The sequence below is a fragment of the Teichococcus rhizosphaerae genome (assembly GCF_002631185.1).
GTDB lineage: Bacteria > Pseudomonadota > Alphaproteobacteria > Acetobacterales > Acetobacteraceae > Pseudoroseomonas > Pseudoroseomonas rhizosphaerae.
The window spans coordinates 1-56,382 of sequence record NZ_PDNU01000007.1; the positions used below are offsets into that span (position 1 = coordinate 1).

Annotated in this window: 46 protein-coding genes and 1 pseudogene; 34 read left to right on the top strand and 13 right to left on the bottom strand. The window is 74.8% G+C overall.

Annotated features, from left to right (window positions below; all coding sequences use genetic code 11):
• Positions 1–324: zinc-binding dehydrogenase (locus CR162_RS06315; protein ID WP_141563085.1), on the top strand; the 324-nt coding region annotated here is incomplete at its 5' end.
• Positions 325–391: 67 nt separating this feature from the next.
• On the opposite strand, the gene CR162_RS06320 is transcribed toward CR162_RS06315, so the two are convergent.
• Positions 392–1,525 carry a M20 family metallopeptidase gene (locus CR162_RS06320; protein ID WP_099094702.1) on the bottom strand — a complete coding sequence of 378 codons (1,134 nt, stop codon included), beginning with the start codon at positions 1,523–1,525 and terminating at the stop codon, positions 392–394.
• A 148-nt stretch (positions 1,526–1,673) separates the two neighbouring features.
• Here CR162_RS06320 and CR162_RS06325 point away from each other — a divergent pair, with 148 nt between their 5' ends.
• The 9 genes from CR162_RS06325 (at position 1,674) to mutL (ending at position 13,977) form a co-directional block, all read left to right on the top strand.
• Entirely contained in the window at positions 1,674–2,255 is a 582-nt protein-coding gene (locus tag CR162_RS06325; protein WP_099094703.1) for an LOG family protein, read from the top strand.
• Positions 2,256–2,283: 28 nt separating this feature from the next.
• Positions 2,284–3,198, top strand: a complete 915-nt coding sequence (locus CR162_RS06330; RefSeq protein WP_099094704.1) for a bifunctional riboflavin kinase/FAD synthetase — start codon at positions 2,284–2,286, stop codon at positions 3,196–3,198.
• A gap of 253 nt (positions 3,199–3,451) precedes the next feature.
• Positions 3,452–6,325 carry an isoleucine--tRNA ligase gene (gene ileS, locus CR162_RS06335; protein ID WP_099094705.1) on the top strand — a complete coding sequence of 958 codons (2,874 nt, stop codon included), beginning with the start codon at positions 3,452–3,454 and terminating at the stop codon, positions 6,323–6,325.
• Positions 6,322–6,819, top strand: coding sequence for a signal peptidase II (gene lspA / locus CR162_RS06340; protein ID WP_099094706.1), 498 nt, complete (start codon positions 6,322–6,324; stop codon positions 6,817–6,819). The genes ileS and lspA overlap by 4 nt, the downstream gene beginning before the upstream one ends.
• Positions 6,816–7,427, top strand: coding sequence for a DUF3035 domain-containing protein (locus CR162_RS06345; protein ID WP_099094707.1), 612 nt, complete (start codon positions 6,816–6,818; stop codon positions 7,425–7,427). The genes lspA and CR162_RS06345 overlap by 4 nt, the downstream gene beginning before the upstream one ends.
• A 182-nt stretch (positions 7,428–7,609) precedes the next feature.
• The gene (locus tag CR162_RS06350; RefSeq protein WP_099094708.1) at positions 7,610–9,025 is read left to right on the top strand and encodes a M16 family metallopeptidase; all 1,416 of its coding nucleotides are present in this window, start codon (positions 7,610–7,612) and stop codon (positions 9,023–9,025) included.
• On the top strand, positions 9,022–10,305 hold the full coding sequence (locus tag CR162_RS06355; RefSeq protein WP_099094709.1) for a M16 family metallopeptidase: 1,284 nt from the start codon (positions 9,022–9,024) through the stop codon (positions 10,303–10,305). The genes CR162_RS06350 and CR162_RS06355 overlap by 4 nt, the downstream gene beginning before the upstream one ends.
• Positions 10,306–10,375: 70 nt before the next feature.
• Positions 10,376–12,037, top strand: coding sequence for a glucose-6-phosphate isomerase (gene pgi / locus CR162_RS06360; protein ID WP_099094710.1), 1,662 nt, complete (start codon positions 10,376–10,378; stop codon positions 12,035–12,037).
• Positions 12,038–12,141: 104 nt separating this feature from the next.
• Positions 12,142–13,977, top strand: a complete 1,836-nt coding sequence (gene mutL, locus CR162_RS06365) for a DNA mismatch repair endonuclease MutL (protein ID WP_099094711.1) — start codon at positions 12,142–12,144, stop codon at positions 13,975–13,977.
• 6 nt (positions 13,978–13,983) lie between these two features.
• Here the strand turns inward: mutL and CR162_RS06370 are convergent, their stop codons facing one another.
• Positions 13,984–14,634: a YciI family protein gene (locus CR162_RS06370; protein ID WP_245870161.1), complete on the bottom strand. Its 651-nt coding sequence runs from the start codon at positions 14,632–14,634 to the stop codon at positions 13,984–13,986.
• Positions 14,635–14,882: 248 nt separating this feature from the next.
• Between CR162_RS06370 and rpmI the strand changes: the two genes are divergently transcribed.
• From rpmI to mtaB, 6 genes are all read left to right on the top strand, one after another.
• Positions 14,883–15,089, top strand: a complete 207-nt coding sequence (gene rpmI, locus CR162_RS06375; RefSeq protein ID WP_099094712.1) for a 50S ribosomal protein L35 — start codon at positions 14,883–14,885, stop codon at positions 15,087–15,089.
• 17 nt (positions 15,090–15,106) lie between these two features.
• The gene (gene rplT / locus CR162_RS06380; RefSeq protein WP_099094713.1) at positions 15,107–15,478 is read left to right on the top strand and encodes a 50S ribosomal protein L20; all 372 of its coding nucleotides are present in this window, start codon (positions 15,107–15,109) and stop codon (positions 15,476–15,478) included.
• A gap of 127 nt (positions 15,479–15,605) precedes the next feature.
• On the top strand, positions 15,606–16,688 hold the full coding sequence (pheS, locus tag CR162_RS06385) for a phenylalanine--tRNA ligase subunit alpha (protein WP_099094714.1): 1,083 nt from the start codon (positions 15,606–15,608) through the stop codon (positions 16,686–16,688).
• Positions 16,689–16,694: 6 nt separating this feature from the next.
• Entirely contained in the window at positions 16,695–19,163 is a 2,469-nt protein-coding gene (gene pheT / locus CR162_RS06390; protein ID WP_099094715.1) for a phenylalanine--tRNA ligase subunit beta, read from the top strand.
• Positions 19,164–19,283: 120 nt separating this feature from the next.
• Positions 19,284–20,123 carry a diaminopimelate epimerase gene (gene dapF / locus CR162_RS06395; RefSeq protein WP_099094716.1) on the top strand — a complete coding sequence of 280 codons (840 nt, stop codon included), beginning with the start codon at positions 19,284–19,286 and terminating at the stop codon, positions 20,121–20,123.
• Positions 20,120–21,418, top strand: coding sequence for a tRNA (N(6)-L-threonylcarbamoyladenosine(37)-C(2))-methylthiotransferase MtaB (mtaB, locus tag CR162_RS06400; RefSeq protein ID WP_099094717.1), 1,299 nt, complete (start codon positions 20,120–20,122; stop codon positions 21,416–21,418). Before dapF ends, mtaB begins: the two co-directional genes overlap by 4 nt.
• Before the next feature lie 829 nt (positions 21,419–22,247).
• Here mtaB and CR162_RS23210 read toward each other — a convergent pair.
• Positions 22,248–22,301, bottom strand: a pseudogene (locus tag CR162_RS23210) (hypothetical protein); the annotation flags it as partial.
• Between the two features lie 143 nt (positions 22,302–22,444).
• On the opposite strand from CR162_RS23210, the gene ftsY reads away from it, so the two are divergent.
• From ftsY to CR162_RS06435, 7 genes are all read left to right on the top strand, one after another.
• Positions 22,445–23,344 carry a signal recognition particle-docking protein FtsY gene (ftsY, locus tag CR162_RS06405; RefSeq protein WP_367604096.1) on the top strand — a complete coding sequence of 300 codons (900 nt, stop codon included), beginning with the start codon at positions 22,445–22,447 and terminating at the stop codon, positions 23,342–23,344.
• Positions 23,345–23,551: 207 nt separating this feature from the next.
• Positions 23,552–24,424 carry an endonuclease/exonuclease/phosphatase family protein gene (locus tag CR162_RS06410; protein WP_245870162.1) on the top strand — a complete coding sequence of 291 codons (873 nt, stop codon included), beginning with the start codon at positions 23,552–23,554 and terminating at the stop codon, positions 24,422–24,424.
• On the top strand, positions 24,421–25,950 hold the full coding sequence (locus CR162_RS06415) for a phospholipase D family protein (protein WP_099094719.1): 1,530 nt from the start codon (positions 24,421–24,423) through the stop codon (positions 25,948–25,950). Before CR162_RS06410 ends, CR162_RS06415 begins: the two co-directional genes overlap by 4 nt.
• A 74-nt stretch (positions 25,951–26,024) precedes the next feature.
• Positions 26,025–26,588, top strand: coding sequence for a sugar O-acetyltransferase (locus CR162_RS06420; protein WP_099094766.1), 564 nt, complete (start codon positions 26,025–26,027; stop codon positions 26,586–26,588).
• A gap of 112 nt (positions 26,589–26,700) precedes the next feature.
• Positions 26,701–28,173 (top strand): leucyl aminopeptidase, encoded by a 1,473-nt coding sequence (locus CR162_RS06425; RefSeq protein ID WP_099094720.1) that lies wholly within the window; start codon positions 26,701–26,703, stop codon positions 28,171–28,173.
• Positions 28,174–28,372: 199 nt separating this feature from the next.
• Positions 28,373–29,665 carry a leucyl aminopeptidase family protein gene (locus CR162_RS06430; protein WP_099094721.1) on the top strand — a complete coding sequence of 431 codons (1,293 nt, stop codon included), beginning with the start codon at positions 28,373–28,375 and terminating at the stop codon, positions 29,663–29,665.
• Positions 29,666–29,691: 26 nt separating this feature from the next.
• Positions 29,692–30,138 (top strand): DNA polymerase III subunit chi, encoded by a 447-nt coding sequence (locus tag CR162_RS06435; RefSeq protein ID WP_099094722.1) that lies wholly within the window; start codon positions 29,692–29,694, stop codon positions 30,136–30,138.
• Positions 30,139–30,159: 21 nt separating this feature from the next.
• Here the strand turns inward: CR162_RS06435 and CR162_RS06440 are convergent, their stop codons facing one another.
• Both CR162_RS06440 and CR162_RS06445 read right to left on the bottom strand, forming a co-directional pair.
• Positions 30,160–32,106 (bottom strand): sensor histidine kinase, encoded by a 1,947-nt coding sequence (locus CR162_RS06440; protein ID WP_141563086.1) that lies wholly within the window; start codon positions 32,104–32,106, stop codon positions 30,160–30,162.
• 90 nt (positions 32,107–32,196) lie between these two features.
• Positions 32,197–33,000, bottom strand: coding sequence for a creatininase family protein (locus tag CR162_RS06445; RefSeq protein WP_099094724.1), 804 nt, complete (start codon positions 32,998–33,000; stop codon positions 32,197–32,199).
• A gap of 147 nt (positions 33,001–33,147) precedes the next feature.
• Here CR162_RS06445 and cysQ point away from each other — a divergent pair, with 147 nt between their 5' ends.
• Positions 33,148–33,909: a 3'(2'),5'-bisphosphate nucleotidase CysQ gene (cysQ, locus tag CR162_RS06450; RefSeq protein WP_099094725.1), complete on the top strand. Its 762-nt coding sequence runs from the start codon at positions 33,148–33,150 to the stop codon at positions 33,907–33,909.
• Positions 33,906–34,877, top strand: a complete 972-nt coding sequence (locus tag CR162_RS06455; protein WP_099094726.1) for an L-threonylcarbamoyladenylate synthase — start codon at positions 33,906–33,908, stop codon at positions 34,875–34,877. The genes cysQ and CR162_RS06455 overlap by 4 nt, the downstream gene beginning before the upstream one ends.
• Here the strand turns inward: CR162_RS06455 and CR162_RS06460 are convergent.
• The gene (locus CR162_RS06460; protein WP_141563087.1) at positions 34,837–35,952 is read right to left on the bottom strand and encodes a tetratricopeptide repeat protein; all 1,116 of its coding nucleotides are present in this window, start codon (positions 35,950–35,952) and stop codon (positions 34,837–34,839) included. The two genes, CR162_RS06455 and CR162_RS06460, sit on opposite strands and share 41 nt — an antisense overlap.
• Positions 35,953–36,033: 81 nt before the next feature.
• A complete protein-coding gene (locus CR162_RS06465) occupies positions 36,034–37,731 on the bottom strand; it encodes a tetratricopeptide repeat protein (RefSeq protein ID WP_099094728.1) in 1,698 nt (565 codons plus the stop codon).
• A 55-nt stretch (positions 37,732–37,786) separates the two neighbouring features.
• Between CR162_RS06465 and CR162_RS06470 the strand changes: the two genes are divergently transcribed.
• From CR162_RS06470 to rsmA, 6 genes are all read left to right on the top strand, one after another.
• The gene (locus tag CR162_RS06470) at positions 37,787–38,464 is read left to right on the top strand and encodes a S1 family peptidase (protein ID WP_099094729.1); all 678 of its coding nucleotides are present in this window, start codon (positions 37,787–37,789) and stop codon (positions 38,462–38,464) included.
• A 198-nt stretch (positions 38,465–38,662) separates the two neighbouring features.
• Positions 38,663–39,799, top strand: coding sequence for an LPS export ABC transporter permease LptF (gene lptF, locus CR162_RS06475; protein WP_099094730.1), 1,137 nt, complete (start codon positions 38,663–38,665; stop codon positions 39,797–39,799).
• 6 nt (positions 39,800–39,805) lie between these two features.
• Positions 39,806–40,921 carry an LPS export ABC transporter permease LptG gene (lptG, locus tag CR162_RS06480; RefSeq protein ID WP_367604095.1) on the top strand — a complete coding sequence of 372 codons (1,116 nt, stop codon included), beginning with the start codon at positions 39,806–39,808 and terminating at the stop codon, positions 40,919–40,921.
• A 93-nt stretch (positions 40,922–41,014) separates the two neighbouring features.
• Positions 41,015–43,348: an LPS-assembly protein LptD gene (locus CR162_RS06485; RefSeq protein WP_245870163.1), complete on the top strand. Its 2,334-nt coding sequence runs from the start codon at positions 41,015–41,017 to the stop codon at positions 43,346–43,348.
• A gap of 150 nt (positions 43,349–43,498) precedes the next feature.
• Positions 43,499–44,893 carry a peptidylprolyl isomerase gene (locus CR162_RS06490; RefSeq protein ID WP_245870164.1) on the top strand — a complete coding sequence of 465 codons (1,395 nt, stop codon included), beginning with the start codon at positions 43,499–43,501 and terminating at the stop codon, positions 44,891–44,893.
• Positions 44,894–44,900: 7 nt separating this feature from the next.
• On the top strand, positions 44,901–45,728 hold the full coding sequence (gene rsmA, locus CR162_RS06495; RefSeq protein ID WP_099094731.1) for a 16S rRNA (adenine(1518)-N(6)/adenine(1519)-N(6))-dimethyltransferase RsmA: 828 nt from the start codon (positions 44,901–44,903) through the stop codon (positions 45,726–45,728).
• 29 nt (positions 45,729–45,757) lie between these two features.
• Here rsmA and CR162_RS06500 read toward each other — a convergent pair whose 3' ends face one another.
• Positions 45,758–46,876 (bottom strand): glycosyltransferase family protein, encoded by a 1,119-nt coding sequence (locus tag CR162_RS06500; RefSeq protein ID WP_099094732.1) that lies wholly within the window; start codon positions 46,874–46,876, stop codon positions 45,758–45,760.
• 150 nt (positions 46,877–47,026) lie between these two features.
• A complete protein-coding gene (gene rsmI / locus CR162_RS06505) occupies positions 47,027–47,971 on the bottom strand; it encodes a 16S rRNA (cytidine(1402)-2'-O)-methyltransferase (RefSeq protein ID WP_099094770.1) in 945 nt (314 codons plus the stop codon).
• Positions 47,972–48,033: 62 nt separating this feature from the next.
• Here rsmI and CR162_RS06510 point away from each other — a divergent pair, with 62 nt between their 5' ends.
• Together CR162_RS06510 and CR162_RS06515 are read left to right on the top strand one after the other, a co-directional pair.
• Complete coding sequence (locus CR162_RS06510) at positions 48,034–49,179, top strand: penicillin-binding protein activator (protein WP_176559748.1); 1,146 nt, start codon at positions 48,034–48,036, stop codon at positions 49,177–49,179.
• A 71-nt stretch (positions 49,180–49,250) separates the two neighbouring features.
• Positions 49,251–50,639, top strand: coding sequence for a sensor histidine kinase (locus CR162_RS06515; RefSeq protein ID WP_245870165.1), 1,389 nt, complete (start codon positions 49,251–49,253; stop codon positions 50,637–50,639).
• Positions 50,640–50,795: 156 nt separating this feature from the next.
• On the opposite strand, the gene CR162_RS06520 is transcribed toward CR162_RS06515, so the two are convergent.
• The 4 genes from CR162_RS06520 to CR162_RS06535 form a co-directional block, all read right to left on the bottom strand.
• Complete coding sequence (locus CR162_RS06520; RefSeq protein WP_245870166.1) at positions 50,796–51,701, bottom strand: TIGR03915 family putative DNA repair protein; 906 nt, start codon at positions 51,699–51,701, stop codon at positions 50,796–50,798.
• Positions 51,698–52,957: a putative DNA modification/repair radical SAM protein gene (locus CR162_RS06525; RefSeq protein WP_099094734.1), complete on the bottom strand. Its 1,260-nt coding sequence runs from the start codon at positions 52,955–52,957 to the stop codon at positions 51,698–51,700. Before CR162_RS06525 ends, CR162_RS06520 begins: the two co-directional genes overlap by 4 nt.
• A gap of 211 nt (positions 52,958–53,168) precedes the next feature.
• Complete coding sequence (hemW, locus tag CR162_RS06530; RefSeq protein WP_099094735.1) at positions 53,169–54,338, bottom strand: radical SAM family heme chaperone HemW; 1,170 nt, start codon at positions 54,336–54,338, stop codon at positions 53,169–53,171.
• Between the two features lie 57 nt (positions 54,339–54,395).
• Complete coding sequence (locus CR162_RS06535; RefSeq protein WP_099094736.1) at positions 54,396–55,130, bottom strand: sulfite exporter TauE/SafE family protein; 735 nt, start codon at positions 55,128–55,130, stop codon at positions 54,396–54,398.
• Between the two features lie 155 nt (positions 55,131–55,285).
• Between CR162_RS06535 and CR162_RS06540 the strand changes: the two genes are divergently transcribed.
• Positions 55,286–56,239 carry a LysR family transcriptional regulator gene (locus CR162_RS06540; RefSeq protein WP_099094737.1) on the top strand — a complete coding sequence of 318 codons (954 nt, stop codon included), beginning with the start codon at positions 55,286–55,288 and terminating at the stop codon, positions 56,237–56,239.
• The last annotated feature ends 143 nt before the right edge of the window (positions 56,240–56,382 follow it).

Below are 56,382 nucleotides of genomic sequence, written 5' to 3' on the forward strand. Positions count from 1 at the left end.
GTGGACCATGTGGTGGAGGTGGGCGGCCCCGGCACGCTGGCGCAGTCCATCGCGGCGACGCGGGTGGGCGGGCACATCTCGCTGATCGGCGTGCTCACAGGGCGCGGCGGCGAGGTGCCGACGGCGGTGCTGATGGCCAGGCAGATCCGGCTCCAGGGGCTGATCGTCGGCAACCGGCGGCAGCAGATGGACCTGGTGCGGGCGCTGGACGCCACGGGCATGAAGCCGGTGATCGACCGGAGCTTCGCGCTGGAGGGGATCGCCGACGCCTTCCGCCACCAGGAGGCGGGGGCGCATTTCGGCAAGATCTGCCTGGAGTTCTGAGGACAGGGTCAGGAAGGGCGGGGGAAGGCCTCTCCTCCCCCTGCCCCGCATCCTTGGCCCGGCCGGCTCAGCCCAGCGTTTCCAGCAGCTCGCACAGCGTGCCGCAGCGCGGCGCCAGCTCGCGCCACAGGATGTGCTCGAACTCGGCATGGGCGCCGGCGCCGGAGCAGCCGAGGCCGTCCAGCGTGGGGATGCCCATGGCGGCGGTGAAGTTGCCGTCCGAGCCGCCGCCCCGGTGCTGCTTCGGCAGGTCGTAGCCGAGCCGGGCGGCGATCGCCTTCGCCTGGGCGTAGAGGGCCAGGTTGCCGGGCCCCTCCTCCATCGGCGGGCGGTTCAGCCCGCCCTCCACATGCACCGTGGTGCCCTCGGGCTGCGGGCCGGCCATGGCCTTGATGGCGGCCTCGATGCGCGCGCCGTCCTCCAGGGTGGCCACACGGAAATCCACCTCGCAGCCCGCCTCGTTCGGGATCACGTTGGGGCGCGTGCCGCCCCAGACGGGGGCGCAGTTGGTGGTGGTGCCGCCGGGCAGGTCCACCAGCGCGTGGATCTGGCCGATCAGCCGCGCCAGCGTCACCACGGCGCTGGCGCCGTCCTGCCAGTTGCCGCCGGCATGCGCGCTCCGGCCCTGCACGCGGATGGTGAAGCGCCCCACCCCCTTGCGGGCGGTGACGCAGCACTTCTCCGCGCCGCCCGCCGGCTCGGGGATCAGCACGGCGCAGGCGCCCGCCGCCTCGCGCTCGATCAGCGCCCGGCTGGTGCCGCTGCCCACCTCCTCGTCCGAGGTCAGCAGCAGGGTAATGGGGCTGCGCGTCGCCACCTTCTGCCGCAGGATCTCCCGCACCGCGTGGAAGGCGAAGAAGCTGCCCGCCTTCATGTCGTAGATGCCGGGGCCATAGGCCTTCTCGCCCTCCACCCGGAAGGGGATGGTGTTGGCCAGCGTGCCGTGGTCCCACACCGTGTCCAGGTGGCCGGCCACCAGCACGGGCTTTCCGGCGCCCGGCGTGCGCGCCACCAGGTGGTCGCCGAAGCCCTTCGTGCCGGGGATCCGCTCGATCACCGCGCCCACCGCGCGCAGCCCGGCCTCGGCCTTGTCCATCAGGCCGTTGATGGCGGCCGCGTCGGTGGTGGGGGTCTCGTGCTCCACCCAGCCGCGGAGTTCCTCCAGCAGGCGTTCGCTGGTGCCGAGTTCGGTGACGGGCATGGGGCGGTTCGCTCCTTCCGGTTGGGCGGGCGGTTGTCGCGCCGCACGGCCAGCTTGTCCATCCGGGCGCGCGCCGCTAAGGCATTGGTCCTCCTTTCCCGGCGGCCGGGCGGACCCGGCCCGGCCGCCAACCGGAATGACTGTGCCGATGAAGCGTGTGTGTGTGTTCTGCGGCTCCAACCCCGGCCTGAACCCGGCCTATGCCTCGGCGGCCCGCGCCATGGGGCAGGCCATTGCGGCGCAGGGGCTGGGCCTCGTCTATGGCGGCGGCCATGTCGGGCTGATGGGCATCGTGGCGGATGCCGCCATGCGCGGGGGGGCGGAGGTCGTCGGCATCATCCCCGAGACGCTGATGAAGCGCGAGGTGGGGCATGGCGCCATCACCGAGCTGCGCGTGGTTTCCACCATGCACGAGCGCAAGGCGATGATGGCCGACCTGGCGGATGGCTTCATCGTGCTGCCGGGCGGCATCGGCACGCTGGAGGAGGCGGTGGAGGCCTTCACCTGGACGCAGCTCGGCATCCACGACAAGGGCCTCGTCTTTCTCGACACCGCCGGCTACTGGCAGCGCATGGGCACGGTGTTCGACCACATGGTGGCCGAGGGCTTCCTGCACGAGAGGCACCGCGCCATGGTCACCTTCGCCCCCGATCCCGACACGGCGCTCGAGGCGCTGGCCCGCTTCACCCCGGTGGCGGTGGAGAAGTGGGCCGAGAAGACGCAGCGCTGAGCCCCGGCCGAGCCATGGTCCACGCCGCATGATCCTCTCGGACTGGAAGGCCATTCCCGAGGCCGCGCGCGGCGCCACCGTGGCGCTGGGCAATTTCGACGGCGTGCATCTCGGCCACCGCGCCGTGCTGCGCGCCGCCCACGCGGCGCGGCCCGGGCTGAAGCTGGTGGCGCTGACCTTCGAGCCGCATCCGCGCGAGCATTTCCGCCCCGACGACCCGCCCTTCCGCCTCACCCTGGCCGAAGCCAAGGCGGGGGCGCTGATGCAGGCGGGCGCGCATTACGTGCTGGCCCTGCCCTTCGACGCCGCGCTCGCCGCCATGCCGGCCGAGGCCTTCGTGGCCGAGGTGCTGCACGGCGCGCTGGCGGCCCGCCACCTGTCCTGCGGCGCCGACTTCGCCTTCGGCCACCGGCGCGGCGGCGACGTGGCCTTCCTCGCCGCCCGCGCCGAGGCGCTGGGCATGGGGCTTTCCGTGGTGCCGCCGGTGACGGATGAGGGCGGCCCCCTTTCCTCCTCCCGCATCCGCCGCGCGCTGCAGGACGGCTATCCGGAACGCGCCGCCAGCGAGCTGGGCCGCCCCTGGGAGATCCGCGGCACCGTCAGCCATGGCGACAAGCGCGGCCGCACCATCGGCTTCCCCACCGCCAACGTGCCGCTCGGCCGCCACCTGGAGCCGGCGCGCGGCGTCTACGCCATCCGCGCCACCCTGGCGGACGGGCAGGTGGTGCCGGGTGTCGCCAATATCGGCCTGCGCCCCACGGTGGGCGGCACGGAAAGCCGGGTGGAGGCGCATCTCTTCGACTATGAGGGCGACCTCTACGGCCAGGAGATCGGCGTGGCGCTGTGGCACTTCCTGCGCCCCGAGCGGCGCTTCCCCGGCCTGCCCGCGCTGGTCGCCCAGATCCAGGCTGACGCCGCCGAGGCCCGCCGCCTGCTGGGCTGAGGCGCCGGCGGGGCGGCCGCCCGCATCCGGCGCGGCGCGCCCGGGGCGGCAAGCGGCGCGCGCTCTCCCTTGACCCCCGCCGCGCGGGGTCGCAAAACGCCGCCATGTCCCGGACGCAGCCTCGGCCGCAGGCGCCCTTGCAGGCGGCGCGAATTAGCTGCCCGGTCCTCTGGCGAGGGCCGGGTTCCCCGACGCGCGCTGCCTTCTTCATGCCCTGAAGCCCGCCCGACCCAGGCGGCATGTGGACCTCCCGATGACCGACGCTCCCGCCCGCGACTACCGCGGCACCGTGTTCCTGCCGCAGACCCCCTTCCCGATGCGCGGCGACCTGCCGAAGCGCGAGCCCGGCTGGCTGGAGCGGTGGGAGAGGATCGGGCTGTGGGACCGCCTGCGCGCCCGGTCCGCGAACCGGGAGAAGTTCGTGCTGCATGACGGCCCGCCCTACGCCAATGGCGCGCTGCATATCGGCCACGCGCTGAACAAGGTGCTGAAGGACGTCATCAACCGCGCCGCCCAGATGAGCGGCCGCGACGCAGAGTACATCCCCGGCTGGGACTGCCACGGCCTGCCGATCGAGTGGAAGGTCGAGGAGGAATACCGCGACCCCAAGGGCAAGCACGGGGGCAGGGGCAAGGATTCCGTTTCCGTGCTGGAGTTCCGCGCCGAGTGCCGCGCCTATGCCGCCCACTGGCTGGACGTGCAGCGCGAGGAGTTCAAGCGCCTGGGCGTCGCCGGCGACTGGGCCGGCCGCTACGCCACCATGGACTTCGCCTCCGAGGCCGCCATCGCCGGCGAGATCGGCAAGTTCCTGATGAACGGCTCGCTCTACCGCGGCCTGCGCCCGGTGATGTGGAGCCCGGTGGAAAAGACCGCGCTGGCCGAGGCGGAGGTCGAGTACCACGACCACAAATCGGCCATCCTCTATGCCGGCTTCCCCATCCTGAAGGCCGCCGCCGCCGATCTGGTGGGCGCCGAGGCGGTGATCTGGACGACCACCCCCTGGACCATCCCGGCCAACCGGGCGCTCGCCTATGGGGCCGAGATCGACTACGCGGTGCTGGTCGTCGATGCCGTGGCGGAGGGGGTGGAGCTGGTCCGCCCCGGCCAGCGCTTCATCGTGGCCGAGGCGCTGATCGGCGCCTTCGCCAAGGAGGTGGGCCTGGCCGCCTTCTCGGTGACGCGCGTCTTCAAGGGCACGGAACTGGCCGGCGCCGTCGCCGCCCACCCGCTGCGGCGCTGGAGCGGGGCGGCGGGCGGCTACCAGTTCGACGTGCCGCTGCTGGAAGGCGAGTTCGTCACCACCGATGCCGGCACCGGCCTCGTCCACCTGGCCCCCGCCCATGGCGAGGACGACTTCCACCTCACCCGCGCCCATGGCATCGCCGTGCCGGAATGCGTGGGCGATGACGGCACCTACACGGTGCAGGCGCCGGGCTTCACCGGACTGCACGTGTTCAAGGCGCATGACGCGGTGTGGGCGGCGCTGGCCGAGACGGGGCATCTGGCGGGCCGCGGTTTCATCACCCACAGCTACCCGCATAGCTGGCGCTCCAAGAAGCCGGTCATCTTCCGCGCCACGCCGCAATGGTTCATCGCCATGGACGATGCCAACCAGATCCGCGCCAAGGCGCTGCAGGCCATCGCCGACACCCATTTCGTGCCGGATATGGGCCGCAACCGCATCGGCTCCATGGTGGCGGCGCGGCCCGACTGGTGCATCAGCCGCCAGCGCGCCTGGGGCGTGCCCATCGCCGTCTTCGTCGAGAAGAAGTCGGGCGAGGTGCTGCGCGACCAGGCGGTGCTGGACCGCATCGACGCCGCCTTCCGCGCCGAAGGGGCGGATGCCTGGTACAAGCCCGGCGCCGCCGCCCGCTTCCTTGGGGAAGGGCGGAACCCGGACGACTACGAGCAGGTGATGGACATCGTCGATGTCTGGTTCGAATCCGGCTCGACCCATGCCTTCGTGCTGCGCGACCGCGGCCTGCCGGTGCCGGCCGACCTGTATCTCGAAGGCTCGGACCAGCATCGCGGCTGGTTCCACTCCTCCCTGCTGGAAAGCGTCGGCAGCCAGGGCTTCGCGCCCTTCAAGGCGATCCTGACGCATGGCTTCGTCCTCGACGAGGGCGGGCGCAAGATGTCCAAGTCGCTTGGCAACGTCACCGCGCCGCAGGAGGTGACCAAGCAGTACGGCGCCGACATCCTGCGCCTGTGGGTGATGAACTCCGACACGGCGGACGACCTGCGCATCGGCAAGAACATCCTGGGCCAGCAGGCGGAGCTCTACCGGCGCATCCGCAACACGCTGCGCTGGCTGCTCGGCAACCTGGACGGCTTCGAGGAGGCCGAGAAGCTCCCCCACGCCGAGCTGCCCGAGCTGGAGCGCTGGGTGCTGCACCGCCTGTCCGAGCTGGATGCCCGCCTGCGCCGCGCGGTGGCCGACCATGACTGGAACGGCGTCTATCCCGAGATCCACGCCTTCTGCGCCACCGACCTCTCGGCCTTCTACTTCGACATCCGCAAGGACAGCCTCTACTGCGACGCGGCCGACAGCCCGCGCCGCCGTGCCGCCCGCACCGTGCTGGACGCGCTGCACCGCTGCCTGACCACCTGGCTCGCCCCCGTGATGCCCTTCACCGCCGAGGAGGCGTGGCTCGCCCGCTTCCCCTCGGAGGACGGCTCCGTCCACCTGCAGGACTTCCCCGCCGTGCCGGCCGAATGGCGGGACGAGGCGCTGGCCGCCAAGTGGGAGCAGGTGCGCGGCATCCGCCGCGCCGTGACCGGCGTGCTGGAGAAGGCGCGCGTGGCGGGCGAGATCGGCTCCTCCCTCCAGGCCGCGCCGGTGCTGCACCTGCCGCCCGGGGCGATGGACCTGTTGCCGGCGGAGGCCTGGGCGGAGCTGTGCATCACGTCCGGCCTGACGCTGTCGGCCGGTCCGGCGCCCGAGGGCGCGCTGGCCGCCGAGGGCGTGGCCGAGGAGATGGCGGGCGCCGCCGCCCGCTTCGCCCCCGCCCCCGGCCAGAAATGCGACCGCTGCTGGCGCGTGCTGCCCGAGGTGGGCGATGCGTCCCGCGCCCATCCGGCACTGTGCTTCCGCTGCGAGGCGGTGGTGGAAAGCAGCCCCGCATGAGCCTGAAGCTCGGCCTGCCGGTGGCCGCCGCCCTGCTGGCGGCGGACCAGGCCAGCAAGTGGTGGATCCTGGAGGTGCTGCGCCTGCCGGAGCGCTTCCAGGTCAAGCTGCTGGATTTCGGCGGCTTCGGCTTCGACTTCACCATGGTGTGGAACCGCGGCGTCACCTTCGGCCTGCTGGCGGGCGACACCGCCTGGCACCGCGCCGGCCTCGCCGTGCTGGCGCTGGCGGTGGTGGCCTTCCTGCTCCGCTGGCTGGCTCGCGCCGAGAACCGCCTCACCGCCGTGGCGCTGGGCGGCATCATCGGCGGCGCCATCGGCAACGTCATCGACCGGCTGCGCTTCGGCGCGGTGGTCGATTTCGCGGATTTCTGGGTAGGCTCCTTCCACTGGTACGTGTTCAACCTCGCCGACGCCGCCATCGTGCTCGGCGTGGTGGCGCTGGTCGCCGATGCCTTGTTCCGCCCCCGTCAGACGGCTAAGGAAATGCCATGAGGCTGCTTCCCTTCCGCTCCCCGGCCTTTCCTCCGGTCCTTCCTCCGGTCCTTCCTCTAGCGCGCGCCGCCATCATGCCGCTCGCCTGCGGGCTGCTGCTCGCCGGCTGCGGCTCGGACACGGCCCGCACCCTCGGCTTCACGCGCGACGCGCCGGACGAGTTCAGCGTGGTCACCCGCGCGCCGCTTTCCCTGCCGCCGACGCTGGGCGACCTGCCGCCGCCGCGCCCGGGCACCCCGCGCCCGCAGGAGCTGCGCGGCCGCGCGGCCGGCGAGGCCACGGTGGCGCCGGGCTCGGCCTTCGGCGTCGGCGCCGCGACCGCTCCCTCCAGCGGCGAGATGGCGCTGCTGGCCGAGGCGGGGCCGCGCGCCGGCAGCGGCATCCGCTCCCAGGTGGACGAGGAGAGCACCCGGCTCGACCAGCCCGACCGCAGCGTGGTGGACCGGCTGATGTTCTGGCGCGACAGCCCGCAGGCCGGCGTCGCCGTCGATCCGCGGCGCGAGTCGCAGCGCCTCCGCGAGAACGCCGCCCTCGGCCGCGAGCCGGTGGATGGCGAGACCCCCGTGATCCAGCGGCGCCGCGAGGGCCTGTTCGAGAGGCTGTTCTGACCCCCCCGGCGCCGGGGGGCGCGAACCGCCGCATGGCGCCGGACGGCGCGCCGCATGAAATGGCGCCAGGCGGCGCGGCACGCGAAATGGCGCCAGGTGGCGCGGCTTCGGGCCTGGCGATGGGCGGCATGTCGCCCGCCGCCCCTGGCGGCCTGGGGGAGGAAGCCCCATGTGAGGCCGCGATGTGCGCCCTTTCCCGTCGCGCGGCCATCTCGGCCGCTGCCGCCCTTCCCGCCCTCGCCGTGCTGCCGCCCGCGCGGAGCCAGGCGCAGCCGGCCCCTCCCCCCTCCGCGCCGCCCGCCGCCCTGCCGGCGGAGAAGCCGCTCTTCGGCGCCAGCCTCTGGACGCTGCCCAACGGGCTGACCGTGGTGCATGCCGAGAACCGGCGCGCGCCGGTGGTGGCGCACTATGTGTTCTACAGCGTGGGCGCGGGCGAGGACCCGGCCGGCAAGTCCGGCCTCGCCCACTTCCTTGAGCACATGATGTTCAAGGGCAGCCCCAACGTGCCCTCCGGCGCCTTTTCCCGCCGCGTGGCGCGGGAAGGCGGGCAGGACAACGCCTTCACCTCGCGCGACGTCACCGCCTACCACCAGCATGTGGAGGCCACCCGCCTCGCCCTGGTGGCGGGCATGGAGGCGGACCGCATGGCCAGCGCCCTGTTTCCCGCCAACGAGATCGAGGCGGAGCGGCAGGTGGTGCAGGAGGAGCGCCGCCAGCGCGTGGAGAGCACCCCGCGCGGCCGCTTCCGCGAGGACTGGGACGCCGCCTTCTGGGGCCGCCAGCACTGGCGCGGCCGGCCGCTGATCGGCTGGCCGGAGGACATCGCCCGCCTGTCGCGCGACGACATGCTGGAGTTCTTCCGCACCTACTACACCCCCGCCAACGCCACGCTGGTGGTGACCGGCGCCATCGGCCGCGATGCCCTGGCGAAGCTGGCGGAGGAGGATTACGGCGGCATCCGGGGCCGCCCCGCCCCCTATGACAAGGGCCGCCGCGACCGCGCCCCCGCCCCCGACGCGCCGCAGGAGGAGCGGCTGGTGCGCCGCGACCCGACGGTGCAGGAGGCCGCCTTCCTGCGCGGCTGGGTGGCGCCCGTCCTGACCGGCACGCCCAGCGAGCACGCCTACCCGCTGGAGGTGCTGTCGCACCTGCTGGGCGGCGGCCAGGGCTCGCGGCTGCACGAGGCGCTGGTGCAGAGCGGCCTCGCCGTGTCCGCCGGCTGCGGCTATGACGGCGACGCCGTCGGCATCGGCAACCTGGAGTTGTTCGTCACGCCGCGGCGGGACACCACCACCGCCCGGCTCGAGGAGGCGGTCGGCGCCTGCATCGGCGGGCTGCTGGAGAAGGGCGTGACCGAGGCGGAGGTGGCGCGCTCCATCCGCCAGCTCACCGCCGGCACGCTGCTGGCGCTGGACAGCCTGGGCACCGCGCCGCGCATCCTGGGCGGCGCGCTTGCCACCGGCCTGCCGCTGGAGGCCATCGAGTACTGGCCCGCCCGCATCCGCGCCGTGACCCGCGCGCAGGTGGAGGCGGCGGCCCGCGCCGTGCTGGCCCGGCCCTCGATGAGCGGCTGGCTGCTGCCGGAGGGCGCGGCATGAGCGCCGACCCCACCGCCCCCGGCTTCTCACTGCCCATCCAGGTGGTGGAGGGCGGCGGCTTCACCGCCTGGCTGGCCGAGGACCATTCGGTGCCGGTGGTCAGCATCGCCTGGTCCTGGCCCGGCGGCGCCGCGCTCGATCCCGAGGGGCAGGAGGGCGCCTCCGCGCTCGCCGCCGCGCTGATGACCGAGGGCGCCGGCGGCCTGTCGGCGCTGGCCTTCGCCGACGCGCTGCGCGACGAGGGCATCGGCCTCGAGTTCAGCGCCTCGCGCGACAGCTTCGACGGCAGCCTGCGCGCCCTCGCCCCCGCCCTGCCGCAGGCGGTGCGCCTCGCCCGGCTGGCGATGACCGAGCCCACCCTGGCCGGGCCGGACGTGGCGCGGCTGCGCGCCCGCGCCATCGCCCGCGCCCGGCAATCGCTGGAAGGGCCGCGCGGCCGCGGCGCCCGTGCCTTCTGGGCCGCCGGATACCCCGACCATCCCGCCGGCCGCCCTTCCGGCGGCACGGAGGAAAGCCTCGCCGCGCTGACGGTGGAGCAGCTCCGCGCCGCGCTGGGGCGGAACCTGCGCCGCATCCCCGGCGGGCCGGACGGGCTGCTGGTGGCGGCCTCCGGCGCCATCACCGCGCCGGAGCTGGCGGCGCTGCTGCCGGAGCTGCTGGGCGCCCTGCCGGAAGGCACCCTGCCCGCCCCGCCGCCGCTGCCCGCCTTCCGCCATTTCGGCACCCAGGTGGTGCCGGTGGCGTCGCCGCAATCCTATCTACTGTTCGGCCAGCCCGGCATTCCGGTGGACGACCCGGACTGGGAGGCGGCGCAGGTGGTGCTGCGCATCCTGTCCGGCGGCGGCTTCACCGCCCGCCTCACCCGCAGCATCCGCGAGGAGCGCGGCCTCACCTATGGCATTGGCGCGGGACTCGACGTGCTGTTCGGCCAGGGCGTGCTGACCGGCTCCTGCGCCACGGTGAACGCGCGGGTGGGCGAGCTGCTTTCCGTGCTGCGCGCCGAATGGAAGCGCATGGCCGATGACGGCCCGACGGCGGAGGAGATGGAGGAGGCGGTGGCCTACATGACCGGCAGCCAGCCGCTCCAGTTCACCGACAGCCGGCGCATCGCCGCCACCCTGCTGGCCATGCGCCGCAACGGCCGCCCGCTGGACTGGCTGGAGCGTCGCCCCGCCCGCTTGGCCGCCATCGGCCGCGAGCAGGCCGCGAAACTCGCCGCCCGCCTGCTCGTTCCCGATCAGCTCTCCGTGACGGTCGCAGGACAACCGGAGGGGTTGTAGCGCGGGGGCTTTAAGGGTTTCCGGTGACGCTCTAGCCTGCTCCCACGGAGTGAAACTGGGGACCGACTACATGACGCTTTCCGCGCGCGAGACCGCCTGGGCCCGGATCCATTCGCTGGCCCAGCGGCCCGGCGCCGGCTCCATCCGGGCCCTGTTCGACGCCGACCCCGAACGCTTCCGGCGCTTCCACCGCCGCGCCTGCGGCATCCTGCTCGACCTGTCCAAGACCTCGATCGACGACGAGGTTCTGGCGGGGCTGCTGGAGCTGGCGCGGGCGGCGCGGGTGACCGAGCGGCGGGACGCCATGGCGGCCGGCCAGATCATCAACCAGACCGAGCGGCGCGCGGTGCTGCACATGGCGCTGCGCGCGCCGCGCAGCGCCGGCTTCCGCGCCGCCCTGCCCGAGGGCGGCTACGAGGATGCCGGCGCCTCGGTCGAGGAAACGCTGGAGCGGATGCGGCAGTTCACCCATGCCATCCACACCGGCGACATCCGCGGCGCCACCGGCGAGACCTTCACCGACGTCATCAACATCGGCATCGGCGGCTCCGACCTCGGCCCCTTCATGGTGGGCCGCGCGCTGTGGACGGTGCGCTCGCCGATGCGGCCCCTCTACCTGGCCAATGCCGACGCGCACAACTGGGAAGCCATCCGCCCGCGGCTGAACCCGCACCGCACCCTGATGCTGGTCGCCTCCAAGACCTTCACCACCGCCGAGACCATGGCCAATGCCCGGGTGGTGCGCGGCTGGCTGGAGCGCAACCTGGGCGAGGCGGGCGCGCGCCGGCACATGGTCGCGCTGTCCACCAACACCGAGGCCACCACGGCCTTCGGCATCGCGCCGGAGCGGGTGTTCGGCTTCCATGACTGGGTGGGCGGGCGGTTCTCGCTGTGGTCGGCCATCGGCCTGTCCATCGCGCTGAGCTGCGGCTGGGACGAGTTCGCCCAGCTCCTGGCCGGCGCCCGCTCGATGGACGAGCACTTCCTGTCGGCGCCGCCCGAGGAGAACCTGCCGCTGCTGCTGGCGCTGATCACCGCCTGGCACGTCAACGGGCTGGGGCTGAAGGCGCACGCCATCCTGCCCTATGACCACCGCCTGTCCCGCTTTCCCGCCCATCTCCAGCAGCTGGAGATGGAAAGCCTGGGCAAGCGCGTGACCCTCTCGGGCGAGCCGGTGCGGCATGAGACGGGGCCGGTGATCTTCGGCGAGCCGGGCACCAACGCACAGCACTCCTTCATGCAGCTGCTGCACCAGGGCACCACCCCCGTGCCGGCGGATTTCGTGCTGGTGGCCAACCCGAACCACCCCTACGCCGACAACCACCGCCTGCTGCTGGCCAACGGCCTGGCCCAGGCCGAGGCGCTGCTGCGCGGCCGCACCGCACCGGAGGTGACGGAGGAGATGCGCCGCGCCGGCACGCCGGAGGAGGAGATCGCCCGCCTCCTGCCGCACCGCCTCTTCCCCGGCGACCGGCCGAGCACCACCTTGCTGCTGGAGCGGCTGGACGCCTACACGCTGGGCCAGCTCGTGGCGCTCTACGAGCACAAGGTGTTCTGCCTGGGCGCGCTGTGGGACATCGACGCCTTCGACCAATGGGGGGTGGAGCTCGGCAAGCAGCTCGCCAAGTCCATCCTGCCGGAGCTGGAGCCCGCGGGGCGGGTGGGCAGCCACGACCCTTCCACGGCGGGGCTGATCGGGCGCATCCGCGCCATGCAGGGCAACCCCGACTGAACGGGCGGCGGGAGGAAGGGCGCCCCTCCCTCCCCTTCCTGCCGCCGCGGCTTTTCGGGCGCGCCTGCGGCGCCGCCCCGCATTCCGCGCTATAAGGGGCGGGCATGGACCGCATCCGCCTCCTTTCCGCCACCACGGCCGACCGCATCGCGGCCGGCGAGGTGGTGGAGCGCCCCGCCGCCGCCGTGAAGGAGCTGGTGGAGAACGCGCTGGATGCCGGCGCCCGCCGCATCCGCGTGGCGCTGGAGGGCGGCGGCACCGGGCGCATCCTGGTGGAGGATGACGGCGCCGGCATGTCGGCGGCCGACCTCGCCCTGTGCATCGAGCGCCACGCCACCTCGAAGCTGCCGGAGGAGGCGGCGCTGTTCCGCATCAGCACGCTGGGCTTCCGGGGCGAGGCGCTGCCCTCCATCGGCGCCGTGGCGCGGCTTTCCATCACCAGCCGCCCGCAGGGCGGCGAGGCGCACCAGATCAGCGTGGAAGGCGGGCTGAAGGGCGAGCTGCGCCCCGCCGCCGGCGCGCCCGGCACCCGCGTCGAGGTGCGCGACCTGTTCTACGCCACCCCCGCCCGCCGCAAGTTCCTCAAGACCCCCGGCACCGAGGCCGGCCACGCGGTGGAGGCGGTGCGCCGCCTGGCCATGGCCTGGCCGGAGGTGGCCTTCCGGATGGAGGTGGAGGGGCGCGCCGTGCTGAACCTCGCCCCCGCCGACCGCGCCGGCCGCCTCGCCGCGCTGCTGGGGCCGGACTTCGCCGCCGCCGCCGTGCCGGTGGGCGGCGCCTCCTGGGAGGCGCTGACGCTGGAGGGCATGGCCGCCCTGCCCGGCCTGACCCGCGCCACGGCGGCCGAGCAGCACCTCGTCGTCAACCGCCGCCCCGTGCGGGACCCGCTGCTGCGCGCGGCGCTGCGCGTCGCTTATCGCGACCTCATCGCCCCCGGGCGGCACCCCGTGGCCGCCCTGTTCATCGACCTCCCCCCCGAGATGGTGGATGTGAACGTCCACCCGATGAAGACCGAGCTGCGCTTCCGCGAGGCGGGCGCGGTGCGCGGCGCGCTGATCTCGGCGCTGCGCCGGGCGCTGGCGGTGGGGGCGGGCGCCGTGGCGGAGCCGGCCGGCCATGCCGGGGCGGCGGCGCGGGAAGAGGCGGCGGATGCCATGGCCTGGGGGAGCGCGCCGCCCCGGCCGGAGCTCCAGCCCGCCGGCTTCGCCGAGGCGGAGCCGGCCTTTGCCGGGCCGCGCGCGCATGGCTTCTCCTGGCAACCAGGCCTGCGCCTCACCCTGCCCCGCCCCGTTACGCCCGGGCCAGGGCAGGCGCCGGAGCCGGCACCGCTCCCGCCGCCCGCTCCGGCCGTGGAGGAAGGCCCGCTGGGCCGCCCCGTGGCGCAGCTGATGGAAACCTACATCCTGGCCGAGGCGCCGGATGGCGCGCTGGTGCTGGTGGACCAGCACGCGGCGCATGAGCGGCTGACGCATGAGGCCTTCCGCGCGCAGCTGCTGGAAGGGCGGGTGCGCAGCCAGCCCCTGCTGCTGCCCGCGGTGGTGGAGCTCGGCGCGCTGGAGTGCGGGCGGCTGCTGGAGGCCGCCCCCGCCCTGGAGCGGCTGGGGCTGGAGCTGGAGGGCTTCGGCCCCGGCGCCGTGCTGGTGCGCGCGCTGCCCGCCCTGCTCGGCAACCCCGACCCCGCGCCCCTGCTGCGCGACCTGTGCGCCGAGCTGGCCGAATGGGAGGAAAGCACGGCGCTGGAGCGGCGGCTGGATGCCGCCATCGCGCGGCTGGCCTGCCATGGGTCGATCCGCGCCGGGCGGCGGCTCAACCCGGCCGAGATGGACGCGCTGCTGCGCCAGATGGAAGCCACGCCCCGCGCCTCCACCTGCAGCCATGGGCGCCCCACCTGGCTGCGCCTCGGCAGGCCCGAATTCGAGAAGCTGTTCGGCCGGCGCTGAGCGCGCTCAGCCCGCGCCGGCCTGGGAAGTGCCCGGCAGCGGGCGCCAGGGCAGCGGCGCGAAGCGGGTGGCGTGCCAGGAAACCTCCCGCCACACCCCTTCCCGCACATACGGGTCCTCCGCCCACCAGGCCCGGGCCGCCTCCGCCGCCGGATGCGCGGTGATGGCTACCGAGCCCACCATCCGCCCGCCCGGCGCGTCCAGGATCGCGCCGCCCAGCGCCAGCGTGCCGTCCAGCGCGGCGGGCCGGACCCGGGCGAAATGCGCCTCCCGCGCCGCCAGCCGCCGCGCCTCCGCCCCCGCGTCCCGGCCATCCCAGGCGATGGCGATGGTGTGGGTGGGATGAGACGGCGCCGGCCCCGTGGGCAGTGGCCGGTAGGGCAGCGGCGCGAGGCGGAACGCATGCACCGCGTGGCTCCGCCAGATGCCTTCCCGGCGGAAGGGCTCGGCATCGAGGTAGCGCTCCAGCGCCTCCGGCATGACAAGCATGAGCGAGCCGCCATAGGCGCCCTCCGCGCCGAGCAGCGGCACGCCGGCGATCAGCTCCCCCGCCGCCGCCATGGGCGCGATCAGCGCCAGATGCGCCGCCCGCGCCGCGCCGATCCGCGCCTCTGCATCCTCGGCCGCCTGCGCCAGGACCAGCCGGCATTCCGTCATCGTCGCTTCCTTTCCCGCCGGATCCCGGGGCGGCATGCTGCGCCAGGATCGCCGCCATGGCCAGGGCCGCTGCCCCGCCCGGAGCCGCGGCGGCATGGCCTCCGAATCGGCCTTCGGCCTTGCCGCGCGTCCCCGGCATGGCTATACCCCCGCCTCTTCCCGCGCGTCCGGGCCTGTAGGGCATGCCCGGCCGCGGTTCCGCGTCCGCCTCTCCGGGGGCAGGGCGCTTCAGGACCAGGAGTACCGAAATGCCCAAGATGAAGACGAAGTCGAGCGTGAAGAAGCGCTTCCGGCTGACGGCGACGGGTCTGGTGAAGGCCGGCGCCGGCAACAAGCGCCACATGCTGACCGCCAAGACCAACAAGATGAAGCGGCAGAACCGCGGCGCCTTCGTGCTGGAGAAGCAGGATGGCGACACGGTGAAGCAGTGGATGCCGTACGGTTCGGCCCGGTAAGTCAGAGGATCTGAACCATGGCTCGTGTTAAGCGCGGCGTTGTCGCCCACGCCCGTCACAAGAAGGTCCTCAAGCTCGCCAAGGGCTATGTCGGCCGTTCCTCCAAGGCTTATCGCCCCGCGCTCGAGCGCGTCGAGAAGGCCCTCCAGTATGCCTACCGCGACCGCCGCGTTAAGAAGCGTGAGTTCCGCGGCCTGTGGATCCAGCGGATCAATGCCGCGACCCGCGAGCATGGCCTGACCTACTCGAAGTTCATCGCCGGCCTGAAGGCCGCGAACATCGAGCTGGACCGCAAGGTGCTGGCCGCCATTGCCTTCGAGGACACCGCCGCCTTTGGCGCCCTGGTCGAGAAGGCCAAGGCGGCGCTGCCGGCTTCGGCCGAGGCGTGATCTCCGCCCTCCTCTGAGGGGGCTGCGATGACCGAGCCGCCGCCGCCCTGGGCTTCCAGGGCGTCCGGCGGCTCTTTTCGTATCGGGCTCACCTGATACCGGATCTGGCACGGACGGGACGAAACCCATGACGGATGACCTCGCCACCCTGCAGGCGGAGACCGAGGCCGCGCTGGCCGCCGCCGCCGACCTCCGCGCGCTGGATGCGGTGCGGGTGGGCACGCTGGGCAAGAGCGGCGCGCTGACGGCGCTGCTGAAGGGGCTGGGCGCCGTGCCCGCCGACCAGCGCAAGGAGCGCGGCGCCGCCGTGAACCGGCTGAAGGCCACGCTGGAGGCCGCCATCGAGGCGCGCCGGGTGGCGCTCGATGCCGCCGCGCTGGAGGCGCGCCTGAGCGCCGAGCGGCTGGACGTGACCCTGCCGCCCCGCCCCTTCCCCGCGGGCGGCGCCGAGCAGGGCGCCATCCACCCCATCGCCCGCACGGTGGAGGAGATCGTGGCGATCTTCGGCGCCATGGGCTTCGCGCTCGCCGAGGGGCCGGACATCGAGGGCGACTGGTTCAATTTCGGCGCGCTGAACATCCCGGACCACCACCCGGCGCGGCAGGACCACGACACCTTCTACGTCCCCGCCGGCCCCGACGGGCGCCGCCCCGTGCTGCGCACCCACACCAGCCCGGTGCAGATCCGCACCATGCTGGCGCAGGAGCCGCCCATCCGCGTCATCGTCCCCGGCCGCACCTGGCGCGCCGACCATGACGCCACCCACTCCCCCATGTTCCACCAGGTGGAGGGGCTGGTGATCGACCGTGGCATCACGCTCGGCCACCTCAAGGGCTGCCTGATCGACTTCCTGCGCGCCTTCTTCGGCATCAGCGACCTGCCGGTGCGCTTCCGCGCCTCCTACTTCCCCTTCACCGAGCCCTCGATGGAGGTGGATATCGGCTGGAACCGCAGGACGGGCGAGCTCGGAAAAGGCGGCGACTGGCTGGAGATCCTGGGCTCCGGCATGGTCCACCCCAAGGTGCTGGCCAATTGCGGCATCGACCCGCGCGAGTGGCAGGGCTTCGCCTTCGGCATGGGCATCGAGCGCATCACCATGCTCAAGCACGGCATCCCGGACCTCCGCCCCTTCTACGAGAGCGACGTGCGCTGGCTGCGCCACTACGGCGCGCCCGTGCTGTCTCCCGCCACCCTGGCCGAAGGGGTCTGACCGGCCATGAAGTTCTCCCTCAGCTGGCTGAAGCAGCACCTGGAAACCGAGGCGAGCCTCGACCAGGTCACCGCCGCCCTCAACACCATCGGCCTGGAGGTCGAGGGGGTGGAGGACCGCGGCGCGGCGCTCGCCCCCTTCCGCATCGCCCATGTGGTGGAGGCGGCGCAGCACCCGAACGCCGACCGCCTCCGCGCCTGCAAGGTGGATGTGGGCGATGGCGTGATCCGCTCCGTGGTCTGCGGCGCGCCCAACGCCCGCACCGGCATGAAGGCGGTGCTGGGCCTGCCCGGCGCCTATGTCCCCGGCACCGGCATCACCCTGAAGGTGGGCGAGATCCGCGGCGTCAAGAGCGAGGGCATGATGTGCTCCTCGCGCGAGCTGGGCCTCGGCGACGACCATGAGGGCATCATCGACCTGCCGGCGGACGCGCCGGTGGGCGTGCCCTATGCCACATGGGCCGGGCTCGACGACCCGGTGGTGGAGATCTCCATCACGCCGAACCGGGGCGACGCGCTCTCGGTGCGCGGCATCGCGCGCGACCTCGCCGCCGCAGGCCTCGGCACGCTGAAGCCCTTCGCGCCGGAGAAGGTGCCGGGCGTCTATCCCTCGCCGCTCCGCTGGGTGGTGGAGGACAGCGTGGCCTGCCCCTGGGTGCTCGGCCGCGCCGTGCGGGGCGTGACCAACGGCCCCTCGCCCAAATGGCTGCAGGACCGGCTGGTCTCCATCGGCCTGCGCCCGATCAACGCGCTGGTCGACATCACCAACTTCTTCACCTTCGACCTCGGCCGCCCGCTGCACGTCTTCGACGTGGCCAAGGTGAAGGGGGACAGCCTGTTCCTCCGCCCCGGCCGCGCGGGCGAGAGCTTCCTGGCGCTGAACGGCAGGCCGGTGGCCGTGACGCCGGAGGACCTCGTCATCGCCGATGCGGAGGCGGTGGAGAGCCTGGCCGGCATCATGGGCGGCGAGCATTCCGGCTCCGACGGGAACACGCGCGAGGTGTTCATCGAGTGCGCGCTGTTCGACCCGGTGCGCATCGCGCTGTCCGGCCGCCGGCACGAGCTGCGCTCGGACGCCCGCCAGCGCTTCGAGCGCGGCATCGACCCGGCGCTGCTGCCGGACGCGCTGGAAGCCGCCACCGCCATGGTGATCGCGCTTTGCGGCGGCGAGGCGTCGGAGATCGCCGTGGCCGGGGCGGAACCCTCGTGGCGGCGCGAGGCCAGCCTGCGCTTCGAGCGCATCATGGGCCTCGGCGGCGCCGAGATCGACGCCGGCACGGCGGTGGCCACGCTGGAGCGGCTCGGCTTCGGCGTGGTGGCGCGGGACGCGGAGCGGGTGACGGTGTCCGTCCCCTCCTGGCGCAACGACATCGCGGGAGGGGGCACGCTGACCCAGGCCCCCGCCCTGCCGGCGGAAAAGGCGCGCGCCGCCGCCGAGGGCTGCGCCGCCACCGAGCCGGAATGCGACCTGCTGGAGGAGGTGCTCCGCATCCACGGGCTGGACCGCATCCCGCCCATGTCGCTGCCCGTCGCCTCCCCCGTGCCGAAGCCCGCCCTGACGCCGAGGCAGGCCCGCGCCGTGCTGGCCCGCCGGACGCTCGCCGCGCGCGGCATGCTGGACTGCGTCTCCTTCGGCTTCATCGACGGCAGGCTGGCGGCGAAGTTCGGCGATACCCCGGCGGCGCTGCGGCTGGAGAACCCGATCGCCGCCGATCTCGACCAGATGCGCCCCACCCCGGTGGCCAGCCTGGCCCAGGCGGCGGCGCGCAACGCCGCGCGCGGCTATCCGGACGTGGCGCTGTGCGAGCTGGGCGCCGCCTATCGCGGCATCACGCCCGAAGGCCAGCTCACGGTGGCCGCCGGCCTCCGCACGGGCGGGACGCCGCGCCACTGGGACGCCCCCGCCCGCGCGGTGGACGCGATGGACGCCAAGGGCGACGCGCTGGCCGTGCTGGCCGCGCTCGGCGTGCCGGCGGCGGCGCTGTCGGTCACCGCCGATGCGCCCGGCTACTACCATCCCGGCCGCTCGGGCGTGGTGCGGCAGGGGCCCAAGGTGGTGCTGGCGCAGTTCGGCGAGCTGCACCCGAAGCTGCGGGAGGAGCTGGGCCTGCCCGGCCCGGCCGTGGCCTTCGAGGTGTTCCTCGACGCCATCCCCGAGCCCAAGCGCCGGAAGAAGGGGGCGCCCGACCTGCCCGCCTTCCAGCCCTTGCGGCGCGACTTCGCTTTCCTGGTGGATAGCACCGTGCCGGCCGAGGCCCTGCTGCGCGCTGCGCGCGGGGCGGAGCGGAGCCTGATCACCGAAGTGGCGCTGTTCGACCGCTACGCCGGCGAGAAGCTGCCCGAGGGCAAGGTCTCGCTGGCGCTGGAGGTGACGCTGCAGCCGCGCGAGGCGACGCTGACGGACGCGGAGATCGAGGCGGTGGGTGCCAAGATCGTCGCGGCGGTGGGCAAGGCCACGGGGGCCACGCTGCGTTGAAAAAACAGGTGCGGGGGAAGGAATTCCCCCGCGCCCCCATCTTTTTTCTGCAAGTTCATGGCAGGGACGGCAACAGGCTGCCCCTTCATTTCGGCGGCCGCGCGGGGCATATCCGGGGCCATGATCCCCTTCCGGAAGATGCACGGGCTGGGCAATGACTTTGTCATCGTCGATGCCCGTCCCGCCCCGCTGCCGCTCACGCCCGCCCGCATCGCCGCGCTGTCGGACCGTCACCACGGCATCGGCTGCGACCAGTTCATCACGCTGGAGCCGGAAGCGGAGGCCGATGTCTTCATGCGCATCCACAACCCGGACGGCTCCGAGGCCGGCGCCTGCGGCAACGCCACGCGCTGCGTCGCCCACCTGCTGATGGCTGAGACGGGGCGGGACGCGGTCGTGGTCCGCACCATCCGTGGCGACCTGCCCTGCGAGCGGCTGGCGGACGGCCCCCACGGAACGAACTGGATCCGCGCCGACATGGGGCCGCCCATGCTCGGCTGGCGGGAGGTGCCGCTGGCGGAGGCGATGGAAACGCTGCACCTGCCGATCGACCTTGGCCCCGTCTCCGATCCGGCCGCCTGCTCCATGGGCAACCCGCACGCCACCTTCTTCGTGGAGGCGCTGGACGGGCTGGACTGGCGGGCGCTGGGCCCCGTGGCCGAGCACCACGCGCTGCTGCCCGAGCGGGCCAATATCGGCTTCGCCGAGGTGCTGGCGCCGGACCATATCCGCGTCGCCATCTGGGAGCGCGGCGCGGGCCCGACGCTGGCCTGCGGCTCCGGCGCCTGCGCCACGCTGGTCAACGCCCACCGCCGGGGCCTGGCCGGCCGCCGCGCGCGGATCGACCTGCCCGGCGGCGCGCTGGAGGTCGAGTGGCGGCTGGATGGCCATGTGCTGATGGCCGGCCCCGTGGCCACCGCCTTTCTGGGCCGCTTCGACCCCGCGGCCTGGCCGGAATGAACGCCGCCCCGCCCGAGGATGGTGGCCCGGCGCCGGCCGAGGCGCTTTCGCGAGGTCCGGTGCGGGTGCTCAGCTTCGGCTGCCGGCTGAACACCTATGAAAGCATCGCCATGCGCGAGCTGGCGCTGCGGGCGGGGCATGAGCGCGCCATCCTGGTCAACACCTGCGCCGTCACGGCGGAGGCCGAGCGCCAGGCGCGCAAGGCCATCCGCCGCGCCGCGCGGGAGCATCCGGGCGCGCCCATCATCGTCACCGGCTGCGCCGCGCAGATCGCGCCCGAGGCCTGGGCGGCGCTGCCGGGGGTCGCGCGCGTCATCGGCAACGCCGAGAAGCTGAAGCCGGAAGCCTGGGCGCCCGCCGCGCCACCCGCGCCGGTGCCCGACATCATGGCCGCGCGCGAGACGGCGGCGCATCTCGTCACCGAGTTCGCCGGCCGCGCGCGCGCCTTCGTGCAGGTGCAGCAGGGCTGCGACCACCGCTGCACCTTCTGTGTCATCCCCTATGGGCGGGGGCCGTCGCGCTCGGTGCCGCTCGGCGCCATCGTCGCGCAGGTCCGGGCGGTGCTGGAAGCCGGCTACCGCGAGGTGGTGCTGACGGGGGTGGACATCGCCAGCTACGGCACCGACCTGCCGGGCCGGCCGCCGCTCGGCCAGATGGCGCGCCGGCTGCTGGCCCTGGTGCCGGAGCTGCCGCGCCTGCGCCTTTCCTCGCTGGACCCGGCGGCGATGGACGAGGACCTCTGGCGCCTGCTGGCCGAGGAGCCGCGGCTGATGCCGCATCTGCACCTGTCCCTCCAGCATGGCGCCGACCTGATCCTGAAGCGCATGAAGCGCCGCCACGGCCGCGCGGAGGCGCTGGGCTGCGCGCGCCGCGCCCAGGCGCTGCGCCCCGGCCTCGCCCTCGGCGCGGACCTGATCGCCGGCTTCCCCACCGAGACGGAGGCGCATTTCGCGCAGATGTTGGCGCTGGTGGAGGAGGCGGGGCTCTCCTTCCTGCACGTCTTCCCCTATTCCGAACGGCCGGGCACGCCCGCCGCGCGGATGCCGCAACTGCCGCCCACCCTGCGCCGCGAGCGCGCCGCCCGGCTGCGCGCCGCCGGCGCCGAGGCCGCCGCGCGCTTCTACAACGCCCGTCTGGGACAGGAGGAATCGGTGCTGCTGGAAAGTCCCGATCGAGGCCATACCGAGCATTTCGCCCCGCTGCGCCTGGTGGGCAGCGCCGGCCGCCACGGCCAGCTGCTGCGCGCGCGGGTGACCGCCGCCGGGCCGGACGGCCTGCTGGCCGAGGTGGCCTGAGCCATGGCGCTGCGCGACCTCTGGGCCAGGCTGACCGGCCGCGAGAAGGACAGGGCGGCCGAGGAAGCGGCCCCGCCGCCGGTGCCGCCGGCGGCCGAGCCGCCCTCCCCCGATAATCCCTCCTCGCTGGTTCCGCAGCCGGCGCCCTCCCCCGCCCCCGTGGCGCCGCCGGCGCCGCCGCCAGCCCCCGCGCCCGAGGCGCTCGTGCCGGAGGAGCCCGGCGTTCCGCCCTCCGCCCAGCCCGCCCCGCATCCGGCGGCGATGGCGCCCGCGCCGGAGGAAACCCGCAGCCCCTCGCCCGACGGGCTGGAAGCGCCGCATGCCATGCCGGCGGGCCAGCTGCGCAAGACCAGCGGGGCCGTGGCCCCCTCCGAGACGCGCTCGCCGCCGCCCGAGGGGCTGGCCGGCCTGCCGCCGGGCGACCTGCCGGCTTCGCCCGCCGAGGTGCCGGCCCCGGCGGCGCCCGCCGCCCCGCAGCCGCCACCGGACGAGCGCCCGGCCCCCGCGCCGCTGCCCGAGTTGCCGGCCGCTTCCCCGCCCGAGGCACCGCCCCCGCCGGCCAAGCCCATGGCCACGCCACCGGGCTGGCAGCCCTCCCCCGCCGAATGGCCGGCGCCCGGCGCGCCCGCCACGCCCGAGGCGCCACCCCTGGAGGTGACGCCCCCCGCCCCCGCCACGCCCGCCGCGCCGCCGGCCGAGCTGCCGCCGCCCGCGCCCCGGGAAGCCGAGCCGGCGCCTTTCCCCGTGACGCGCCCGGAGCCCGCGCGGCCCCAGCCGGAACAGCCCCAGCCAGAACAGCCCCAGCCAGAACAGCCCCAGCCAGAACAGCCCCAGCCAGAACAGCCCCAGCCAGAACAGCCCCAGCCAGAACAGCCCCAGCCAGAACAGCCCGGGCCGGAACCGGAGCAGCCCGAGCCTGAGCAGCCCGAGCCCCCTGCCGCCGGCCTCGTGCCCACCGCCTTCACGGCGCCGCCCGAGCCCGCAGCACCGGCCGGGGAGCCGGCGCGGGGCGGCTTCTTCAGCCGGCTGAAGGCAGGGCTGTCGCGCTCCACCGCCAAGCTGACGGACGGGCTGACCGGCCTGTTCACCAGGCGCAAGCTGGACGACGCGGCGCTGGAGGAGCTGGAGGACGCGCTGATCACCGCCGATCTCGGCGTGGCGGCGTCGCAGCGCATCGTCACCAACTTCCGCCGCACCCGCTTCGGCCGGGAGGTGGGCGACCAGGAGGTGCGCGAGGCGCTGGCCGCCGAGATCGCCGCCATCCTGGAGCCGGTGGCCAGGCCGCTGGTGCTGGACACGGCGAAGCGCCCGCATGTGGTGCTGGTGGTGGGCGTCAACGGCACCGGCAAGACCACCACCATCGCCAAGCTCGGCCAGCAGTTCCGCGAGCAGGGCAGGAGCGTCACCTTCGTGGCCGGCGACACCTTCCGCGCCGCGGCCGTGGAGCAGCTGCAGATCTGGGGCGGCCGCACCGGCTGCGCCGTGGTGGCCCCCGCCAAGGAAGGGGCGGACGCCGCCGGCCTCGCCTTCGACGCGCTGAAGCAGGCGCAGGCGGAGGGCACCGAGGTGCTGCTGGTGGACACCGCCGGCCGCCTGCACAACAAGGGCGCGCTGATGGAGGAGCTGCGCAAGGTGGTGCGCGTGATGCGCCGCATCGACGAGACGGCGCCGCACTCCGTGCTGCTGGTGCTGGACGCCACCACCGGCCAGAACGCCACCCAGCAATGCAAGGTGTTCGGCGAGATGGTGGATGTCACCGGCCTCGTCGTCACCAAGCTCGACGGCTCGGCCAAGGGCGGCATCGTGGTGGCGCTGGCGCAGGAGTTCGGCCTGCCCGTGCATGCCGTGGGCGTGGGCGAGAAGGCGGCGGACCTGCGCCCCTTCTCGGCGCGGGACTATGCCCGCTCGCTGCTCGGCCTGGGCTGAGCGGCGGCGGCGGTTTCCAGCCGCAAGGCCGGGGGCAGGGTCGGACCGCAAGGCTGGGGCGCGGATTGGGCGGCCCTGCCCAGGCTTGGAAACCGCGGGCGTCTTTCCTAGGTTTTTCCACAGCCTGGGCCCCCGGCCGTTCCGGGCCCCGATGGAGCGGGCCGCCGGCGCGGCCCCGCCCCGTTCTACCCCCTGCGGAGCCTGACCTTGCCCCCATCCGAGCGTAGCCTGACACCTCCCGCCCCGCCGGCCTTCGAGCCCGCGCAGGGCGGGCTGGCATCCCTGCGCCAGGCGCACGGCATCCCCGCCCTTCCCTCCATGCCGGTGCCGCCGCCGGAAGGCGCGCCGATCACGGTGGCCTCCTACAACGTGCACAAATGCGTCGGGCTGGACCGGCGCTTCGACCCGCAGCGCATCGCCCGCGTGATCGCCGAGATGCAGCCGGACATCATCGCGGTGCAGGAGGCGGACAAGCGCTTCGGCCGCCGGACCGGCCTGCTGGACACCGCCATGCTGCGCGAGGCCGGGCTTTCCCTGCTGCCCGTCTCCCGCCTGCCGGACGGGCATGGCTGGCACGGCAACGCCCTGCTGGTGCGCGCCGGCACGCCGCTGGCCGTGCACCGCCTGGCGCTGCCCGGCGCCGAGCCGCGTGGCGCCGTGATCACTGAGATGGAGCTGCCGGCCGGCCGGCTGCGCGTCGTGGCGGCGCATTTCGGCCTGCTGCGGCGCTGCCGCGCCCGCCAGGCCGCCGCCATCCTGGAGGCGATCGGCCAGGGCGAGAGCATGCCGACGCTGATGATGGGCGACCTGAACGAATGGCGCCCCGGCCGCCGCTCCTCGCTGCGCGCGCTGGAGGGGCTGTTCGGCGCCATGGCGATGAACCCGGCCAGCTTCCCCTCGCGCATGCCGGTTTTCGCGCTGGACCGCATCCTGGGCTGGCCCCGCGGCGTTGTGCAGGATGTGCAAGTGCATGACAGCCCCCTGGCGCGCATCGCCTCCGACCACCTGCCGCTGAAGGCGCGGCTGGACCTTCGTCCGGCCCAGGCCGCGGCGCCGCCGGCGGTCGCGGCGGCGGCATGAACGCGGGCGCGCCCCCGGCGGCGCTGGCGCCCCTGCGCCTGCTTCGGCGGGTGGCCCGGCAGGCCTCCCCGCCGGCGCCCCGGCAGGCGCCGGTTCTGGCGGGCGCGCCGCCGCGTGCCTCGGAGGCCGATGCCATGGTCGAGAAGCTGCTCGACGGCGCCCCCAGCGGGGTGGCGCTGCTGCCCGGCGGCCTGGAGGCCTTCATGGTGCGCGCCGCCAGCGCCCGCGCCGCCGGCCGCAGCCTGGACGTGCAGTATTACCGCTGGTCGGACGACATCACCGGCGGGCTGATGGCGCGCGAGGTGCTGCGCGCCGCCGACCGCGGCGTGCGCGTGCGCATGCTGCTCGACGACAGCTATGTGCTGGGGGTGGACCGGCGCATCGCGCTGCTCGCCGCCCATCCGCGCATCGAGGTGCGGCTGTTCAACACCGCCCGGCTGCGCTGGCTCGGGCAGGTCGGGCTGGCGGTGGAGTTCGCGCTGGGGGGCTGGCACCTCAACCACCGCATGCACAACAAGAACTGGGTGGCCGATGGGCGGCTGGCCCTGGTGGGCGGCCGCAACATCGCCGACGCCTATTTCGACGGCGCCGGCGACTTCAACTTCCGCGACCTCGACATGCTGATCGCGGGCGAGGCGGCGCGGCAGGCCCAGGCGGTGTTCGACGGCTACTGGGCCAGCAGCCTGGCCCGGCCGATGGAGCAGTTCCGCCTTGCCGCCGGGCTCAGCGCCGACGCGCTGGCCGCCTTCCGCGCCGAGCTGGACGCCACCCCCGATTCCGAGAAGGCCCGCCCCTATCTGCGCGCCCTGGCGGAGACGCGCCGCCAGCTCCTCGACCGGGAGCGCCCGCTGCTGCCCGCCATCGACACGGTGCGCGTGCTGGCCGACCCGCCGGCCAAGGCCAAGGGGCGCGGCGTGCCCGGCGGCATGGCGCCCGCGCTGGACGCGCTGCTGCGCGGGGCGCGGCGGGAGGCGGTGCTGATCTCGCCCTATTTCGTGCCCGGCAAGGCGGGCATGAGGCTGCTGGAGGAGCTGGTGCGGCGCGGGGTGCGGGTGAGCGTCATCACCAACTCCCTGGCGGCGACCGACGTGGTGGCGGTGCATGCCGGCTATGCCCGCTACCGCCCCCGGCTGGTGGATCTCGGCATCGACCTCTACGAGCTGAAGCGCAGCAGCGCGAATGGCAGCGGCGTGTTCGGCTCGCGCGGCGCCAGCCTGCACACCAAGGCGCTGATGATCGACCGCGACCTCGTCTTCGTGGGCTCCTTCAACCTCGATCCGCGCTCGGCCAACCTCAACACCGAGATGGGCGCGGTGGCGCGCCACCCGGGCCTGGCCGAGCAGCTGGCGCTGGAGCGGCACCGCCTTTCGGACCCGGGCCGCAGCTACCGCGTCGGCCGCGCCCCCGGCGGGCGGCTGAGCTGGACCGACGCCGCCGGCACCACCCTGCACGAGCCGGAGGCGCCCTGGACGCGCCGCGCCCTGGCCCGGCTGGTGCGCTGGCTGCCCATCGAGGCGCAGCTCTGAGGATGCCCGGCCGCCCTGGCCAGGAACCGGGCCGCCAGCCGCACCAGCAAGCCGAACCGCCGGGGGAGAAGGGCATGACGGACCAGCGCACGCAGAAGGAGAGGATGCTCGCCGGCGAGCTCTACGTGGCCGAGGGCCCGGAGCTCGCGGCCGACAACCGGCGCATCTCGGCCTGGATGGCGCGCTACAACGCCTCCCTCGCCGCCACGCCCGAGGAGCGGCGCGCGATGCTGGCGGAGGCGCTCGGCGCGGTGGGGGAGGGCGTGACCATCCGCCCGCCCTTCTTCTGCGACTACGGCTACAACATCAGCATCGGCGCCGGCGCCTTCATGAACTTCAACTGCGTGGTGCTCGACGTGGTGAAGGTGACCATCGGGCGCGGGACGCAGATCGGCCCGGCGGTGCAGATCCTCGCCGCCGACCACCCGCGCGACCCGGCGCTGCGGGCGCGGCTGCTGGAATTCGGCCGGCCGGTGACGATCGGCTCCAATGTCTGGATCGGCGGCGGCGCGATCATCCTGCCCGGCGTCACGATCGGCGACGATGCCGTGATCGGCGCCGGCAGCGTGGTCACGCGCGACGTGCCGGCCGGCGCCACCGCCTTCGGCAACCCCGCCCGGGTGAAGCCCCGCGCCTGAGGGCGGCACGGGCATCGGCGAGATTTGCCCCCGCCGCCCCTTGCCACGCGCGCCACGGGTGGCACGCTAGGCGGCGAGACCCCGGCTGCCATAGACCACGATGGAAACCGCCATGCCCGATATCCTGTTTGTCAAAGCCGCCCTGCCCCGTGCCGGCGCGCTGGTCCTGCCACTGGCCGAGGGCTTCACCCTGTCCGGCCTGGCGCAGGAGGCGGACGCGGCCTGCGGCGGCGCGGTGGCGCGCGGGCTGGAGGCGGCGGGCTTCAAGGGCCGCAAGGGGCAGAGCTGCACGCTGTGGGCGCCGGGCGGGCACCTGTCCCGCATCGTCGCGGTGGGGCTGGGCGGCCGGCCGGACGCGGAAAGCGCGCGGCAGGCGGGCGGCACCGCGCTGCCGCTGATCGCCAGCGAGCCGGAGGCGACCATCGCGGCCGAGGGGCTGAACGCGGAGCTGACCGCCGCCCTGGCCTTCGGCGCCCGGCTGCGCGGCTACCGCTTCGACAAGTACCGCACCCGCGAGAAGCCCGAGGACAAGCCGAAGCTGGTCCGCCTCAGCCTCGCCAGCGCCGAGCCCGCCGCCGCCAAGGCGGCCTTCCAGCCGCTTTCCGCCGTGGCCGACGGCGTGTCCCTGACCCGCGACCTGGTCAGCGAGCCGCCCAACGTCCTCTACCCCGAGGAGATGGCGGAGCGCTGCCGGGCGCTGGAGAAGCTCGGCGTCACGGTCGAGATCCTGGGGCCGAAGGAGCTGGGCCGGCTCGGCTTCGGCGCGCTGCTCGGCGTCTCGATGGGCAGCGCGCGGGAGCCGCGCATGGTGGTGATGCAGTGGAAGGGCGCCGCGGCCGAGGCGCAGCCCGTGGCCTTCATCGGCAAGGGCGTCACCTTCGACACGGGCGGCATCTCCATCAAGCCGGCCGGCGGCATGGAGGACATGAAGTACGACATGGCCGGCGCCGGCACCGTGATCGGGCTGATGGCGGCGCTGGCCGGGCGCAAGGCGAAGGTCAACGCGGTCGGGCTGGTGGGGCTGGTGGAGAACATGCCCTCCGGCACCGCGCAGCGCCCGGGCGACGTGGTGCGCTCCTATTCCGGCCAGACCATCGAGGTGATCAACACCGACGCCGAGGGGCGGCTCGTGCTGGCCGACGTGCTCTGGTACGCGCGGGAGCGCTTCAGGCCGCGCTTCATGGTGGACCTCGCCACCCTGACCGGCGCCATCGTCGTGGCGCTCGGGCACGAGCATGCCGGCATGTTCAGCAACGATGACGCGCTGGCGCAGCAGCTTTCCGCCGCCGGCACCGCCACGGGCGAGGCGGTGTGGCGCATGCCGCTCGGCGAGGCCTATGACAAGCTGATCAAGTCCGACATCGCCGACATGAAGAACGTGGGCGGCCGCCCCGGCGGCTCGATCAGCGCCGCGCAGTTCCTGCAGCGCTTCATCGACACGCGGGAAGGCCATGTGGCCTGGGCGCATCTCGACATCGCCGGCACCGCCTGGGCGACCAAGGACAGCGCGCTGACGCCCAAGGGCGCCACGGCCTTCGGCGTGCGGCTGCTCGACCGGCTGGTGGCGGACCATTACGAGGGCTGAGCACGGCCCCGGGGAGGAGGCGCCGGCCGGAACGGGCGGCCCCGGCCAGGCGCCCGCCGCGCCGCCGCGCCTGCGGCTGCGCTCCCGGCTGGGCCGCAAGGCGGCCGGGCGCACCCGCATCCTGCCCCTGCGCGCGGGAGCGCCGGACGGGGATGCCGCCGCGCGGGACTTCCCCCTGCACCCTGGCACGGCGCGCTGGATGCCGGGCCTCGTCCTGGCCGCCGGGCCCGCCCCGGGCGGCCCTGGCGGGACGGGGCGCGGCGCCGGGAAGGATGCCGGGAAGGATGACGGGGCGGATGCCGCCGCGGCCTGGGAGCGGGCCGGCGCCGCCGGCATCGCCGCCCTGCCCGAGGGCGAGACGCGCGCGGTGCTGGACGCCACGGCGCTCACGCCGGAGGAGGCCGTGGCCTTCGCCACCGGCGCCGTGCTGGGCGCCCGCCGCGCCGGGCTGCGGCTGGACCTGCTCCACCCCGCGCCGGACGCGGTGCTGCCGCTCTGGCACGCGGCCTGGGCGGTGGCGCAGGGCGTGGCGCTGGCGCGCGGGCTGGTGGCGGCGCCCGCCAACGTGCTGACCCCCAAGGCCTTCGGCCAGCGGCTGAAGGCGCTGGAGCGGCACGGCATCGCGGTGCACCTGCTGGGGCGGAAGCGGCTGCGGCAGGCGGGCTTCGGCGGCCTGCTGGCGGTGGGCCAGGGCTCGGCCAACCCGCCGCGCCTGGCGGTGCTGCGCTGGGCGGGGCGGATCGCCGCGCCGCCGGTGGTGTTCGTGGGCAAGGGCATCACCTTCGACACGGGGGGCATCTCGCTCAAGCCGGCCGCCGGCATGGAGCACATGCGCGCCGACATGGCCGGCGCCGCCGCCTGCGCCGGCGCCATGCTGGCGCTGGCGCTGCGCGACAGCCCCGCCCCCGCCGCCGCCGTGCTGGCGCTGGCCGAGAACGCCATCGGCGCGGCCGCCTACCGGCCGGGCGATGTCGTCGCCACCCTCTCGGGCCGGACGGTGGAGGTGATCGACACCGATGCCGAGGGCCGCCTCGTGCTGGCCGACGCGCTGAACTACGCGGTGCGCGCCTTCCGCCCCGAGGCGGTGGTGGACCTCGCCACGCTGACGGGGGCCGCCATCACCGCGCTCGGCCACCACCGCGCGGCGCTGTTCGGCAACGACCCGCCGCTCGGCGCCATGCTCTGCGCCGCCGGCGAGGCGGTGGGCGAGCGGCTCTGGCCGATGCCGATCGGGGAAGCGCACCGCGACGACCTGCGGAGCGACATCGCCGACCTCCGGCAATGCGCCCCTGGCGGCGGCCAGCCGGATGCCTGCCATGCCGCGGCCTTCCTGCGGGAGTTCCTGGGCGATACACCTCCCGCCTGGGCGCATGTCGACATGGCCGGGCAGGCGCGCCGCCCGCCCGGCGAGCCGGAAGGCGCCAGCGGCTTCGGCGTGCGGCTGCTGGACCGGCTGGTGGCGCTGCGCTTCGAGGACCCGCACCGGCGCTGAGGGCCGCCACAGGAAAAGGACAGGGCGTGAGCGAGATCGGCTTCTACCACCTGACGCGGACGCCGCTGGCGGCGGCGCTGCCGAAGCTGCTGGGCCGGGTGCTGGCGCAGAACGGCCGGGCGGTGGTGCGCGTGGGCGACGCGGAGCGGCTGGAAAGCCTGGATGCCGCCCTCTGGCTCTCGGCCGACCCGGACTGGCTGCCGCATGGCAGCCCGCGCACCGGCCACGCCGCCATGCAGCCGATCTGGCTGACCACCGAGGACGAGGCGCCGAACGCGGCGCGCTTCCTGTTCCTGGTGGATGGCGCGGAAAGCGCCCGGCTCGAGCAGTATGACCGGGTGTTCGACCTGTTCGACGGCCAGGACGAGGCCGCCCTGGCCGCCGCCCGCCGCCGCTGGAGCGCCGCCAAGGCGGCCGGCCACAGCCTCACCTACTGGCAGCAGGGCCCGCGCGGCTGGGAGCGCAAGGCCTGAGGGCGCGCGCCCGCCTTCCTCTCATACCGCCCTGGCGGTTTCTCTCGCATCGGCCTGCCGGGCGGGCGGCAGCGGGATCTCCAGCGGGGCATCCGCCACAGGGGGCGGCTCCGGATGGCCCTCCACCGCGGCGACGCTGGCGGCGCCCAGGCGGATGCGGCAATGCAGCCCGGCCGGCGACCACAGGAAGGTGGCGCCGCCGCCAAGCTGGTGCCGCGCCAGGGTGTGGATCAGCCGGAAGCCGAAGCCCTGCCGGCCGGGCTCCCCCTGCACCGGCGGGCCGCCGCTTTCGCGCCAGTCCAGCACCAGCCCGCCCTGCGCCACGGCGAGCCAGCGCACCTCCACCATGCCGCCCGGCCGCGAAAGGGCGCCATGCTTGGCCGCGTTGGTGGAAAGCTCGTGCAGGACCATCTGCACCGGCTGCACGCCGCCCGCCGCCAGCCGCACCGCCGGGCCGTGCCAGGCCAGGCGGGGCGCGCCCGCGGCATCCTCGTAGGTGGCGAACTCCCGCCGCACCACCGCCTCCAGCTCCGCCCCCGCCCAGCCCTGGCCGGCCAGCAGGTCGTGCGCCCGGGCCATGGCGCAGAGCCGGCCGTCGAGATTGGCGACGAACTGGACCGGCGGCACGTTGCGCGGCGTCAGCAGCAGCAGGGAGCGCACCACCGCCATGATGTTCTTGGCGCGGTGGTCCACCTCGCGCGCCAGCAGGGCGGCGCGCTCCTCGGCCTCGCGCTGCACCGTGCCGTCCAGCAGCACGCCGTCCCAGATCACCGCGCCGTCGGCGCCGCGGTGGGCGCTGGCCATGCCGCGCAGCCACAGACGGCGGCCATCGGCGGTGGCGAAGTCGAACTCCAGCAGCAGCGGCGCCAGCGTCTCGGCCGAGTGGCGCAGCGCCGCCTTCACCCGCGCCCGCGTCTCCGGCGCCAGCCCCCGCCGCAGCGCGGCCTCGGGCGAGGTGCCGGCGGGCTCGCCCATCAGGCGGATCAGGCCATCGCTCATGTAGGTGCAGTTCAGCCTGCCATCGGCGGCGCGGACGAGGCGGTACAGCGCCCCCGGCAGGTTGGCGGCGATGTCGGAAAGGCGCCGCTCCGTTTCCCGCTCGGCCAGGGCGCGGCTCAGCACCTCCCGCGCCGCCTGGCCGCGCCGGGTCAGGTAGGCCAGCACGCAGACCAGCACCAGGGCGGCGGCCAGCGCCAGCCCCATCACCAGGGTCAGCCGCGACGGGCGCGGCATCCATTCCGGCATGGCGCCCGTCGTGGTGGTGACGAGGCGCCAGCCGGTCAGCGGGCCGTTCAGGGTGACGGGGCCAGGCGCTTCCTCGGCCCGCTCCCCCGCCCCGGAGGGCGGGGCGGACAGGCGGGCGGCGATCTCCTGGCCGCCGCGGTCCAGCAGGCGGTGGTGCAGGCCGGGCATGTGCCGCTGGTCACGCAGCGCCTGCTCCACCAGGGATGCGGGCACCACGATGGTGACGACCCCCTCCCCCTCCTCCACCGGCAGCGGCGCGTGCAGCAGCAGGTGCGCGCCGATCTCCCGCCGGGCCAGGCGCAGGTCGCTGGCCGCCGTCCGGTGCAGGCTGAGCACGCGAAGCTCGCCCGCCGGGTCGGCGGGCCAGGCCGCCCCTTCGTCGCGCGCGATGCGCCAGAGCAGCCCGCCGGGGCCGGTGACCTGCATCCCGAGCCAGCCCTGCCGGCGCAGCAGCTCCCGCGCCACCGGCGCGTCCTTGGAGGGCTTGTCCTTGGTCAGGGCGGGCAGGCGCGCGCCGCTGGTGGCCGCCATCACGGCATCCTCCAGCTCCTGCCCCAGCCGGGCCTCCAGCTGGTGCAGGGCGGTCTGGGCGGATTGGTGGACCATCACCGCCGCCATGCGCCGCTGGTGGTCCGCCATCGTGGCGTGCAGCAGGAAAACCGCCAGGGCGCAGAGTAGGATCGCCAGTACCAGATAGGAGAGGCGGAGGCTCCGGACGGCCATGGGGCGCATCCCTCGTCGTGAATAATCACGAAAAAGTTATATCATCCAGTGTCGCTTTTCCAGCACTCGTTTGGAAGGCGCGGGGCTTTTTCAACCTTCAGGCAATTTCCCTCCTTCCCACACCGCATGAGGCGTGCGCCACAACACGGTCTCGCGCATGGCACCGGCCAGCGCGCGGGCCACCACCTCGAGCAGCCTCTCGCCCTTCTCCGCCGTCGCCGCGCGCGGGTCGCCGCGCACGCCGGTGCGCGGCGCGCGCTCCTCGAAGGACCAGAAGCGGTGGAACACGGCGCCGGCGGAAACGCCCGGCCCCGCCAGGGAATCGGCGATCCGGTCCTGCCGCACCTCCCCCGGGTGCAGCGCCAGCCAGAAGCTGGTCTCCGCCTCGCAGGCATGCTGCACGCCGGGCTGCGTTTCCAGCACCGCCGCCACGCCGGGGGCATCGACATGGAAGATGGTGGTGGCCACCACCGGCATGGCGAACTCCGCGCAAAGCTCGCGCGTGGCGACGGCCAGCGGGTCGATGTTGCCGCCATGGCTGTTCACCAGCAGCAGCCGGCGGAAGCCCTGCGCCTTCAGCGAGCGGCAGACGCAGCGCAGCACGCCGTGGAAGGTCTGGTAGTCCAGGCTGATGGTGCCGCCGAAGGGCAGGTGGTGCTCGGACATGCCCATCCACATCGGCGGCAGCACCACCGCCGGCACGTCGCGTGCCTGCTCGGCGGCGCGGATGCAGCAGGCATGGCCGATCATGCTGTCGGTCCAGACCGGCAGGTGGGGTCCGTGCTGCTCCAGCGCCGCCACCGGCAGCACCACCAGCGCGTCGCGCCCGGCCAGGCGGCGCAGCTCGGGCGCGGTCAGCTTCTCCCAGCGGATCTCTTCCGGTCGCTCATCCATGCCCTGTTCCTTTCGCGGCGTTGGCGGGAAGGAACGGAACCATGCCCCCGTGCCTGCGAAAACCCGGGAAAGGCCGCGCCCCGGCGGGGCGGGTGTCACGGCGGGCTTTTTCCCTGCGGCGCGGCGGGTGCTACAGGGGAAGGCAGCATGACCGACGCCGAACTCCTCGCCCTGGCCGCGCGGCTCGCCCGCAGCGCCGCCGCCGCCATCCTCTCCGTCCGCGACGCCGGCTTCTCGGTGGAGCGCAAGGAGGATTTCAGCCCCGTCACCGCCGCCGACCGGCTGGCCGAGGCGATCATCACCGAGGGGCTGCGCGCCGCCGCCCCCGGCATTCCGGTGGTGGGGGAGGAGGCGGTGTCGGACGGGGCGGAGCTTTCCGCCGCGCCACGCTACTGGCTGGTGGACCCGCTGGACGGCACACGCGAATTCGCCGCCGGCCGGGCCGAGTTCACCGTCAATATCGGCCTCATCGAGGATGGCCGGCCGAAGCTCGGCGCGGTCGCCATCCCCGCGACGGGCGAGCTGTTCACCGGCATCGTGGGCCAGGGCGCCTGGAAGGAGGATGCCGGCGGCCACCGCCCCATCGCCTGCCGCCGCGTGCCGCCCGAGGGCCTCGTGGTCATGGCCAGCCGCCACTACAAGGACGACCCGAAGCTGCCCGCCTTCCTGGAGGGGAAGCGGGTGCAGCGCATCGTGCAGATCGGCTCGGCGGTGAAGTTCTGCCGGCTGGCGGAGGGGGCGGCGGACCTCTACCCGCGCTTCGGCCGCACCATGGAATGGGACACGGCAGCGCCCGAGGCGGTGCTGGTGGCCGCGGGCGGCCGCTGCACCGGCTTCGACGGCAGCCCGCTCGGCTATGGCAAGCCGGGCTGGGAGAACCAGCCCTTCCTGTGCCAGGGCCTGGCATGACCGGAACCGAGCTTCTGCCGGAGGCCGCCATCGGCCGCGCCGCCGGGCTGCTGCGGGCCGGGGCGCTGGTCGCCTTTCCCACCGAGACGGTCTATGGCCTCGGCGCCGATGCGCGGCAGGCGCGCGCCGTGGCCCGCATCTTCGAGGCCAAGGGCCGGCCGCGCTTCAACCCGCTGATCAGCCACTTCCCCGACGCGGAGGCCGCCTTCGCCGAGGTGGTGGCCGATGCGCGCGCCCATGCCGTGGCGGAACGCTTCTGGCCCGGCCCGCTCACCCTGGTTCTGCCCCGCGCGCCGGAAAGCCGCATCGATCCCCTCGCCAGCGCGGGACAGCCGACGCTCGCGGTGCGCGTGCCGGCCCATCCGCTGGCGCGGGCGCTGCTGCGGGCTGCGGGCGTGCCGGTGGCGGCGCCTTCCGCCAACCGCTCCGGCGCCGTCTCGCCCACCACGGCGGCGCATGTGATGGACGGGCTGGGCGGGCGGATCGAGGCGGTGCTCGATGGCGGCCCCTGCGCCGTGGGGGTGGAAAGCACGGTGCTCGACCTGTCCGGCCCCAAGCCCCTGCTGCTGCGCCCAGGCGGCGTGACGGAGGCGGCGCTGGCCGCGCTGCTCGGCCCGATCGGCCGGCCTGGCGCGGCAGCCGAGGGCGCGGCCCTGCCGGCACCGGGCATGATGCGCTCGCACTACGCCCCCGGCCTGCCGGTGCGGCTGGCGGCGCGGGCGGTGGGGCCGGAGGAGGCGCTGCTGGCCTTCGGGCCGCCCTTGCCGGGCGCTGGCGCCGTCTGGCAGCTCAGCGAGTCGGGCGACATGGTGGAGGCCGCGTCCCGCCTGTTCGCCGGGCTGCGCTGGCTGGACGAGGAGGGGGCGCGGCGCGGGCTTTCCGGCATCGCCGCGATGCCGGTGCCGGAGGAGGGGCTGGGCGCGGCGATCAACGACCGGCTGGCGCGGGCGGCGGCGCCGCGGGGCTGAAGGGGGCGGCGGGCCGCTGGCGCAGCAGCGCCTCGAGCTGCTGGCTGAACCTCGGCTGGCCCGGCAGCAGCGCCAGCCCCTCACGCAGCAGCATGGCGGCCTCCGCCCCCGCATTCTCCTGCTGCAGCGCCTGGACCAGCCGCAGCCGCGCCGGCACCGAGCGCGGCAGGGCCGCCACCGCCGCGCGCAGCGCCTCCAGCGCCCCGGCGGTGTCGCCCTGCGCCCGCCGGATCTGCGCGGCGAGATGGTAGCTCTCGCTGCGCCGCGGCCGCAGCGCCATGGCCCGTTCGCCGAAACGCGCCGCCAGGGCGGGGCGGCGGTGCCGCAGCAGCGCCAGGCCCAGCAGCATCTGGCGGCTCCAGGAATCGGCCCGGCGGGCGCGCCAGGGCAGCGCGGGCAGCCGCCCAGCCGCGAGGTAGCCGAACACCAGCGGCTTCAGCAGGCGCATCTCCTTCAGCATCTGCACCGCGTAGTGGCCGCAATAGGGGATCGGCAGCAGCTCCGCCGCCGCATAGGCGGGCAGGATCTCCTGCCGCTGGTGGCGCAGGTCGTCGGCGCTCAGCCGGTCGGCGGAAAGGCGGGGGTCGTGCAGCAGCGCCACCCCGCGCGTGCGGTCCGCCCCCTCGGCCAGCGGGGCGTGGCGGAAGGCGACGCCCCAACGGGCCTGCACCCGCGCATGGGCGGCGTAGGCGGGGTGGATGGAAAGGCGTGGCGAGATGGCCAGCACCTGCGCGGCGAAGGGCCGGGCGAAGTAAAGGGCCGCATAGCCACCGGCGCTGAAGCCGTAGAACAGCACCCGGTCATAGGCCCGTATGCGGGCGCCGAACTCCGCCACGAAGGTTTCGCGGCTGAGATCCTGGTACCAGTTCTCCCGCCGTTTCTGCACCGCCAGCACATCGACGCCGCCCTCGGTGAGCATCGGCTCGCCGAAGCCGGGCCGCTCGACATCGAGCGAATCGAGCGGATCGAAGGTGACGGCCAGGGTGCGGCCCCATCCCTCCGGTGGCGGAACGGCGGCCGCGGCGAAGGTCGCGGTGTTCACGCCATTGTCGAACATCCGCGTGCGCTGAGACATTGGCAGGAGCCGGCTGGTTTCCGAGAGGGCGCGGGGCGGCGGGGAGGCCCTGCCCTTCAGTTCCACGCCCTCACGTCGCGGTCAATTCCCGGCGGAAGGCCGCAAGCCGGCGGGCCTTGCCGCCTGGCCGGGCAGCGCCAGGCCGGCCGCGATGGCGCGCTCCCGCGCCGCCTCCGCCTCCTCCGTCCGGCCCGCCTTCTTCAGCATGAGCAGAAGGTATTCGTGCAGCCGGGGGTTGCCCGGCTCGTGCCGCAGGGCGTTCTCGGCCGCCTCCACCGCCTCGGCGCGCAGTTGCATCCGGCTCAGCACCTCGCCCAGCAGGCGGTGGCTGGCGGCGCTTTCCGGCGCCAGCCGCACCACCGCCTCGGCCGCCTCGCGCGCCCGGGGCAGCTCGCCCGCGCGCAGCAGAAGCTTGGCGTGGTGGGTGTGGTGGCGGGCCCGCCCGGGCGCCGCGGCGCAGGCGGCGGCGGCGGCCTCCAGCGCCTCCTCCTGCCGCCCCAGCGCCGCCAGAAGGCCGCTGCGGTGGAGCAGGGCCTCGCCCGGGTCGGCCGGATCGTCCTCGCTGCCGAGGATCGCGAGCGCCTCCCGCGCATCCGCCCGCGCCTCCTCCACCGCGCCCTCGCGCATCCGCCGCTCGCAGCGCAGGCGCAGCATCTCCAGCAGCGCGGCGCCCATCTGCGGCTGTTCTGGCGCCAGGGCCAGCCCCTCCCGCAGCAGCGCGATCGCCTCCTCCATCCCGCCCTGGCCGCGCAGCAGCTGCACCAGCCGCAGCCGCGGCGCCACCGCGGCCGGCGAGAGCCGCACGGCCTGGCGCAGCGCCGCCAGGGCGCCGGGCTTGTCCTGCAGCACCTGGCGGATCTGCGCGAGGAGTTGGAACAGCTCGGCCTGATCGGAGCGGAGCGCCAGCGCCCGCTCGCACATGGCCGCCGCCGCCGCCGGCCGGCGATGCCGCAGCAGGGCGCGGCCAAGCTGCAGCAGGTGGCTGGGGGAGCGCCCACGCGCCGCGCGCCACGGCAAGTCCGGCAGCAGGTCCGGCAGCGGCTTCCCGGCCAGGCAGCCGAACAGCAGGGGCTTCAGCAGGCCCGCATCGGCCAGCATCCGCGCACTGGGATGGCCGGAATAGGGGATGGGCAGCCGCGCCGCCGCCGGGTAGGCACCCAGGATCTCGCGCTCCAGGTAGCGCATGTCGTCCGCCATCAGCGTGTCGGCGGTCAGGCGCGGGTCATAGACCAGCACCGTGCCGAGGGTGCGGTTCTCCCCCTCCTCCAGGGCGGCGTGGCGGAAGCTGGCGCCCCAGCGCGCCCGCGCCCGCTCATGCGCGGCATAGGAGGGGTGGATGGAGGCCCGGGGCGAGATGGCCAGCACATGGGCGGCAAAGGGCCGGGCGAAGTAGAGGGCCGCATAGGCGCCGGCGCTGGAGCCGTAGAACAGCACGCGCTCATAGGCGGCGATGCGGGCGCCGAACCCTGCCGCGAAGGCCTCGCGGCTGATATCCTGGTACCAGTTCTCGCGCCGCTTCTGCACGGCCAGCACATCGACGCCCGCGCGCGTCAGCACCGTCTCGCCGAAGCCGGGGCGCTCGACCTCGAGGTCGCGGAACGGATCGAAGGTGACCGCCAGGGCGCGGCCCGCGCCGGGCGGCGGCGGCGCCTCGGCGGCGGTGAAGGTGACGGTGTTGACACCATTGTCGAAGAGGCGCTGGCGGGCGGGCATGGCGGCGACGGGGTCGTCTCCCGGGCGTGTCGGCGCGCGGCGGGGCGGGATCGCCGCGCCGGCCATGGCGGGGCGCGATTGTCCCAGGATTCCACCGGCCCGTCATCTTCACGATATCTTGATGGCGGGCTGGGGGGCGCTGCTGCTCCTGCTCGCTGGCTGCGCCCTTCCGGGGCAGGGGCCGCCCCCGGAGGCGCTGCCCCTGGCGGGGCTGCGCGCCGGGCTCGGGCCGGATTGCCTGGCCACCGGCGCCGCCACGCATCTCGGGCGCGGCCGCTTCCTGACGGCGGCGCATCTGGTGGACGGCACTCAGGCGCTGCTGCAGGGCTGCGCGCCCGGCGCGGGGCCGCCTGCCATCCGCTTCCAGGGGCGGGAGCATCCGGCGGAGCTGCTGCGGGCCGGGCAGGCCGATCTCGGCCCGGATGCCGCCCCCCTCGGCCTCGGCACCGTCTATGTCGGGGGGCGGGACGTGGCGCTGCTGCGGGTGGCGGGCCTGCCGGCCGGCGCCCCTTCCCTGCCGCTCTGCGCCGGCGCGCCGCGGGCGGGGCAGCCCGTGCTGGTGCTGACGCCGCGCCGCCGCGCCGCCAGCCGCATCGACGGGCTGCGGCCGGAGGCCCTGGCGCTGCACGGCAGCTATGCCGAGATGCCGCTGCGGCTGGAGCCCGGCGAATCGGGCGGCGCGGTGGTCGATGCGGCGGGGCCCTGCCTGCTCGGCCTGGTCAGCCACCGCGCGGAGGGCGGGGGCGCCCGCACGCGCATCGTGCCGGCGCCGGTGCTGCGGGCCTTTCTGGGCGAGTAGCGCCCCCGCGGGCGGCGGCGCAAAGCTTGGCGCCCCGTTCCGCCCGGCCTACATGCAGCGCCGAACGCGCCCCTTCCTGTTCCGGCCCTTCCCTGTCCCGGCCCTTCCCTGTCCCGGCCCTCCACCGCCCCGGCCCCGCCGTGGCCCGCCAGAGGCGAAGCCCTGCCCGCATGACAAAGCCCGCATGACAAAGCCCGCATGACAAAGATCGACCGCTACATGTTCCGCCAGCTCGGCGTGTCGCTGCTCGCGGTGACCGTGGGGCTCGCCGCGCTGGTCTGGCTCACGCAGAGCCTGCGCTTCATCGAGCTGGTGCTGGACCGCGGCCTGTCCCTCGCCGTGTTCATCGAGCTGACCGGCCTGCTGCTGCCCTCCTTCTTCGCGGTGATCCTGCCCATCACCACCTTCGTGGTGACGCTGTTCACCTATGTGCGGCTGAACGCCGACCGCGAGCTGGTGGTGATGCGCGCCGCCGGCCTGTCGGACTGGCGGCTGGCGCGGCCGGCGCTGCTGGTGGCCGGCATCGCCACCGCGCTCGGCCTGTTCATGCAGCTCTGGCTGGTGCCGGTGAGCCATGCCGCCTTCCGCGCCTGGCAGTTCGAGATCCGCAACGAGATGGCGGCGATCCTGCTGCAGGAGGGGGTGTTCAGCAGCCTGGGCGACACCCTCACCGTCTATGCCCGCCAGCGCGCGGCGGACGGCACGCTGCGCGGCATCCTGGTGCACGACATGCGCGAGCCGGGCACCCCCGTCACCATCATGGCGCAGGAAGGGCGGCTCGTTTCCGGCCCTTCCGGCCCGCGCGTGACGCTGCTGAACGGCGTGCGCCAGCAGATGGAGCCGGCGACGGCCACCCGCCCCGCCCGGCTTTCCGTGCTCTCCTTCGCCGAGAACAGCGTCGATTTGGCCAGCGGCTCGAACAGCCCCGCCGAGACCGCCCGCAACCGCGACTCGCGCGAGCGCTTCGTGGGCGAGCTGCTGCGCCCCGATCCGGCCGAGAACCTGCCGGAGCGCGACATCCGCAAGTTCCGCGCTGAGGGGCACCAGCGCCTGTCCTCCCCCTTCACCGCGCTGTCCTTCGCCATGGTCGGGCTGGCCACGGCGCTGGCCAGCGGCTTCCGCCGGCATGGCGACTGGCGGCCGGCGGCGCTCGGCGTCACCATGGTGGTCGTGCTGCTGGCGCTGGGGCTGGCGGTGGGCAACCTGGCGGCGCGCAACAACGCCGCCATCCCGCTGATCTGGGTGCACGCCCTCGCCCCCGCCCTGCTGGCGGCCTGGGTGCTCTCCGGCAGCCCCGGCCTGCCCCGCCGCAGGCCCGACATGGCGGAAGGCTGAGCCGGCATGATGGCCTTCTCCTACACCCTCTCCGCCTATATCGCGCGCCGCTTCGCGGCCATGTCGCTGGCGCTCGTCGCGGCCCTCGCCGGGCTCGTCGCGCTGTTCGACTTCATCGAGCTGCTGCGCCGCGCCGCCACCCGGCCGGAGGCCACCTTCGGCCTCGTGGCCTCCATCGCCTCGCTGCGCCTGCCCTTCGTGGTGCTGCAGATCCTGCCCTTCGCCGTGCTGCTCGGCGGCATCATCGCCTTCTGGCGGCTGGCCCGCTCCTCCGAGCTTGTGGTGGCGCGCGCCGCCGGCGTCTCCGCCTGGAGCTTCCTGGCGGGGCCGGTGCTGGTGGCGGCCTGCCTCGGCACGCTGGCCATCACCGTCGTCTCGCCGCTTTCCGCCGCCATGCTGGCGCGCGCCGAGCGGCTGGACGCCACCTATCTGCGCAACGCCACCGGCCTGTCCTCGCTGGCCGGCGGGCGGCTCTGGCTGCGCCAAGCCGACGCCACGCTGGAGCCGGGGGGCGTCGCCATCCTGGCCGGCGTGCCGGAGGTGAACCGGGAAAGCGGCTTCCGGCTCACCCAGGTCTCGCTCTGGCGCCTTTCGGCCCATGACCGGCCGCTGGAGCGGGTGGAGGCGCCGCTGGCGCGGCTCGTCCCCGGCGCCTGGGAGCTGCAGCAGGCGGTGACCTTCGGCAGCGACCGCCAGCCCTCGGCGCCGGGCACGCTGCGCCTGCCCACCACCCTGACGCCGGACCGCATCGAGGACAGCTTCGCCAGCCCCGACACCCTCTCCTTCTGGGCGCTGCCGGGCTTCATCCAGGTGCTGGAAAGCTCCGGCTTCTCCGCCATGCGGCACCGGCTGCACTTCCACTCGCTGCTGTCCCTGCCGCTGCTGACGGCGGCGATGGCGCTGATGGCGGCCGGCTTCTCCATGCGCCATTCCCGCCGCGGCGGCGTGGCGCGGATGATCGGCGCCGGCATCGCCGCCGGCTTCGCGCTGTTCCTGCTGGACAAGGTGTCCGAGGAGTTCGGCCAGGCCGGCACCCTGCCGGTGGCGCTGGCCGCCTGGGCGCCGTCCGTCGCCGGGCTGCTGCTGGCGCTCACCCTGCTGATCTACCAGGAGGATGGCTGAGGCGCCGCCGCCGGGCGCGCGGCGCGGGGCGCCCCCTCCCCCATGCGGCGCATCCCTCTCGCCGCGCCCCGCCGAAGCCGCTATGGAAGCGGCATGGACCGAGCCATGCGCGACGCCGGGTTGCCCCCGGCCGGGATGACGGATCGCCGGGGTGAGGGCGGGGCGGCGCCAGGCCGCGCCCTGCCGCTGCCCGGCTGGCGTGCCGCCCTGCTGGGCAGCGCCGTGCTGCTCTCCGCCAGCCTGCCGCTGCGCGGGGCGGAGTCGCAGCAGCCCGCGCCGCCCGCCGCGCCCCAGGCCGGAACGTCCCAGGCCGGGGCGCCCCAGGCCGGGGCGCCGCAAACCGGCAACAACGCGCCCGTCACCTTCACCGCCGACGAGGTGGAATACGACCAGGAGCGCAGCCTCGTCACCGCCCGCGGCGCGGTGGAGGCCTGGCAGAACGAGCGCATCCTGCGCGCCGACCGCTTCACCTTCGACCGCAACACCGGCATCGCCACCGCCGAGGGCAACGTCCAGCTCCTGGAGGCGGACGGGCAGGTGCTGTTCGCCGACCGCGCCGAGCTGACCGGCAACATGCGCGACGGCGTGGTGGAGGGGCTGAAGGCCCGCCTCGCCCAGAACGGCCGCATGGTGGCCAACGGCGCCCGCCGCACGGACGGCACCATCCTCGACATGTCGCGCGTGCTCTACACCTCCTGCGACCTGTGCGCCGACGACCCCGAGGCGCCGCCGCTGTGGCAGCTCCGCGCCCGGCTGGCCACCCACGACCAGGAGGCCAAGCGGCTGCGCTACCGCGACGCCTCGCTGATGCTGGGCGGCGTGCCGGTGCTCTACACGCCCTACCTGTCGCACCCCGATCCCTCGGTGCCGCGCCAGTCCGGCTTCCTGACGCCCACCTTCGGCAGCAGCAGCTTCCTCGGCGGCTTCCTGACCACGCCCTATTACTGGGCGATCGACGGCAGCCAGGACCTCACCCTCTCGCCCACCTTCTCGACCAAGCAGGACCCGGCGCTCGGCTTCGAGTACCGCCGCCGCTTCAACAGCGGCGAGATCCAGGCCACCGGCTCGGTCGGCCAGCGTGACGGCGCGCCGGGCGAGGAGGGCTGGGGCGGACACATCTTCAGCCGTGGCCAGTTCTCCATCGACCAGAACTGGCGCACCGGCTTCAACCTGAACCGCGCCAGCAGCGAGAACTACCTGCGCGCCTGGCGCTACCCGGTGGCGCGCCAGCTTTCCTCGGACGCCTATCTGGAGGGCTTCTGGGGCACCGAGGGCTATGCCCGCATCGACGGCCGCGCCTATCAGGGCCTGTCGGAGGTGGACGACCTCGGCCAGATCCCGCTGGTGCTGCCCAACCTCTTCGCCGATTACTGGGTGGGGCGGGACCGGCTGGGCGGCTATCTGAGCGCCGATATCGGCGCCTTCGCCATCTACCGCGACGAGGGCACGGACACCCGCCGCATCGCCTCCCGCCTGCGCTACGACCTGCCGCGCATCGACCGCTTCGGCCAGGTCTGGACCTTCCGCGCCCAGGCGGACGGGCTGGCGCGCTGGGTGGACGACCTCGACCTCGCCCCCAACTTCGCCAGCCGCGGCACCGCCACGGACGCCACCGGCAACATCCGCGTGGCGCTGGACTGGCGCCTGCCGATGACGCGCGGCGCCGGCGCCTATGGCACGCAGCTCATCGAGCCGCGCGTGCAGCTCGTCACCGGACCCTCCACGGGGCGGCAGACCCTGGTGGCGAACGAGGACAGCCTCGACTTCGAGTTCACCGACGCCAACCTGTTCGACCTCAACCGCTTCCCCGGCCGCGACCGGCAGGAAGGCGGCACGCGGGTGGACGCCGCCTTCCGCAGCGCCTGGTTCTTTCCCAATGGCGGGCAGCTCGAGGGGCTGGTGGGCCGCTCCTTCCGCGCCAGCGACGAGAGCGTGTTCGAGCCCGGCTCCGGCCTCGACGAGCGTGCCTCGGACTGGGTGGGGCGGCTGCGCCTTTCCCCCGTTCCCTGGCTGGACCTGACCGCCCGCGCCCGGCTGGACAAGGACAACCTGGACAGCCGCCTGGTGGAAACCCGCGGCCAGCTCAGCCTCGGCCGCGTCACGCTCGGCGCCGGCTACCTCTACACCGACCCCTCGACCGCGCTGATCTCGACCCGCGAGCGGCGCGAGGTGTCGGGCTCCGTCCAGGCGCAGATCACCCGCTTCTGGCGCGGCGGCGGCTTCGGCCGCTACGACCTGGAGCTGGACCGCGCCGTGTCCGCCGGCGTCAACCTCACCTATGAGGACGAGTGCCTGATCTTCGACACGCGCTTCGCCAAGACCTATGCGGAGCCCAGCAACCGCGCCAGCTACTACCCGTCCGACACCGTCCTGCTGTTCCGCGTCTCCTTCAAGACGGTGGGCGATTTCGGCTTCCGCGCGATCTGACGCCGCCTCCACCCGGAGGCGCCCCGCCCGCGGGCGCCTCCCCACGGCCCCTCCTGCCGGGCTCCCGGCGCCACCCCGGCCGCGCGGCGCGCGGGCGGGACGCGCGATTGGGACTGGCGGAGCCGGCGTGCCCGGCCTAGGAAAACCGCCATGCGACGCGCCCTCGCCCCGACCCGCCCGACCCTTCCCGCCCCGCTGCCGCGCCCCCCGCTGCCGCGCATGCCGGCGCTGCGCGCCCTGGCGCTGGCGGCGGCCCTGCCGCTGGCCGGCCTCGCCATGGCGCCGGGCGCAGCGGCCCAAGGTGCCGGAGCCAGCGGCGCGGCGAGGCCCGGCCCCGCCGCCGAGGCCGCGCCGGCGATGAACCGCATCGTCGCCGTGGTGAATGGCGACGTGGTGACGGCGAACGAGGTGGCCGCCCGCACCCGCCTCTTCGCGCTGAACGCCGGCATGGGGCCGAACCCCGAGGTGCTGGCGCGGCTGCGCCCGCAGGTGACGCGGCTGCTGGTGGACGAGCGGCTGCGCATGCAGGAGGTGCAGCGCCGCGGCATCCCCGTGGCCGACGCCGACGTGGCGGCGGCGGTGGAGGAGATCGAGCAGCGCAACGGCCTCCCCCCCGGCGGGCTGGTGGCGCAGCTTCGCGGCGCGGGCGTGCAGCCGCGCGCGCTGTTCGACCAGATCCGCAACCAGATCGGCTGGTCCCGCCTCGTGCGGCAGCAGCTCGGCGGCCAGGCGCAGGTGGGCGAGGCGGAGATCGAGGAGTTCATGGCCGCCCACAAGGCGCGCACGGGCGAGCCGGAATACCTCGTCTCCGAGATCTTCATCCCCGTGGACGACCCCGCCGCCGAGCCCGAGGTGCGCCGCTTCGTGGACGACGTGGTGGGCCAGCTCCGCGCCGGCGTGCCCTTCGCCGCCGCCGCCACCCAGTTCAGCCAGAGCCAGACCGCCCTGCAGGGCGGCGACATGGGCTGGGTGCGCCCCGACGAGTTCGACCCCGCCGTGGGCCGCATCGTCGCGCAGATGCCGCCCGGCGCCATCGCCAACCCGCAGCGCGTGCCGGGCGGCTTCCAGATCGTCACGCTGCGCCAGAAGCGCGAGACGGGGCGCGAGATCGCCACGCTGGTCACGCTGCGCCAGGCCTTCTTCGGCTTCACCAGCGCGCTCGACCCGCAGGCGCCGACGCAGCAGCAGATCCAGGCGCTGGAGCGCGCCCGCACCCTGGAGGGCAAGGGCTGCAACGTGGTGGAGGCGGCCGCCCGCGGCAGCGACCGCCCGGCCGATCCCGGCGGCCCGCTGCGGCAGGACACCATGGAGCCCGCGGCGCTGCGCGGCATCGTGGCCAGCCTCGCCGTGAACCGCGCCAGCCAGCCGCTGGTGACGCCGGACGGCGTGCTGGTGCTGGCCGTCTGCTCGCGCGAGACCCGCAACCTCGCCGAGCTGACGCCCGACCAGGCGCGCGCCCAGATCCTGCGCGAGCGGGTGGAGCTGACCTCCCGCCAGCTCCAGCGCGACCTGCGCCGCCGCGCGCAGATCGACATGCGGAGCTGAGGCGGCCATTTCCGCCTCCCTCCCCTCCCTCGCGGAAACCATTGCGAGGCACGGGCTGGCCGCGCGCAAGTCGCTCGGCCAGCACTTCCTGCTCGATGCCGCGCTCTGCGCCCGCATCGCCTCCATCGCCGCGCCGCTGGAGGGGCGGCACGTGCTGGAGGTGGGCCCCGGCCCCGGCGGCCTGACCCGCGCCCTGCTGGAAAGCCCCGCCGCGGGCGTGGTGGCGGTGGAGCTGGACCACCGTGCCATCGCGGCCCAGGAGGAGCTGGCCGCCGCCTATCCGGGCCGGCTCCGCGTCGTCGAGGGCGACGCGCTGCGGATCGACGCGGAGGCGCTGCTGCCGGCGCCGCGCCGCATCGTCGCCAACCTGCCCTACAATGTCGGCACGCCGCTGCTGATCGGCTGGCTGCGGCAGGCGCATCTGTTCGAGAGCATGACGCTGATGTTCCAGCAGGAGGTGGCCGAGCGCATCGTCGCCGCCCCCGACACGGAGCATTACGGGCGGCTCGCCGTGCTGGCGCAGTGGCGCTGCCAGTGCCGCATGACGCTGCGCCTGCCGCCCGGCGCCTTCTCACCGCCGCCCAAGGTGTGGTCGGCCATCGTCCATCTCGTGCCGCATGCGGAGGCGCCCGACCCGGCGCTGATGGCGGCGCTGGAGCGCGTCACGGCGGCGGCCTTCGGGCAGCGGCGCAAGATGCTGCGCTCCAGCCTGAAGGCGCTGGGCGGGGCCGAGGCGCTGCTGGGGGAGGCGGGGCTCGACGGCACCCGCCGCGCCGAGACGCTGTCCGTGGCGGAGTTCGACCGCCTGGCGCGGCGGGTGCTGGCGCGCGGCTGAGGGCCGGAGCCCGGGATCGGCGCCCGCCCTCAGCGCGCCGTGTTGCGCCCGCGGAACTCGCGGCTGCCGAAGATGATGCGGCGCAGCCGGCGCACGGATGAGCGGCCGACATGCTGCTCGTAGATGTTCTCCCCCTCCGGCAGGCGGTCGAGCAGCAGGCGGTAGAGATCGGCCACCTCCTCGCGCGTCAGCGGCCGGTCGGGGTCCCAGTGGCGGGCGGCGTAGCGCTCCAGGAAGGCGCCGAATTCCTGCTGGCGGAACCTGCGGAAATGCGCCTGCTGCCGCCCCAGGATGGCGGCGACGCGCGCGGCCGTGACCGGCTCGATCGGCAGGTCCCCGCGCTCCACGGGCGTCATGCGGTCATAGCCCATCTCGCGGAAGCGGCGCTCGTTGAAGGAGGCGCCCTTCTCGCCGATGTAGCGGCCGAAGCAGGTGTCGGTCATCACCCGCGCCAGGCCGAGTTGGGCGCAGGCCAGGGCCTTCATGGCATCCTGCGACGACTTGTCGATCGCCATCTCGTGGCCCTCGAGCCAGCGATAGACGGCCAGGTGGTTGCGGTTCGGGTAGTCGGTCCGGCGGATGATCTCGAGATAGGGCTTCAGCCAGGCGTTGATCCTGCGCCAGGCCTCGCGCCGCAGCCCGAAGGCCCAGTGGTGGTCGAGCGGCACGGCGCGCACCAGCCCGGGCTCGGGCGTGGCGCGGTGGTCGCCATAGACCGCGAAGTAGCCGACCTCCGGAAAGGGCGCGAGCGCCTCGTTCAGCCGCTCCATCATCGTCAGGTAGGCGGGGCCGAGCTCGAGGTCGTCCTCGAAGAAATAGGCGGTCTCCGCCTTCAGCGTCTCGAAGGCCAGCTTCTCGCCGCGCTGGATGTTGAAGGCGATGCCGAGATTGTCAGGGCTTTGCAGCACCTGCCCCTCGGGAAAGGCGGCGTGGAACGTGGCGACGCTGTCGGCGATCGCCTGGTCCTCGGCGTAGCGCACGCCCGAGGCGGCGGAAACCGCGCCGTCCTGCAGCAGGTAGATCCGGCTCGGGTCGAGCGCCACCCCCTGCTGCGCCTTCAGCGAGGCGCAGAAGCGCTCCAGATAGGGCGCGCGGTCGAAGGCGAAGATGATGATCGGCGCGCTGATGCCGCGCACGGTTTCGGCCATGCCTTCGAGGCTCCCCTGGGGTCCGTGGCCGCTCCCGGCCACGCTTCGGACTGGACCCTTGTGCTAGAGCGCCGCACCGGCCCGGGCAAGCGTCGCCGCTTCAGGCCGCGCCGTCCCGGCAGCATCCTGCGGGCGCCATCCCTGCCGGCATCATCCTTCCTGGCGCAGTGCCAGCGCCCGGGCATAGACCTGCTTGCGCGGCAGGCCGGTGGCGGCGGCCACCAGGGCGGCGGCGTCGCGCAGGCTCTCGCCGGCCGCCAGCGCGGCGCGCAGCCGCTCGTCGAGCCCGGCCTCCGCCGCGCCGGCCTCCGCCTCGGCGGCGGGCGGCCCCACCACCAGCACGATCTCGCCACGCGCCGGGTTGGCCGCGTAGTGCGCCGCCAGCGCCTCCAGCGTGCCGCGCCGCACCTCCTCGAAGCGCTTGGTCAGCTCCCGCGCCACCGCCGCCGGGCGCGGGCCGAGGTGCCGCGCCATGGCCGCCAGGGTTTCCGCCAGGCGGTGCGGCGCCTCGTAGAAGATCAGCGTGGCGGAAAGGCCGGCCCGCTCGGCGGCGCGCAGCCGCCCCAGCTCCGCCGCCCGCGCCGCCTCCCGCGGCGGCAGGAAGCCGTGGAACAGGTAGGGGTGCGGCGGCAGGCCGGACAGGGTCAGCGCCATCACCGCCGCATTGGCCCCCGGCACGGCCGAGACGGCGTGCCCGGCGGCGATGGCGGCGCGCACCAGCCGGTAGCCGGGGTCGCTCATCAGCGGCGTGCCCGCATCCGAGACCAGCGCCAGGTGTTCTCCCGCCGCCATCCGCGCCAGCAGGCGTGGCGTCGCCGCGTCCTCGTTGTGCTCGTGCAGCGGGAGGAGGCTCACCGAAACGCCATGTCGCGCCAGCAGCGGAGCGGTTACCCTGGTGTCCTCGCACAGCACCGCGTCGGCCGCGCGCAGCACGGCCAGGGCGCGGGGTGCGAGGTCGCCGAGATTGCCGATCGGCGTCGCCACCAGGGTCAGGCCGGGCCTGCCACCCGGCGCCCCGGACGTCTCGCTCGGGGTTCCAGTTGGGGAGATTTCATTTGTCGTTTCCGCGCTCGTCTCGTTCTCGTCCGGCTGCACTGAGTGGAACTCTCCCGAAAACCCGGCGATGGCTGACTGGCACCGCGCTGCTCGCCGCCCTTGTGGCGCTCTCGGCCTGCGCCCCGCAAGCCTCGGGCCCCGTCTACGCGCCCGCCCCCCTCGCCGGCATGGCCGCCGCGCCGCCGCCGCAGCCCGCCCGCACCAAGGTGGCGCTGCTGCTGCCGCTCACCGGGCAGAACGCAGCGCTCGGCCAGTCGCTGCTGAACGCCGCGCAGCTCGCCCTGTTCGAGCAGGGCGGGCCGGGCTTCGAGTTCCTGCCGCGCGACACGGGCGGCACGCCCGCGGGCGCCGCCGAGGCGGCGCGGGCGGCGGTGGCCGAGGGGGCGCGCGTCATCGTGGGGCCGCTGACGGCGCAGGAAACCGCGGCGGTGACCAGCCCCGCGCGCGCCGCGGGCGTCCCGGTGCTGCCCTTCACCAACGATGCCAGCCAGGCGGCGCAGCAGGTCTGGCCGCTCGGCATCACCCCGGCGCAGCAGGTGCGCCGCCTGGTGGCGGCGGCCAATGCCCAGGGGGTGCGGCGCTTCGCCCTGGCCGCGCCGAACGGCGCGCTGGGCCGGCAGATGGCCGAGGCGCTGCGCGGCGCGGCGAGCGATCTCGGCCTGCCCGCGCCCATCGTCGAGACCTATCCGGCCGCCGCCGCGCCGGGGGTGGTGGCGGCGGAGGTGGCGCGCAAGATCGGCGCCACCGACGCGGACGCGCCGGCCGAATCGCGCACCGAGATGCTGCTGCTGGGCGAGAGCGGGGCACGGGCGCGGGACTTCGCCGCCGGCCTCGCCGCGGCGGGGGCGGCGATGCCGCCGCTGCGCCTGGCCGGCCACGCGCTGTGGGGGCATGACGAGAGCATGGGCCAGCAGCCGGCCCTGGCCGGCGCCTGGTTCCCCGGCCCCGACCCGGCCGCCCGCGGCCATTTCGACGGCCGCTACGAGGCCGCCTTCGGCGAGCGGCCGGCGCGGGTGGTGGGCGTGGCCTATGACGCGGCGGCGCTGGCCGCCCGCTCGGTGCGCAACCAGCCGCCCGAAGCGCCGGCACAGATGCCGCTGGGCGAGGTGGTGCTCGGCGCCGATGGCGCGCTGCGGCTGAACCCGGGCGGGCAGGTGCAGCGGGCGCTCGCGGTCTATGCCATCGCGCCCGGCGCGCCGCCCGGCGTGGCGGCGCCCGCCGAGCTGCCGGGCGGCGCCGGCTTCTGAGCGGATGGTGGGGAGGAACGCGGCGGGGAGCCTTCCCCGCCCCCATGCCGATGCAGCCACCGGAGAGCATGATGGATGAGGAAAGGCCGGCGCCGCTGCGCTGGCTGGGTTCGGCGGCGCTGATCGGCGGCGTGCCGGTGCTGCTGCTGGCGCTGATGGCCCTGAGCGGCAAGGCCGACCCCGGCGCGGCGCTGCTCGCCATGGCGCTCACCGCCCTGGCCGCCCTGGCGCTGGCGCGCCGCTGGCTGGGCAACCTGGCGCGGCTGGCCGCCGTGCTGCGCCGCGCCGCGGCCGGCGAGGGGGACTGGCCGGGGCCGCCCTCCGCGCCCCCGCTGCTTCCCGCCCTGGCCGAGGTCTCGCAGGGCGTGGCGCGGCTGGCGCGCAGCCTGGCCGAGCGGGGCGAGCTGCTGGAGCGGATGCGCCGGGCCGACGCCGCCATCCTGGAAAGCCTGCCGGACCCGCTGCTGGTGCTGGGCGCCGACCGCGCGGCGCTGCGCGCCAACGCCGCCGCCCGCGCGCTCTTCGGCGCCCGCGCCGCCGAGGCCGGGCCGCTGGCGGGGGATGCCGCGGCGCTGCTGCGCCACCCGGCGCTGGCCGGCGCGGTGGACCGTGCCCTGGCCGAGGGCACGCGGCAGGCGGCCGATGTCGTGCTGCCCGTGCCGGTGCCGCGCGAGCTGGCCGCGCAGGTCATCCCGCTCGACCCGCCGCTGTTCGATGGCGGGCGGCTGGTGGTGCTGCTTTCCGACCGCACGCGGGAGCGCGCGGTGGAGCGGATGCGCGCCGACTTCGTGGCCAATGCCAGCCATGAGCTGCGCACCCCGCTGGCCAGCCTGATGGGCTTCATCGAGACGCTGCGCGGCCCGGCCCGGGACGACCCGGAGGCGCGGGCGCGCTTCCTCGACATCATGGCCGAGCAGTCGGAGCGGATGCGGCGGCTGATCGAGGACCTGCTCGGCCTGTCGCGCATCGAGCTGGCCGAGCACCAGGCGCCGACCGACCGCGTGGCGCTCGCCGTCCTGGCGCGGGGCGAGGCCGAGGCGATGGCGCCGATCCTGGCCAGCCGCCATGTCAGCCTCTCGCTGGAACTGGACGAGGCGGCCATCGCCGCCCCCGCCGATGCCGAGCAGCTCGCCCAGGTGCTGCGCAACCTGCTGGAGAACGCGGTGCGCCACGGCCAGCAGGGCGGCGAGGTGAAGCTCGCCGTGGCGCGGCAGGGCGGCGCGCGCCCCGGCGTGACGATGAGCGTGACCGATGACGGACCTGGCATCGCCCGCGAGCACATCCCGCGCCTGACGGAGCGCTTCTACCGGGTGGACAAGGCGCGCTCGCGCCATGCGGGCGGCACCGGGCTCGGGCTCGCCATCGTCAAGCACATCGTCAACCGCCACCGCGGCCAGCTGCACATCGAGAGCCGGGAGGGCGAGGGCGCCACCTTCAAGGTGTGGCTGCCGGCGGAATAGGCCCCCGCCCTCACGCCCGGCGCGCGGGCGCCCCACCTCATGCCCGGCGCGCAGGCGCCCCACCTCATGCCCGGCGCGCAGGCGCCCCACCTCATGCCAGAGGCGCGGGCGCCCCAACCCCATCCGGAGAGGCGCCGCCCTCCGGGGAGCGGGGGATCACTTCGCCCCCGGCTTCTGCCGCCGCCCTGGCGCTTTCGGCTGCTGCCCCAGCATCGCCCGCACCCGCCCCTCGGCGCCCTTCATCAGCTCCGGGATCACCTCGGCCTCGGGGAGGTTCCTCCAGTACTTCTTGGGCATCTCGGCGCGCATGGCATCCGGCTTCAGCCGGGCGGGGTTGAAGATGCTGGCGAAGTAGGTGCGCCACAGATCCTCCGCCGCGTCCTCGGCCGGCGCGTCGGCGCGGCGGGCGCCAAGGGTGAAGGCGAGCGCCGCGCCATCCCAGTGGGCGCAGCGGCGCGGCGTCAGGATCGACCAGCGCAGGATGGCGAAGCGCCGCACGAAGAAGCCCGCCTCCGCCTCGACGATGTGGTGCTCCGGCTCGAACCAGGCGACGGAGCGCGGCCCCTCGGCCGTGTCGATCTCCCGGAAGCGGAGAAAGGCGTGCATCTTGTGCGCGTCCCGCCGCACGGCGCGGGCCATGGCGCCAAGGCGCGCCATGCGCGGCTCGGTCGGGGTGCGCAGCAGGCCGGGGCGGGCGCGGGCGTCCCACAACAGGGAATGGAGCAGCGCGAAGCGCTCCCGGTCGGCATGGCGCACGGCCAGCTCGGCCATCTCCACGAAGTCGCGCGGCACCGCGAGGGGCGGGCCCACCGCATCCGGCGGCGGCGGGCCGGTGAAGAGGCCGGGCGGGTCCTCCGGGGTGCGCCATTCCACCGCCTCGGGCGGAATGGCCGCCGCGAGCAGCTTCCGCGCCGCGGCGCGCCAGGCGGCGAAATCCGCGTAGGAGGGAAGCAGGACGGTGAACGTCTCCGGCGCGGCGCGGCCGGCCCCCGCCCCGCCGGCTTCCCCCCCCTCCCGGGTGCCGGCGGCGTCCTCCGGCGGGCCGGGCTGGCCACGCGTCACGGGAACAGCGAAAGCTGGCGCGGCCTGGCCTGGGCGCCGAGGCCGGCCGGCGCGGTCAGCATGGCGCGCAGGCGGGGCGAGTCCAGCAGGCCCGGGGCGGCGCGATGGTCGGGCGCCAGCAGGAAGGGCGCGACCTTGCGCAGCGGCACGCGCAGCCGCGCCAGATCGGCCAGCCGCACCCGGCCTTCCTGGCGCGCGGCGAGGATGCGGTCCACGTTGCGCGCGCCAAGGCCCGGCACCCGCAGCAGCAGCTCGCGCGGGGCGGCGTTGATGTCCACGGGAAAGACGGCGCGGTGCTTCAGCGCCCAGGCCAGCTTGGGGTCGATCTCCAGGTCCAGCATGCCGCCCTCGCCGCCCGAGAGAATTTCCTCCGTGCCGAAGCCGTAGAAGCGCAGCAGCCAGTCCGCCTGGTACAGCCGGTGCTCGCGCAGCAGCGGCGGCGGCGCCGGCGGCAGCAGGCTGGATGCCTCGGGGATCGGCGAGTAGCCGGAATAATAGACCCGGCGCAGCCCGTACTTCTCGTAAAGCTCGGCCCCCTTGCCGAGGATGCTCCGGTCGTCGCTGTCATCGGCGCCGACGATCATCTGCGTGGACTGCCCGGCCGGCGCGAAGCGCGGCGGCGCGGCGCGGCGAGCGGTGCGCTTCGCCTCCCTCGCCTCGGCGATGCGGGAGGAGAGCTGCTGCATGGCGCCGCCGATGGCGGGCAGGTCCTTCTCGGGGGCCAGCCGCTTCAGGCTCGCCACCTGTGGCAGCTCCACATTGATCGAGAGCCGGTCCGCCCAGCGCCCCGCCTCGGCCAGCAGCTCCGGCGCGGCCTCGGGGATGGTCTTGAGGTGGATGTAGCCGAGGAAGCCATGCTCCTCCCGCAGCGTGCGCGCCACGCGGATGAGCTGCTCTATCGTGTAATCCGGGCTGCGGATGATGCCGGAGGAGAGGAACAGCCCCTCGATGTAGTTGCGCCGGTAGAAGGCCAGCGTCAGCTTCACCAGCTCGGCCACGGTGAAGCGGGCGCGCGGCACGTTGGAGGTGGCGCGGTTGATGCAGTAGGCGCAGTCGAACACGCAGGCATTGGTCAGCAGCACCTTCAGCAGCGAGATGCAGCGGCCATCCGGCGCATAGGCGTGGCAGATGCCCATGCCCTCCGTGCTGCCGAGCCCGCCCGCGCGCGAATCCCGCTTCTCCGTGCCCGAGGAGGCGCAGGAGGCGTCGTACTTGGCGGCATCGGCAAGCAGGGCGAGCTTGGCACGGAGGTCCATGGGCAATGGTCCGAGGTTTCGTTCCCTATGTGTTCATGAGCGGCCGGATGCCAAGCCCCTTCGCGGAACCGTGGCGAAGGGCAAATTCGTTCTTCCGATGAAACGTTCTGGTGGCTGCCCAGCCGGCTCGGGCGGCCCGGCACCTCCGGATGGTCCCTGGCCCGCTTTTCCCCAACCGGCCGCGCTCGATCCGCCCCTTCCGGCCATAGCCTCAGCGCAGCAGCGCCGGCAGCAGCGCGTCCAGCCGGAGCCGCCCTTCCCAGGTCGCGGCGAGCCGCCCTTCCGGGGTCCAGGCCAGGTAGTCCTCGTCGAGGCAGGCGGCCAGCATGGCCGGGTCCACCGCGTCCGCCAGCGACAGGCCGGTCCGCGCCTGGAGCCGCGCCGGGTCCACCCCCTCGGACAGGCGCAGCCCCATCAGCAGCGCCTCGCGCGCGCGGTCGGTGGGGGAGAGGGTCTCGGTGGCGGTGACGGCGTGGCCCTGCGCCTCGACGCGCGCCAGCCATTCCTCGGGGCCGCGGTGCCGGCGCGCCGCCACCAGCCCCTCGCGCAGCGTCAGCCGCTGATGCGCGCCGGCGCCGATGCCGAGATAGTCGCCATAGCGCCAATAGGCGAGGTTGTGCCGGCTTTCCGAGCCCGGCCTGGCGTAGTTCGAGACCTCATAGGGCAGCAGGCCGAAGCGCGCCGCCTCCTCGCCGGTGGCGAAGTAGAGGGCGGCGGCCTCCTCCCCCTCCGGCAGGGCGAAGGCACCGCGCGCATGCTCGGTGGCGAAGCGCGTGCCGGGCTCGATGGTGAGCTGGTAGAGCGAGAGGTGGTCGGCCGCCAGCGCCAGGGCGCGCCGCAGCTCGGCGCGCCACTCGGCCACCGCCTGTCCCGGCCGGGCATAGATCAGGTCGAAGGACAAGCGCGGGAACAGGCCGCGCGCCGCCTCCAGCGCGGCGATGGCCTGCCCGGCGTCGTGCCTGCGGCCGAGGAAGCCCAGCGCCGCGTCGTTCAGCGCCTGCACGCCGAGGCTGGCGCGGTTCACCCCGGCGGCGCGGATCTCGGCCAGGCGCGAAACCTCCACGCTGGTCGGGTTGGCCTCCAGCGTGATCTCGATATCCGCCAGGGGCGGGAAAAGCCGGGTGGCGTCGGCGACGATGCCGGCCACCACCTCCGGCGGCATCAGGCTCGGCGTGCCGCCGCCGAAGAAGATGGAGGCGAGCGGCCGCCCGCCCTGCCCGTCCGCCTCCAGCCGCGCCGCCTCGAAGGCCAGCTCCCGCCGCAGGGCGGCGCCAAAGCGCGCCGCGTCCACCCGCTCCCGCACATGGCTGTTGAAGTCGCAATAGGGGCATTTGGCGGCGCAGAAGGGCCAGTGGACGTAGAGGGCGATCGGCTCGGGCATGGGGGCGGATATGGGCGTGGCGGCCCTCGGGTGTCGAGAGCGCGTGCCGGGGGGCGGCTATGCCAGGGCGCGCCAGGCCATCTCCGCCCCCAGCGCGCCGAGGCCGAGGAAGAAGCCGCGCCGGAAGGTCTCGGGCCGCACCCGCCCCCGCAGCCAGCCGCCCAGCGCCATGCCCAGCAGCGCCGGCGGCACCGCCAGCAGGGATTGCCCCAGCAGCACCCCCGGCAGCGCGCCGTGCCAGAGCAGCCCCGCCGCCAGCGCCAGGGTGGAGACGGTGAAGGACAGCCCCAGCGCCTGCACCAGCTCGTCCCGCCCCAGCCCCAGCGCGCCGAGGAAGGGCACGGCGGGGATGACGAACACGCCCGTGGCGCCGGTGACGGCGCCCGTGGCCAGACCCGCCAGCGGCGCCGTCCAGTGCTCGGCGCGGCGCGGCACGCGCAGGCCAGGGCGTGCGAGGCCAATGGCGGCATAGGCCAGCAGGGTCAGCCCCAGCGCCGCCACCGGCCAGCGCGAATCCTCCCGCGCGATCAGCCCGGCGCCGAGCAGGGTGCCGGCCAGGATGCCCAGCATCATGCCGCCCAGCCGCCGCAGCAGCGCACCGAAGCGCGGCCCGGCGAGAAGCTGCCAGAGATTCGTCACCAGCGAAGGCAGGACCAGCAGCGCCGCGGCCTGGGCAGGCGGCATGAGCACGCCCAGCAGGCCCATCGCCACCGTCGGCAGGCCGAGGCCGATGACGCCCTTGACCAGCCCGGCCAGCAGGAACACGGCCAGGACGTACAGCATCTCCACCATCGATCCTCCCGGCGCCGGGGGAATGAACCCCCTTGGCTTTTTTTCGCTGGTCCACAGGGGCGCGCCCGCGGCGACACCCTCCGGCGAAGCCTGGGCGGGCGCAATGCGGATCTGGCATAGTCAGGCTTCGGCCCGCACGAAGGCACAGCCGCCCCATGCATCTCGACCTGACGGATCTGCGCCTGTTCCGGCATGTGGCGGAGGCCGGCAGCATCACGGCGGGCGCGGCGCGGGCGGGGCTGGCGCTCGCCTCGGCCAGCACGAGGCTGCGGGACATGGAGGCGCAGGCCGGCGTGGCGCTGCTGCTGCGCGGGCGGCGCGGCGTCAGCCTCACCCCGGCGGGCCTCGCCCTGCTGCACCATGCCCGGCTGGTGGCGCAGCAGGTGGAGCGGATGCGCGGCGAGCTGGGCGAGTATGCGCGCGGCCTGAAGGGCCATGTGCGGCTGCTGGCCAACACCGCCGCCACCGCCGAGCTGCTGCCCGAGCCGCTGGCGCGCTTCCTGGCCGCGCATCCGCAGGTGGATATCGACCTCCGGGAATGCCCCAGCGCCGAAGTCGCCCGGGGCGTGGCCGAGGGCCTGGCCGAGCTGGGCGTGGCGGCCGGCCATGCCGACCTGTCCGGGCTGGAGGCCCTGCCCTTCCGCGCCGAGCGGCTGGTGCTGGTGGCGCCGCCGGGCCACGCCCTGGCCGGGCGGCGGGCGGTGGGGCTGGCGGAGGCGCTGGGCTGGGAGTTCATCGGGCTCGGCGCGGAGAGCGCGCTGCAGCGGCATGTGGCGGGCCACGCGGCGCGCGCCGGCCTGCGGCTGCGGCTGCGCATCCAGGCGCCGGGGCCGGAGGCGGCCTGCCGCATGGCGGCGCTCGGCGCCGGGCTGGCCATCGTGCCCGAGGCGGCGGCCCGGCGCGCGGCGGCGCCCCTCGCCCTGCTGCGGCTGGAGGAGCCCTGGGCCGAGCGCCGGCTCAGCCTGCTGCGGCGGCGCGGCGTTTCCCTGCCCCTGCATGCGGAGCGGCTGCTGGCGCACCTGGCCGGCTGCGCCGGAGCCGCGCCACCCCATGGCGCGGGCGCCACGTTGCTCGGGAATGTCATGCCCGCCCGTGGCGGTTTGCCTTGACCCGCCCCCTGGCGATCCCCAAGCATTGGCACCGTGATGAGCAGCCAAGGCGCGACCCCAGAATCGCGGGGCGCGCAGGGTCCGGTCGCTTGACCCGAGGCCCCGCGCCCCGCACATCCGCCCGGAACGCCGCCCCGTGCCGG

What these genes read in the sequence shown, in the direction of transcription:
- CR162_RS06320 (WP_099094702.1), bottom strand. Translation starts at nt 1,525, where the DNA reads ATGCCCGTCACCGAACTCGGCACCAGCGAACGCCTGCTGGAGGAACTC.
- CR162_RS06325 (WP_099094703.1), top strand. Translation starts at nt 1,674, where the DNA reads ATGAAGCGTGTGTGTGTGTTCTGCGGCTCCAACCCCGGCCTGAACCCG.
- CR162_RS06330 (WP_099094704.1), top strand. Translation starts at nt 2,284, where the DNA reads ATGATCCTCTCGGACTGGAAGGCCATTCCCGAGGCCGCGCGCGGCGCC.
- ileS (WP_099094705.1), top strand. Translation starts at nt 3,452, where the DNA reads ATGACCGACGCTCCCGCCCGCGACTACCGCGGCACCGTGTTCCTGCCG.
- lspA (WP_099094706.1), top strand. Translation starts at nt 6,322, where the DNA reads ATGAGCCTGAAGCTCGGCCTGCCGGTGGCCGCCGCCCTGCTGGCGGCG.
- CR162_RS06345 (WP_099094707.1), top strand. Translation starts at nt 6,816, where the DNA reads ATGAGGCTGCTTCCCTTCCGCTCCCCGGCCTTTCCTCCGGTCCTTCCT.
- CR162_RS06350 (WP_099094708.1), top strand. Translation starts at nt 7,610, where the DNA reads ATGTGCGCCCTTTCCCGTCGCGCGGCCATCTCGGCCGCTGCCGCCCTT.
- CR162_RS06355 (WP_099094709.1), top strand. Translation starts at nt 9,022, where the DNA reads ATGAGCGCCGACCCCACCGCCCCCGGCTTCTCACTGCCCATCCAGGTG.
- pgi (WP_099094710.1), top strand. Translation starts at nt 10,376, where the DNA reads ATGACGCTTTCCGCGCGCGAGACCGCCTGGGCCCGGATCCATTCGCTG.
- mutL (WP_099094711.1), top strand. Translation starts at nt 12,142, where the DNA reads ATGGACCGCATCCGCCTCCTTTCCGCCACCACGGCCGACCGCATCGCG.
- CR162_RS06370 (WP_245870161.1), bottom strand. Translation starts at nt 14,634, where the DNA reads ATGACGGAATGCCGGCTGGTCCTGGCGCAGGCGGCCGAGGATGCAGAG.
- rpmI (WP_099094712.1), top strand. Translation starts at nt 14,883, where the DNA reads ATGCCCAAGATGAAGACGAAGTCGAGCGTGAAGAAGCGCTTCCGGCTG.
- rplT (WP_099094713.1), top strand. Translation starts at nt 15,107, where the DNA reads ATGGCTCGTGTTAAGCGCGGCGTTGTCGCCCACGCCCGTCACAAGAAG.
- pheS (WP_099094714.1), top strand. Translation starts at nt 15,606, where the DNA reads ATGACGGATGACCTCGCCACCCTGCAGGCGGAGACCGAGGCCGCGCTG.
- pheT (WP_099094715.1), top strand. Translation starts at nt 16,695, where the DNA reads ATGAAGTTCTCCCTCAGCTGGCTGAAGCAGCACCTGGAAACCGAGGCG.
- dapF (WP_099094716.1), top strand. Translation starts at nt 19,284, where the DNA reads ATGATCCCCTTCCGGAAGATGCACGGGCTGGGCAATGACTTTGTCATC.
- mtaB (WP_099094717.1), top strand. Translation starts at nt 20,120, where the DNA reads ATGAACGCCGCCCCGCCCGAGGATGGTGGCCCGGCGCCGGCCGAGGCG.
- CR162_RS06415 (WP_099094719.1), top strand. Translation starts at nt 24,421, where the DNA reads ATGAACGCGGGCGCGCCCCCGGCGGCGCTGGCGCCCCTGCGCCTGCTT.
- CR162_RS06420 (WP_099094766.1), top strand. Translation starts at nt 26,025, where the DNA reads ATGACGGACCAGCGCACGCAGAAGGAGAGGATGCTCGCCGGCGAGCTC.
- CR162_RS06425 (WP_099094720.1), top strand. Translation starts at nt 26,701, where the DNA reads ATGCCCGATATCCTGTTTGTCAAAGCCGCCCTGCCCCGTGCCGGCGCG.
- CR162_RS06430 (WP_099094721.1), top strand. Translation starts at nt 28,373, where the DNA reads ATGCCGGGCCTCGTCCTGGCCGCCGGGCCCGCCCCGGGCGGCCCTGGC.
- CR162_RS06440 (WP_141563086.1), bottom strand. Translation starts at nt 32,106, where the DNA reads ATGGCCGTCCGGAGCCTCCGCCTCTCCTATCTGGTACTGGCGATCCTA.
- CR162_RS06445 (WP_099094724.1), bottom strand. Translation starts at nt 33,000, where the DNA reads ATGGATGAGCGACCGGAAGAGATCCGCTGGGAGAAGCTGACCGCGCCC.
- cysQ (WP_099094725.1), top strand. Translation starts at nt 33,148, where the DNA reads ATGACCGACGCCGAACTCCTCGCCCTGGCCGCGCGGCTCGCCCGCAGC.
- CR162_RS06455 (WP_099094726.1), top strand. Translation starts at nt 33,906, where the DNA reads ATGACCGGAACCGAGCTTCTGCCGGAGGCCGCCATCGGCCGCGCCGCC.
- CR162_RS06460 (WP_141563087.1), bottom strand. Translation starts at nt 35,952, where the DNA reads ATGTCTCAGCGCACGCGGATGTTCGACAATGGCGTGAACACCGCGACC.
- CR162_RS06465 (WP_099094728.1), bottom strand. Translation starts at nt 37,731, where the DNA reads ATGGCCGGCGCGGCGATCCCGCCCCGCCGCGCGCCGACACGCCCGGGA.
- CR162_RS06470 (WP_099094729.1), top strand. Translation starts at nt 37,787, where the DNA reads ATGGCGGGCTGGGGGGCGCTGCTGCTCCTGCTCGCTGGCTGCGCCCTT.
- lptF (WP_099094730.1), top strand. Translation starts at nt 38,663, where the DNA reads ATGACAAAGATCGACCGCTACATGTTCCGCCAGCTCGGCGTGTCGCTG.
- lptG (WP_367604095.1), top strand. Translation starts at nt 39,806, where the DNA reads ATGATGGCCTTCTCCTACACCCTCTCCGCCTATATCGCGCGCCGCTTC.
- CR162_RS06485 (WP_245870163.1), top strand. Translation starts at nt 41,015, where the DNA reads ATGGACCGAGCCATGCGCGACGCCGGGTTGCCCCCGGCCGGGATGACG.
- CR162_RS06490 (WP_245870164.1), top strand. Translation starts at nt 43,499, where the DNA reads ATGCGACGCGCCCTCGCCCCGACCCGCCCGACCCTTCCCGCCCCGCTG.
- CR162_RS06500 (WP_099094732.1), bottom strand. Translation starts at nt 46,876, where the DNA reads ATGGCCGAAACCGTGCGCGGCATCAGCGCGCCGATCATCATCTTCGCC.
- CR162_RS06515 (WP_245870165.1), top strand. Translation starts at nt 49,251, where the DNA reads ATGGATGAGGAAAGGCCGGCGCCGCTGCGCTGGCTGGGTTCGGCGGCG.
- CR162_RS06525 (WP_099094734.1), bottom strand. Translation starts at nt 52,957, where the DNA reads ATGGACCTCCGTGCCAAGCTCGCCCTGCTTGCCGATGCCGCCAAGTAC.
- hemW (WP_099094735.1), bottom strand. Translation starts at nt 54,338, where the DNA reads ATGCCCGAGCCGATCGCCCTCTACGTCCACTGGCCCTTCTGCGCCGCC.
- CR162_RS06535 (WP_099094736.1), bottom strand. Translation starts at nt 55,130, where the DNA reads ATGGTGGAGATGCTGTACGTCCTGGCCGTGTTCCTGCTGGCCGGGCTG.
- CR162_RS06540 (WP_099094737.1), top strand. Translation starts at nt 55,286, where the DNA reads ATGCATCTCGACCTGACGGATCTGCGCCTGTTCCGGCATGTGGCGGAG.